Raw genomic sequence first — 56731 nt, 5'->3', positions numbered from 1 at the left:
GGCAATCGGCCCCCCACGCACATCGCGCGTACGGTCTCGACGGCCGGCCCTCCGAACTCGGCCCCCGACAGGAAGGTCGGCCCTTCGTGCAGGGCGAGCCGTACGCTGAGGGATTTACCGGACCGGAGAACGGCGGCCAGCGTCCCGGTGACGAGATCCGCGACCACGCGGGACTCGTCGAAGCCGGGCGGCAGAACGCCGACGCGTGGCAGGGCCACGGAATCGTTCCAGAGCAAGCGCTCAAGCTGGGCCGCGGCGGATACCTCGGCGATAAGCGCTTCGAGATCGTCGGGCGCGCATCCGGTCATGGACACACAAAGACGTCTGATCACAGGCTCGTCCCTCACGGCCCCAGCTTCCGCTGGCCTGCTCGGCATGACTCCCCGCCCTCAGGGATTTCCGCCCGGCTCAGCACGCGATTCGAGGGCCCGCATGTCACGCACCACGATCCGCCGATATCCCGTGCTGATCACACCGTCGCGCCGCCACTGCGAGAACATCGCCTGGGCCGTGGACTCGGCGACCCCAGCCAGCTCGGCGAGATCGACCTGGGTGAGGGCCAGCTCGATACAGATCCCGTTGTCACGTTCCGCTCCGTAGTCGACCGCGAGTCCGAGCAGCACGCGGGCGAGCTTCTCACTCACGCCGCGGGTGCGATCGTCGATTCTGCGGTCGGTCGCCGACCGCAGTTTCCGCACGACACTGCGGGTGATCTCGACAGCCACCTCGGGGGTCGCGCGGAAGAAGGCGAGGAATCGCTCCCGTCCGATCCGCACTGCGACCACCGACCCGCAGGCGATCACACTCGCGCTCCGCGGCCTACTGTCAAGTACGGCGAACTCGCCAACCAACTCGCCGCGCGGCCGGATCGCCAGCCCCGTCTCGGCGCCGTTCACGCCGAACGCGGTGACCTTGACGAAGCCGTCGAGGATGAGGAAGATCTCGTCGCCTCGCTGGCCCTCGATCATCAAGATCTGCTTGTCGGCGAAGACCATGGGCGTCCCCAGCGAGGCGAGAGCCAGCTGATTCTCGCGGGTGAGCGCGGACATCAGCGTCAGACGCGGCCATACGTCCGGAACCTTGATCAAATCCAGTCCTCCTCATCCGGGTCCTCCAAATGATCGGGATGGTCCAGGATGTCGTCCGCGTCGTCGTCGAACTCCTCGGGACTCGTGCCGCCGAGTGACGTCTCCGCGTAGGCCGCCGGATCGATCCGAGCTTCCTGATGATGGGGGCCGGCCACGTCATGGCCGGGATGGTCCAGGTCGTCGAGGTCCTGGTCGTCGTGTTCGTGATCGGCGAGTTCGTGGAGGGCGAAGAGCGCCCCGCCGCCGGTAAGCCCGAGCGCGGCCCAGGGGGCGACCCGCGTGAGCGTTGAGCTGAACCCCTCCACTCCGGTGAACCTGGGAACCAGCTTCTCGTCCACCGTGGGACCGGGCACGAAGAGGTACGCGGACGCGGCGAACCCCTTGTCGGGAATCGACACCTCTGTCAGATGGAAGGCGCGAGGATCGAGCCCGCCGTACCCGTGTGAGATCACGTCGCGGTAGATGTCCTCAGTGACGAAAGCCGCGACGTCGGCATCCGGATGGTCGTCCAGGGCTTGATGGAGGGCGTGGGAGTCGAGCAGCCTGCAGGCGTCGATGACGGCGTTGCCCACGAAACCGATGGCGGCCTTGTGCACGGCCCCCTGGGCGAGGGCGACGCGCAGGCGTATGCGGCCTACGCCCTGGGGACGGCGGTTGACGCGGTAGATCGCGGTATGGATTGCGAGAAGCAGACGGGGCACCACGTGCATCTCGTCGACGGCTGGCGGCAGGAGAATCAATTGCCCATCGCCACGGTCCTGCTGCTCGCATTTCCGGGGATCCACTCCGGCGGCCTTGCAGGTGTGCCACATAGCCCACAGGACCCGTTTCTGGATTTCGATGGCTTCCAGGCTTGTGCGCTTGCTGTAGCCTTCCACATCTACGACCAGGCACAACCGGCGCACGGCTGGGGGCAGGGTCGCCAGGATTGCCACCTCCCGCCGGACATGATTCCTTCTCTCCAACTCCATCGTGAAAAGGAAGCACTCCGTAACACTGAATATCAAATATTCCTATAAGTCCGGTCCCGGTGGCCGCGCGTACGCGTCATTGCTATTCGCGGTCAGCGATACCGACTCAGCGCTGCAAAGTATGACTGCGACAATTTCGCCGGCGAGCCTGCGGTTCACGAACGTGGTCGGCCGTGCGGGAGATCGTGTCCGCGCCGAGCTCGGGTCAGCAAGTAGCCGACGCCCGTGCCGGTGAGCAGGAGCAGCAACATCAGCACCGCGCTCACCACTATGCCCCCGGGCGTGACCTCCGGGTCCGGGATCTCGTCGATGTCGGTTGAGCAGACCAGCGCTCTGCTCAGATCCCCCGCGTACACGCACGCGGTCGCCGCCACCGCCGACCCCGGATCCCCCCGCATGACTCCGCTCACCTCGTAGGTGCTCTCCCCCGGCGGCATCGTGACCAGCCAGGACGCGTGCGTCTCTCCCACCGACGCCCCCGCCGCCTCGACCTTCCGCAGTCCAGGCGGGAACGTGATCCGCACATTGGCCGCCACCGGCGTCGCCTCGTGGTTGACGGCCTTGATGACGTAGGTAGTCCTCTGGTCGATCTCGGTGACGCCGCTGTCCAGGCCGACGGTGACCTGCGGCGAGGCCAATAGAATCGCGATCATCATTCCCCCCGCGGCTTAGGATCGCAGGCGGAGAACCGGATGGCGCGGCGCATTGCCGGGACACCCGCGAGTCACGCACGATGAGATATGAACATTCAGGACGAGCTGGTACGCCTTCGCCACTCCCTCCACGCCGAACCCGAGCTGGGCCTGACCCTCCCCCGGACTCAGGAGAAGCTGCTCGCGGCGCTGGACGGGCTACCCCTGGAGATCTCCACCGGCGAGGCGCTGTCGTCGATCACCGCCGTCCTGCGCGGGGGACGTCCGGGTCCGACCGTCCTGCTGCGGGCCGATATGGACGCGCTGCCCATCCAGGAGCGCGTCGCGGTGCCTTATCGCTCGAAGATCGACGGGCGGATGCACGCGTGTGGCCACGATCTGCACATGGCCATGCTGGTCGGGGCGGCGCATCAGCTCAGCCTGAGCAGGGACAGCCTCGCCGGGGACGTCGTCTTCATGTTCCAGCCCGGCGAGGAAGGCTACGAGGGCGCCAGGCTGATGATCGAGGAAGGCGTGCTGGGGGCTTCGGGCTGCCGGCCCATCGCGGCGTACGGCATGCACGTCTTCGCCACCGCGGTCCCGACCGGACTCTTCCTCACCAAGGGCGGCCCGATCCTGGCGGCGGCCGACACCTTCCAGGTGATCGTGCGCGGGCGCGGCGGCCACGGTTCCGCGCCGCATCGCGCGCTCGACCCGATCCAGGTCGGCTGCGAGATCGTCTCCCAGCTGCAGACGTACGTGACCAGGAGCTTTGACGTCTTCGACCCGGTGGTGGTGACCGTCGGGCAGTTCCACGGCGGCACCGCGGACAACGTCATCCCGGACGACGCCCGCTTCGACGCCACCATCCGCTCCTTCTCCGCCGAGACCCGCGCCCAGGTCAAGGAAGGCGTCGTACGGCTCGCGCGCGGCATCGCCGAAGCGCACGGCCTGACGGCGGAGTGCTCGTTCGGCATCGGCTACCCGGTGACGGTCAACGACGAGGCGGAGGCGGAGTTCGCGGCCGAGACCGTGCGGGAGGTCCTGGGGCCGGAGCGCTACGTCGCGATGGCGCAGCCGGCGACCGGCTCGGAGGACTTCTCGTTCGTGCTGAACGAGGTGCCGGGGACGTTCCTGGTGCTCGGGGCCTGCCCGGCCGGGCAGAATCCGGTGGGGGCTCCGGCGAACCACTCGGCTGAGGCGGCCTTCGATGACGGGGTGCTCTCCGACGGGGCGACGCTGCTGGCGGCGCTGGCGACGCGCCGCCTGGCGGCGGCCTCGGCGGTGCCCGCCGGGGAGCTCAGCGAGCTCACCGGTTGAACAGGAACTGCGCTTCCTGGATCAGGTCGATCTTGAGGGTGAGCTTCAGCGAGAGCCAGACGATGGCGAAGGCGAGCAGGAAGGTGAGCGTGCCCGCGACGATGCGGACGAACCAGTTCTGCCGTTTCAGCCAGGCGGTCGCCGCGCCGACCACGTGCTTGGCGAAGTCCAGGACGCGGCTGGCCCAGTGGAACTCGGTGGCGAGCACGGCCAGGCCGCCGAACACGATCAGCCAGCCGGGGCCGGGGAACGGGACCATGATCAGGCCGCCGATCACCATGGCGCCGCCGATGACGCCGACGATGATCTTCAGCGTCAGCCGGCCGGCCGCGGTGGAGCGCCACCGATCGAGCCACTTCATCGGCCCCCTGGCCTCTCCGTTGCGCGTGTATTCCGCTAGTTTCGCCTCCTCCCCGCTCTCGGTCCGTCCCTGTTCCTGCGCGTTCTCGGTAGTCGACACGGTTCACCCCCACACCTACGATAACCAGCGGGATCTTCCGGGCTCCTCATCAATGCGGAGGAGTTCTCCCTACGCCCGCAGTATTGACGGTCTGTTCGGCGATCTCCAACTCCTCGTCGGTCGGGATCACCAGGACCGTCACCTCGGAGCCGTCCTTGGAGATCGTCCGGGCCTGGGCGGAGCGCGCGGTGTTGCGGGCGGGGTCGATCGTGATGCCGAGGCGGTCGAGGCCGGTGAGGGCGAGTTCGCGGGTCCGCGGGTCGTTCTCCCCGACGCCCGCCGTGAACACGATCGCGTCTACATGTCCGAGGACGGCGTAATAGTTGCCGATATATCCGCGTATGCGGTGGGTGTAGACGTCCATGGCCAGGCGGGCGTCCGGGTCGCCGTCGTCGGCCTTGCGCCAGACCTCGCGCAGGTCGTTGGCCCCGGCGAGCCCGCGCAGGCCGCTCTCCCGGTTGAGGGCGGAGTCGATCTCGTCGAGGGTGAGTCCGGTCAGCCGCGCGACGTAGGGCAGCACTCCGGGGTCGACGTCCCCGGATCTGGTGCCCATGACCAGCCCGGCCAGCGGCGTCAGGCCCATCGAGGTGTCCACGCTCCGCCCGCCCCGGACCGCCGTCGCGCTCGCGCCGTTGCCCAGGTGCAGGACGATCGTGTTGACCTCCTCGTACGGCCGTCCGAGCAGTTCGGCGGCCTTCCGGGAGACGTACGCATGCGACGTCCCGTGAAAGCCATATTTGCGGACATCCCACTCAACGGGCACCGCATACGTATATGCCGCCGGTGGCAGCGTCTGATGGAAGGCCGTGTCGAAAACGGCCACGTGCGGAAGCGCGGGAAACGCCCGCCTGGCGACCCGGATCCCCTCCAGATTCGCCGGATTGTGCAGCGGCGCGAGCGGGATCAGCTCCTCGATCGCCGCCTCCACCTCGTCGTCGATCAACTCTGGCCGCGCGAACCGGCTGCCCCCGTGCACCACCCGATGCCCGACCGCGCCAACCTGATCCAGCGCGGGCCCTCGCGCGGCGAACGCGTCCAGCACCGCCCGCAGCCCAGCCTCATGATCGGCGAAACCGTCGGCGCCCACGTCCTCGCCGTTGTGGATCAGCCGCCCGGACCGCTCCCCGATCCGATCCACCAGGCCGGTCGCCAGCCGCCGCCGCGTGTCCATGTCCAGCAGCTGATACTTGATCGACGACGACCCGCTGTTGAGCACCAGGACGTCCATCATTCTCCCTGCGCCTGAATCGCGGTGATCGCCACGGTGTTGACGATGTCGTGCACGGTCGCCCCTCGCGACAGGTCGTTGACCGGTTTGCGCAACCCCTGCAGCACCGGCCCGACCGCGACCGCCCCCGCGCTCCGCTGCACGGCCTTGTACAGGTTGTTCCCGGTGTTGAGGTCCGGCACGACGAACACCGTCGCCCGTCCGGCCACCTGGCTGCCGGGCATCTTGGTCCTGGCCACGCTCGGCTCGGCGGCGGCGTCGTACTGGATCGGGCCCTCCACCGGCAGGTCCGGCCGCAGCTCGCGGACCATCGCGGTGGCCGCGCGCACCTTCTCCACCTCGGGTCCCGCGCCGGACTCGCCGGTCGAGTACGACAGCAGCGCCACCCTGGGCTCCACCCCGAACCTGGCCGCCGTGGCCGCCGAGGAGATCGCGATGTCGGCCAGCTGGTCCGCGGTCGGGTCGGGGACCACGGCGCAGTCGCCGTACACCAGGACGCGGTCGGCCAGGCACATGAAGAACACGCTGGAGACCACGCCGACGCCGGGGCGGGTTTTGATGATCTCGAAGGACGGGCGGATGGTGTGCGCGGTGGTGTGGATCGAGCCGGAGACCATGCCGTCGGCCAGGCCGAGGCCCACCATCAGGGTGCCGAAGTAGGACACGTCGGTGACGGTGTCGCGGGCTCGCTCGACGGTGATGCCCTTGTGGGCGCGCAGGCGCGCGTACTCGACCGCGAAGCGTTCGCGGAGTTCGGGGTCGAAGGTGCTGAGCACGCGGGCTTCGCCCAGGTCCAGGCCCAGCCGGGCGGCCTGGGAGCGGATCTCGCGCTCGTCGCCGAGCAGGGTGAGGTCGGCGACGCCGCGCCGGAGCAGGATGTCGGCGGCGCGCAGGATGCGGGGTTCCGCGCCTTCGGGGAGCACGATGTGGCGGCGGTCGGCGCGGGCGCGTTCGAGCAGGTCGTATTCGAACATGAGCGGCGTGACCACGGTCGCGGGGGTCACGTGCAGGCGGTCGAGCAGGGCCGAGCCGTCCACGTGCGCGGCGAACAGGCCGAGCGCGGTGTCGATCTTGCCGTCGGCGTCGGGGGTGAAGCGGCCTTCGACCCGGGAGAGGCGGGTGGCGGTCTCGAAGGTGTCGCCGGGGGTGGTGATCACGGGGAGGCTGATGTCCATGCCGGTGAGCAGCCGCAGCACCGGCTCGGGGAGCAGCATGCCGCCGTTGAGAATGATCGCGGACAGGGCGGGGAAGGTGTCGGCGTTGTGCGCGGCCAGCAGGCCGGGGAGCAGGGCGGCCGCGCGGTCGGCGGGGGTGATCACCGCGACGCCCTCGGTGAGGCGCTCCAGGATGTGGGGGAGCGTCATCGCGCCGACCATCAGGCCGCCGACCTCGCGGCCCAGCTGCTGCTCGTCGCCGAGGAACAGGGTGCCGCCGCAACCGGCCAGCAGGTCCGCGACCGTGGGCGCCGACAGCCTCGCGACCTCCGGGAGGACCCAGACCGGAGTCGGGCAGTCCTGTACGGCTTCCGCCACCTCACCCAATCGCGCCGGATCGACCCGGGTGACCACGACCGCGATGCCGAAGGTGTGCTCCTCGGCGAGCTCCTTCGCCGACAGCTCGACGGCGGCGGCGATCTCCTCCGGGGTCCGCCGCAGGCCGGTGACCACGTTGAGCACGGGTGTGCCCAGGTTGGCGGCGATCTGGGCGTTGAACTCGAACTCGGTGGGCGCGCCGACGTCGGTGTAGTCGGTGCCGATCACGACGACCGCCGCGCAGCGGGCCGCGACCGCGCGGTATCCGGCCACGATGTCGTCGATGGCCTGCTCGGGGTCGGCGTGCACGTCCTCGTAGGTGACGCCAGCACAGACTTCGTACGACAAATCCATTTTGAAGCGGATCCGGGCGGTGTTGATGAGGTTGTCCTCGGCACCGGCCCGAACCACCGGCCGGTAGACGCCGACCACGCCCACCTGCCGGGAAAGCAGTTCGATCAGTCCGAGGGCGACCGCGCCCTTGTTGCTCCTGGCGTCGCTCGCCGCGACGTAAACGCCGATCGCCATGCGGGTAATGGTATGGCTCCCGCCGCTGGGCGGGCGGCGGGAGCCATCCCGGACTGGAGGCCGGAGGAACCTCCAGAATCAGAGAGCCGTGCAGGTCACCGGGTTGGGGACGTTGTTGGTGCCCGGCGCGGCGGCGTTGAACCCGAACGTTGTTGTCGCGTTCGGGTTGAGGTTGCCGTTGTAACTCATGTTGTTCACCGTGACGTTCGCCCCGCTTTGGGTGTGAGCGCCGTTCCACAGCGATTGGATCGTCTGGCCGTTCGCGTACGCCCAGCGGACCTGCCAGCCGGTGATGGCCACCGTGCCGCTACTGCGAACGGTCACTGTGGCGCTGAAGTTGCCCGGCCACGTGTTCGTGATCGCGTACGTCGCGGTGCACGCCTTGCCGACGCCCGGGCTGGGGCTCGGCGACGGAGACGGGGACGGAGAGGGGGACGGAGACGGCGAGGGACTGGGGCTGGGCGATGGGCTGGGGGACGGGCTGGGCGACGGCGAGGGCGACGGGTTCGCGCCCGTGCGGTCGCCGTAGATGATGCCGCGGCCGTTGGTGCCCAGGTAGACCCGCCCGTATGTGCGCGGGTCGCCGGTGATCGCCTCGCCGATGTTGCCGTACTGGTGGGCGTCGTCATTGATCCGCACCCAGGTGCCGCCCGAGTTGTCCGACCGGTACACGCCGCGCACGTTGTCGATCTTGGCGATGGTGAACAGCGCCGGATAGCTCTGCCCCGGAGCCGCCCGCCCGAAGCCGACGTTGTCCGCTTCCTGGACATTCGCCAGCTTGGTGAAGGACGCACCCGAGTTGGTGGAGTGCCACAGGCCGTAGGTCGCGCCCGTGCCGCCCGCCAGCCAGATGTCACCCTCCCGTCCGGGCACCGCCTTGAACCGGCCGGTGGTCGGCAGGCCGGTCGCCGCCGTCGCCGTGAAGGCCGCGCCGCCGTTGGTGCTGACGTAGAACCGGCCGTTGGAGAAGGCGTAGAACTTCTGCGAATTCACCCGGTCCGACTCGATCCGCGAGTTGGCCGGCACGCCCGTCGCGGTCTGCCACGAGTTGCCGAACCCGACCGAGTACACGACCTGGATGCCGCTGTCGCCTGGCGCCCAGACGAACCTGCTGCCGTCGGCCGCCGCGGCCACCGTGCCGCCGTTGTTGACGCCGCCCGGCTCGCCGCCCTGGAACCAGTTCGCGCCGCCGTCGGTGGAGAAGGACACATGGCTGTCGTTCGGCCGGTCGGAGTCGGTGAAGTTGCCCGACCTGACCATCACGCTCGGGTTGGTCTCCGCGTAGTCCAGCGACGTGGTCGAGGTGAAGGTGGGCGCCGTGAACATCATCGGCGGCACCGCGTCCAGGTTGGTGTGCCGGAAGCCGCCGATGTCACCCAGGCCGCTGACCAGCGGCGCCGCGCCGGACGGCGGGCTGATCAGGTCGAGTACGGCGGTCTCCTCCAGCCCCTTCACCATCGGCTTGATGGTGAACTGGCCGCCGGTGTCCCAGAGTTTCAGGTCGGTGCTGCCGTAGATGGTCGCGCCGGTGCCGTACATGAAGCGGTTGCCGTTGAACGGGTCGATCTCCAGCGATTCGACCATCCAGCCCAGCTTGGGCGTGACCTCCGGCGGCTGCGGGTTCGACCCGAAGGTGAGCCACGGCGCCGAGGTGATGTCCATCTTGTAGCGGAAGCTCCGGTTCGGGTAGGAGGTGAAGTCCCACACCCGGGTCCAGGTCGCGCCGCTGTCGGTGGACCTGAAGAAGATCACGTCTGGCCACCAGGACATCTGGGTGGACACCATGATCGTGCCCGGGTTCTGCCGGTCGATGGTCAGGCCGCTGTAGCCGAAGTAGTCGTCGGCGCTGCTGGACGGGATCGGGCTGATCTGGGTCCAGGTGCCGGTGGCGGTGGCGTACCGCCAGACGTCGCCCTTCGCACCGTCGTAGGGGCCGCCGGTGTCGCTGGTGGCCAGGTAGAGGTAGCCGTTGACGGTGTCGAGCACGCCCTTGTGGGCGATGTAGCCGGTCGGCTGCCCGGCCACCCGCTCCCAGCTGGTGCCGCCGTTGGTGGTCCGGTAGACCGTGTTCTGCTTGTCGGCCACGCCCACGTAGATGGTCTGGGTGGCGTTGCCGGAGGTGCCGGTGCGCTTGTCGAACGTCACCCAGACGACGCCCGGCTGGTGGGTGCCATAGCCGTTCGGGTCACTCGGGTCCGAGGCGTAGTTGCCGGCGTTCGGGAAGGAGGTCACCTTCGCCCAGGTGGCGCCGAAGTCGAGGCTCCGCCACAGCCCGTTCCCGTTGGGCGCGCCCATGTAGAGCGTGCTGTTCCGGTTCGGGTCGACGGCCAGCCGCTCGCCCATGCCGCGGCCCGGCATGTTGCCGCCCATCTTGAACGGCAGCGGGGTGACCGACCAGGAGTCACCCTTGTTGGTGGAGCGCAGGATCGCGCCGTTGTTCGGATCCCAGCTGTTGGTGTACATGCCGACGGCGGCGTACACACGGTTCGTCTGCACCGGGTCGGTGGCGATGCTGTCGACGCCGTTGTAGCCCCAGTTGGTGAACCCGACCCAGTCGAGCAGCGGCTTCCAGCTCTGGCCGGCCTGGTCCCAGCGGTACATGCCGCCGATGTCGGTGCGCGCGTAGATCAGGTGCTGTTCCGTCTGGTTGAAGACGATGCCCGGCACGAAGCCGCCACCGTCGATCCGCACGTTCTTGAAGTTGTACGGGTCGGACGCGGCGGCACCCGCCGGCGCGTTTCGCACGACCACCGTGACCAGGGCCACGGCGACGAGCGCGAGCATGCTGAGAAGCTTTCTTCGCATGGACGGTCTCCCTCGGAAATGGTTAACCGCCATGCACGATCAGGTGGGGACCCTGACCGTCCGCCCAGCGCGTGCATGGAACTGCCGAGAGATTCACACAGCCGCCAAGCCCCCGTCAATAGTTTGAACTATAAACGAACTCTGGCGTCTCAGCTTGTGAGACGTACGCTTGTCAGGCACGCTTTTACCTGGAAGATCCGGTAGCTGACACATGATGGCAGGATTTCTGGTGATTATTTCGGTCATGGACGATATGCGCGTGATCAATACACGGACCATCGACGACTTCCGGGCCGCCAGGGGCGGCGGCTCCTTCGCGGGCCGCCAGCTCCTCCTGCTCACCACCCGCGGCCGCGTCACCGGCCGCCCGCACACCACTCCGATGATGTACGTCCCCGACGGCGACCACCTGGTGGTCCTCGCCTCGAACGCGGGCGCCACCGAACCACCGGAGTGGTATCGCAACCTGCTGGCCCAGCCCACGGTCACCGTCGAGGCGGGCGCGGAGGTCTACATCGCCACCGCCCGCCCGGCCGAGGGCGAGGAGCGCGCCCGGCTCTGGCGGTCGATCACCGAGCAGTACCCGTTCTTCCTCGAACACGAGCAGAAGGCGGGCCGGACGATCCCGATCGTCACCCTGGCCCGGGTGAGCTGAGCTGGAGATCGTGGTACCGCCCACGCTGGCGGCCCTGCATGTCCGCTACGAGCGGGACGCGGGGCCCGCGTGGACTGCCTCGCTGCCTGGCTTGGCCGAGCGAATGCTTGAGCGCTGGGGGCTGCGGGTGGACGGGGGCGCGATGCACGGGGTCATCGCGCTCGTGCTCCCTGTCCTGCGGGCCGATGGGAGTCCGGCGGCGCTCAAGCTGCAGCCGGTCACCGAGGAGACCCGGGGTGAAGGGCCGGTGCTGCGGGCGTGGGCGGGAGACGGCGCGGTGCTGCTGCTCGACGAGGATCCGGCCAGTGGGTCGCTGCTGCTTGAGCGGCTCGATGGGGGGAGATCGCTGGAGAGCCTGCCGGATTCGTGGGAGGCGCTCGAGATCCTGACCGGGTTGCTGGCTCGGCTCGTTTCCGTGCCCGCGCCGGCGGGGTTGCGGAGTCTGGGCGATATCGCCGCCGGCATGCTGGCCGCCGTACCGGAGGCGGTGGTCGGGGCCGATGATCGGCGGTGGCTGGAGGTTCTTGCGGGAGCCGTACGGGAAGTGGCCGGGGAGCCCGGCGATCGGCTCCTGCACTGGGATCTGCACTACGGAAACGTGCTGGCCGGGCAGCGCGAGCCATGGCTGGCGATCGACCCCAAGCCGCTGGCCGGGGATCCTGGATTCGAACTATTGCCCGCGCTACACAACCGCTGGGACGACGTGCAAGCCACCGGAAATATCCGGACATCCGTGCTGAAACGGTTTGATCTCATGACCGAGATGCTGGGCCTGGATCGGGGACGTGCGGTCGGCTGGACACTCGGCCGCATTCTCCAGGACGCCCTCTGGGACATCGAAGACGGGAACCCGGCCAAGGACCCGACCCATCTCGCCATCGCCGACGCTCTCCTTTCCCGCTGACTCCAGCCTGTGCTTCTGAGTTGCCCCCAGCGCCGAACAATCGGAGGACGTTGGCCGCCCTCGCGTGGAACTCCATGGTGGTGAAGTGACACTCCTGCCGTGCATTCGCGGACGAGCGCAGACAGACGTTCGCGGCCGTGCGGACGACGCTCAGCGTGGGCGTGGCCAACGGGTCCATCGCCGGATCTTCCCTCTCCCCCGAAATCCCCGAACCATCATCAGCAGCGCCCGAACGACACGCTTGGCCTATATTCTCGGCGCCACGATGACCGGCCCACCCGACTCCGCAGCCCCGGCGGTCCGGTCATGACCGGCCTTGGGGACATCGCACTGCTGGCCGGCGCAGGGCTACTCGCCGGGGTGGTCGGCACCGCGGGCGGCATCACCTCCTTGATCTCCTATCCCGCCCTTCTCGCGGTGGGTCTTCCCGCCTTGTCGGCGAACGTGGCCAACATCGTCGCCCTCGTCGCCTGCTGGCCCGGCTCGGCCCTCGCTTCTCAACCCGAGCTGGTCGGCCACGGGCTATGGCTGCGCCGGTGGGTGCCGCTGTCGGCCCTGGGCGGGGCGGCGGGCTCGCTGCTGCTGCTGTCCACACCGCCGGGCGTCTTCGCCCGCGTCGTGCCGTTCCTGGTGGCCGCCGGTTCGCTGGCTCTGCTCGCCCAGCCCCGGCTTGCCGCCCGGCACCAGCGCGGCCATCCGTCAGGAGCGGGCGGCGTGGTCCTTCCGCTGGGACTGATCGCGATGTCGGTGTACAACGGCTACTTCGGCGCCGGGTCCGGCGTGATGACCCTCGCCCTCCTCCTGATCACCTCCGAGCCCCATCTGGCCACCGCCAATGCCCTGAAGAACATGGTCATCGGCGCCGGGACGCTCATCTCCGCCGCCGCCTTCGCCGTTTTCGGCCCCGTCGACTGGACGGCCGTCGCTCCTCTGGGACTGGGCATGTTCGTCGGCTCCACGCTCGGCCCCCGCATCGCACGCCGTCTACCGGCCACTCTGCTCCGCTGGCTGGTAGTCCTGATCGGCATTGGTCTGGCCATCCAGCTATGGATCAACCCAAACGGCTGATCACCTCCACGAGGCCGATGGGCAGAGCAACGGCGCCCGACCGTCAACTGCCCACCTGACCTGGCGTCTTGGGCGATCACCAAGGCTTGGATACGTGCCCATCAGCGTCCAAGCCATATCGGAGAATGTCCCACAGCTCCCTTTTCTGTCCTTGATTCCTGGAACCGCACGACGAGCTCCCGCAGAGTGGGAAGCGGGGCCCTTCTGTATGCCGGCGTCGTCGCCCTCATGGCCGCCGTCTCCGTCTTCGGCCGGACGCCCGCGCGGCGGCGCAACGCCCGCGAGGTGCTCGCCCTACTGCTGATTCGCAGCCGTACCAGCCGGAACTGGGCGGGCTGACCACCAAGCTTCATCTGGCCGTCGAGCAGGGCCAGAAGCTGTTATCGCTGATCATCACTGCTGGTCAACGCGGGGATTCTCCTCAGTTCCAGCCGGTGCTGGAGCGGATCAGTGTGCCCCGGCTGGGGCCGGGACGCCCGCGCAAGCGTCCCAACAGGGTCCGTGCCGATACGGCGTACGGCTCGCGCGCAACCGTGCCTACCTGCGCAGGGGCGGCATCGCGTGCACGATCCCGGAGAAGGCCGATCAGGTCCGCCACCGCAAGAACCGAGGCAGCCGAGGCGGCCGGCCACCCAGGTTCTGCAAGATCGACTACCGTGAGCGTCGCGCCGTGGAATCTGGCATCAACCGGCTCAAACGCCACCGGGCCGTCGCGACCAGGTACGACAAGCTTGCCGTCCGATACGAGGCCACCGTGACCATCGCCGCCATCAACGAATGGCTCTGACCTACCCCAGAAGGCTTGGCTGGTCGATCACCCACAACCACGTCCCGTCGGCCTGACGGCGAGCCACCTCGACGGTGACACCGCCATCGACCAAGCGCGCCGACGTGAGCGCCAGGTCGCCATTCTGCAGTGTGGGCTGCTGCTGTCCAGGCGCGAAGGTGGGTCTATCAGCGACTATATGTGCGTACGCCTGGCGGATCTCCCCACTGCCCGTGGCGACCTGGCCATTCGGCAATGCCAGTACCGCGTCCGGTTCATACAACGCCACTAGCCCTTCAACGTCGCCCGCGTTGAGCCGCTCCAGGATGAACCGACCGAGATCCTCCGGTCGGGCAGCACGCTCTCGGACAACATCACTACTCATTGCCTGTAACTCCCATCAGATCAGGCCAGGTTGCTCTCGACAGCAAGCGATCATGCCAGGCGGGTACGACAAACCAGCGCGACCGAGAGCCAAGCCGCTGATCGACTTCTGAAACAGGCCCGTTCCAATCGTGCTACCCCCGTTGCTCCGTTCGTGCTGACTCAGATCGCGCTGATCGGGCGACCTGCAGATGCCATGGCTACGTCGCACACCTCTCGCCGCGATCTCCGGCAGAGATGAGGGCTGTTTTCTATGGGTTTGTCCAGTTAAGGTGACCTCCACGGATCCGTGGGAGGAAATGTGCCGGTCTTCGTGGCGCGTCTGCTCAGCCGGATCACGCTGCTGGGCAGCTGGTGGACGCCCGTACTGGTACTGACCGTGGTGTTCGTGACCAGCTGGCCGCTGATGGCCCTGGCCGAGCCCGCGGGAAGCGAGATCGTCGAGCCGGGCAATTTCTGGTGGTATTTCGTGGTGACCTCGGCCACGGTCGGCTATGGGGACCTCTATCCGGAATCAGCCGCCGGGCACGTCGTCGGGGCGTACGTGATCGTGGGCGGGATCGCCACGCTGACCACGGTCTTCACCCGGCTGGCCGCCCGCCTGGAGCAGGCCAAGGGACGCAGGATGCAAGGAGCCATCACGGTGGATATTTCCGGTCACATCGTGCTGCTCGGCTACACGCCCGGGCGGACCGAGCACATCGTGGACGAACTCATCGCCGATGGCACCACCCGCGTCGTGCTCTGCGCCTGGGACGAGGTCGGCGCGCACCCGATGCCCGACCGGGATGTCGAGTTCGTCCGAGGCGACCTGACCGACGCGGGAGTGCTCCAGCGCGCCGGCGTCCACCGCGCATACAGCGTGCTGATAGACGCCCGCGACGACAACGAGGCCCTGACCGTGGCGATCACCGCCGACCACGTCGCGACGGACGCCCACCTGGTCGTCGCCCTCCGCGACATCGCCCGCGTCCGCCACCTCCGCTACGTCGACGAGAACCTCCGCTGCGTCCAGTGGCACACCCCCCACATGATCACCGAAGAACTCAAAGACCCAGGCATCACCGAGATCTACACCCAACTGATGACCCACGGCGGCGCCGACACCTATTCAGTACGCCTCCCGGAATCCCTCGGCCCGATCTCGGTGGACAAATGCCAGACCACCCTCGGCAGACAACATGGCGCAACCCTCCTCGCCGCCCACACCGGCGAACAACTCCTGGTCAACCCCAGCTGGCAAGCCGAACTCCCACCCGGAGCCGTCCTGTACTACGTCGGCTCCCACCGACTGACCCCAGAACAAGTCGCCGAAACCCTCCGGACCTAGCCTGCTCTTCGACAGCTCCAGGACGGCGAGGGCGCGACAAACGCTCTAGTGAGATGACGTACAACGATGGGTCAGCGGGCTGTGCTCTCGTGGATTTCGAGGGTGAACGGGACCGTGACGTCCTGTGGTTGCTGGCCGTCGTGGTCCAGTTGTCGCTTGACGAGGTCGATCGCGGCTTCGGCTATGGCTAATTTGTCGGGCGCGATGGTGGTGAGGCGGGGGGCGCTGTAATTGCCCTCCTCTATTCCGTCGAACCCCACTACGGCCAGGTCCGCGGGGACGCGGAGGCCGCGATCCCGGGCCGCGCTGATCGCTCCGATGGCGAGCAGGTCGTTGAAGCAGAAGACCGCGTCCGGCGGGTTCGGCCCGTCGAGGAGGCGGCGCATGGCTCCGGCGCCCTCGGCGCGGCTGTAGGTGGGCGTCGGCACGGTCAGGGCGGGGTCGTCCGGCAGGCCGGCCGCGCGGAGGGCGCCTCGGTAACCGGCGAGTCGCAGCATCGCGGTTCCGTTCTGTCCGGGCTGATCGCCGATCGCCGCGATGCGGCGCCTGCCGAGGCCGATCAGATGCTCGGTCGCGACCTCGGCGGCTTTGACGTTGTCGATGGCGACGTGGTTGACGCGGGCCCCGAGAGCCCGTTCGCCGAGCAGCACGAGCGGGCTGTTCGTGGCGCTGTCCGTGGCGAGGTCCGCGGGATGCATGCCGATCGGGCTGAGGATGACGCCGTCCACCAGCGATCGGTGGGCGGCGTTGATGACGGCGAGCTCGCGCTCGCGGGCGCCCGCGGTCTGCTCGATGAGCACGGTCCAGTCGTGCCGGGCGGCCGCGGTCATGACGAGCCCGCAGAGCTCGGCGAAGTAGGGGTTGGTCAGCTCAGGTACGGCGAGCGTGAGGAATCCCGTGCGACCTCGCCGGAGATTGCGCGCGCCGATGTTGGGCACGTAGCCGAGTTGCTCGATGGCTTCCTGAACCCGGCGGCGGTTGTCGGCGGCGACGAAGGAGTAGCCATTGACCACATTCGACGCGGTCTTGACCGAGACGCCGGCGCGCGCGGCGACGTCCTTCAATGTCACGGCCATCGATGATCCTCACCTGGGGGGGCTCCGTCAGGCTCGACGATACAACGATGTAACAGAACTGAACAGAGGTGTTTACAACGTCGTTCCAACGATGGAACATGTCCTCAGCCCGACCCGGGCGAAACAGGTTAGCGCGGGTCAGGCGGCCGCAACACCGATCTGATCCGGCTCAGCCGCGCTGTGCCGTACGAATCCCCCCGGTGCTGAGCTGGGACGGAAGGTCAACCTCATGAGATCCTCGCTGAAAATTGGCACCGCCCTCGTCGCCGGAATCCTCCTGGCGGCGGGATGCGGATCGGCCGACACGAGCTCCGACCCCGACGCGGTGGTCGAGCTGAGCCTCTGGACCGGCTTCACGGGCCCGGACCGCCCCGCCTACGAAAACCTGGTCAAGCAGTTCAACGCGAGCCACCCCAAGATCAAAGTGACCATGGACGTGCAGCCGTGGGACGCCATCGCCCAGAAGCTCCCCGGCGCCTGGGCCACCGGCCAGGGGCCCGATCTGGCGACGCCGAACTTCGACCCCGGCGTGCTGTTCAACTACGTCAAGACGAACTCGCTGCTCCCGCTGGACGAGGCGGTGGGCGCCGGGGACGGCAAGCTGAACGCCGACACCTTCCCGGCCGCGGTGAACACGGCCTTCACGATCGACGGCAAGCTCTACGCGGCCCCGGCGAACATGGCCACGCTGGTCCTGTACTACAACAAGGCGATGTTCGCCGAAGCGGGACTCCAGGAGCCCAAGACCGCCGACGAGTTCACCGCGGCGGCCAAGCAGCTCACCAAGACCGAGGGCGACAAGGTCACCCAGTACGGCATCTCGCTGGCCGATCACGCGACGATCCAGATGTGGCCGATCCTGCAGTGGATGAACGGCGGCGACATCGTCGACGCGAAGGGCTGCGCGACGATCGCCCAGCCCGCGAGCGTGCAGGCCCTGACAACCTGGGCCGATCTGGTCGTGAAGGACAAGGTGAGCCCGATCGGCCAGACGGGCGCCGACGCGGACACGCTGTTCTCGGCGAAGAAGGCGGCGATGGAGATCAACGGTCCGTGGGCCGCGGCCGGCTTCAAGGAGGCCGGGATCGACCTCGGGATCGCCGCGGTCCCGGTGGGCGCCGGGGGTCCCGTGACGCTGGCGTCGACGGTGCCGCTGGCGGTCGGCAAGTCGACCAAGCACAAGGCGCAGGCGCTGGAATTCCTGAGCTGGTGGACCGGGAAGACCGCGCAGGCGGCCTTCTCCGACGCCTCGGGCTTCCCGCCCGTGCGCACCGATGTGACGTCGAGCAACCCGGTCGTGGCGCCCTTCGCGGCGGGACTGCCGCACGCCCGGCTCTACCTGCCCGGGCTGCCCACCTCGCCGAAGATCGACGCGGACGTCTACGTGCCACTGATCGGCAAGATCACGCGAGGTGAGCCGGTCGAGGCGGCGGCGCAGGCCGCCGCCGAGGCGATCAACCAAATCACCGGCTGTACGGCGTAGCCGAAGCTTCCGGTCCACCGCCTGCTCGCGGTGGACCGGACCGCATCCTGAAAGGAATCGGGATTGACTTCCTCCCCACGGATAAATCCGGGGGATTCCAACCCTCACAGGCTGGATCTTCCTGCTTCACCGGCGACTGCCCACACGCACCCGAGGGTGTGCGACCGGTCTTACGTGGCCTCCACAGGCTTCACATCCCGCCAGCCCGGCGGTAAGCCCGGACAGACCGGCTTGGTTATCGCCCTCCCGTCCGAACACCAGAACCATACCAAGACGGAGGGATCGCCTGTGCGGAAAACACGAAGTCACCGCACGATGACGACGGCCACGCTCACCGGGCGGCGCTGGTTGAACCCCGCGTACATGTATCTGGCGCCCAGCCTGCTGATCATCGCGGTTTTCATCGCGGAGCCGATCCTGCGCTCCGGCTGGATGAGCCTGCATGACTGGACGGTCGGCGAGGAGACCCACGAATGGGTCGGCCTGGGCAACTACCTCGAACTGTTCGCCGACGAGCGGTTTCGCAACGCGCTGACCGTCACCGGGGTCTACACCCTGGTGACGGTGGCCGGGCAGGTGGTGGCCGGGCTGGCGCTGGCGATGTGGCTGCGCCGTACCACGTGGTTGTCGTCGCTGCTGCGGTCAGCGTTCTTCTTCCCGACGGTGGCGTCGTTCGCGGTGGTCGGCGTGGTCTGGAAGTTCCTGCTCGATCCGCAGGTGGGCCTGGTCAACGCGTGGCTGGAGAAGGCCGGCACGACCGGCCCCGGCTGGCTCACCGACACCGGTCTGGCGCTGGTCACGGTCATGGGCGTCGGGATCTGGAAGGGCGTCGGCTTCAGCATGATCGTGCTGCTGGCCGCGCTGCAAGGCGTTCCGGATCAGCTGATCGAAGCGGCCAAACTGGATGGCGCGGGCCGGTGGCACCAGTTCAGAGCGGTGATCCTGCCGGAGTTGCGGCCCGCGCTGCTGTTCACCACGGTCATCGCGACGGTCACCTCGCTCCAGCTTTTCGACCTGGTCTATGTGATGACCGGGGGCGGGCCGCTGTTTCACACCGAGTCCATCGTCGCCTATCTCTACCAGCGCGGCTTCGTCGAGTTCCGGCTGGGATACGCGAGCGCCATCGCCTGGGTGCTCTTCGTGCTGATCCTGATCGTGTCGATGATCCAGCTTCGGATCGCGAGGAGTCACGATGGCGGCTGACGCCCGGTCCGGGGTGGCGCGCGGGCTCCGGCGCACGGCGGCGGCCGCCTCGTGGCTGGTGCTGATCGTCGCGGCGCTGGCGACGATCCTGCCGTTCGTGTGGATGGTGGGCGTGTCGCTGCGCACACCGGCCGACCTCTACGCCGATCCCGCCCAGCTGTGGCCGAGCACGGTCAGCCTGGACGGTTACCACGCGGTGCTCACCCAGTTGCCGTTCGTGCGGCTGGTGGTCAACACGTTCGTGTTCGCCGGCGGGACGACCGTGATCCTGGTCTTCCTGGATTCGCTCGCGGGATACGCCCTCGCGCGGTTGCGGTTCCGCGGCCGTCAGGCGATCTTCCTGCTGATCCTGGCCACGCTGATGGTGCCGTTCCAGGTGACGCTGATCCCCGTGTTCCTGACGCTCTTCGATCTGGACTGGCTCAACACCTTCCAAGGTCTGATCATCCCCAGGGCGACCAGCGCGCTCGGCATCTTCATGCTGCGCCAGTTCTTCCTGACGCTCCCCCGCGAACTCGACGAGGCCGCGCACATCGACGGGGCCAATTCATTCCAGATCTACTGGCGGGTGATCATGCCGCTGGCGAAACCCGCGCTGGCGTCGCTGTTCGTCATCCAGTTCATGGCGCTGTGGAACGACTTCCTCTGGCCGCTGGTCGTTTCCAGCACGATCGAGATGCGGACGCTGCCGTCCGCGCTGACCCTCTTCTCCAGCCAGTCCGGCGTCGACCACGCCGCGCTCATGGCCGGCGCCGCCATCTCCCTGGCCCCGCTGGCCGTGGCCTTCCTGCTCGCCCAGCGATTCTTCGTGCAGGGCATCGCCACCACCGGCCTCAAATAATCAACGACAGGAATATCCGTGCTCACTTGCCACGTCACGCTCGATCCCGCGTTCCGGATCGGCACCGTCAACCCGCGCCTGTTCGGCTCCTTCGTCGAGCACATGGGCCGATGCGTCTACGGCGGAATCTTCGAGCCCGGCCATGAGGAGGCCGACATCGACGGCCTGCGGCTGGATGTGCTGAAGCTGAGCCGCGAGCTGGGGGTGACCGTGATCCGCTACCCCGGCGGGAATTTCGTCTCCGGGTACCGCTGGGAGGACGGCGTCGGCCCGGTGGAACAGCGCCCGCGACGGCTGGACCTCGCCTGGCGGTCGGTTGAGACCAACGAGTTCGGCTTCAACGAGTTCATGACCTGGGCGCGCCGCGCCGAGGTGGAGCCCATGATGGCGGTCAACCTGGGCACGCGCGGCATTCAGGAAGCCTGTGACCTGCTCGAGTACGCCAACCACCCCGGTGGCACCTACTGGTCGGACCTGCGCGTGTCGCACGGGGTGGCGGAGCCGTACGGCATCAAGCTGTGGTGCCTGGGCAATGAGATGGACGGGCCGTGGCAGGTCGGGCACAAGAGCGCGGACGCCTACGGCGCGCTGGCGGCGGAGACCGCGAAGGCCATGCGGCAGGTGGATCCCAGCGTCCAGCTCGTGGTCTGTGGCAGCTCGAACGACCGCATGCCCACGTTCGGCTCGTGGGAGGCGACGATCCTCGATCACACCTTCGATCATGTGGATTACATCTCGCTGCACGCCTACTTCGAGAAGGCCGGCGATGACCGGGCGAGCTTCCTGGCGTCCGGGGTGGCGATGGATCGCTTCATCGAGGGCGTGGTGGCGACCGCGGATCACGTCGCGGCGAAGAAGCGGTCCCGGCGCAAGCTGATGCTCTCGTTCGACGAGTGGAACATCTGGTACGAGAGCCGCTTCGCCGGATACACCAACCTGGAGTGGGCGCAGGCCCCCCGGCTCATCGAGGACGAGTACACGACCGAGGACGCGGTCGTCGTCGGATCGCTGATGATGAGCCTGCTCCGGCACGCGGACCGGGTGGGCGTCGCCTGCCTGGCCCAGCTGGTCAACATCATCGCGCCCATCCGCGCCGAACCCGATCGCCCGGCTTGGCGGCAGACCACCTTCTACCCGTTCGCGCTCACCGCCCGGCACGCGCGCGGCGAGGTGCTGCGCGTCGAGCCGATCACGCCTGCCTACGACACGGCCCAGCACGGCGACGTTCCGGTCGCCGATGTCGTCGCCACCCATGATGCCGAAAGCGGCCAGGTCACCATCTTCGCCGTCAATCGCAGCGAGACCGAGACCGTCCTGCTCGATGCCGCGTTGCGCGCCCTGCCCGGGCTGCGGATCGTCGAGCACCTCGTGCTGGGCGGCGTTCCCGGCGAGCTGCTCGAAGGCAACTCCGCGGACGCGCCCGAGCGGGTCGCGCCGCGCGGCGGTACCGGTGCCGCCATCGACGGCTCCCACCTGCTGACGGCTCCGCTGCCGCCGGCCTCCTGGACCATGCTCCGGCTAGCTCAGCCCATCGCCTGAATCACTCCGAAGGAGTCGGCCATGCGCACCCGCTATTTATTAAGAACCCTACTCATCTTATGCATCGTCGCGATGTCGGCAGCCGTGCCCGGCTCGGCCAGCGCCGCCGGCGCCAACACCATCTCCATCGACGCCTCCGCACCCGTCGGCGTGGTCCAGCCCGGGGTTACCGGCCAGATGATGGAATGGGCGACCGACGGGATGAACGAGTCCTGGGCCGAACGGGTCAAGGACCGCTCGTTCGAAACCGAGCGGGTCTCCTCCGCGCGCAGCACCCTCTACGACGGATTCACCGGCACCACGCTCGACGCTTCGAAATGGCAGCCGCTAAGCCTGGACACCGCGCCCGCCGGAACCGTCACGGTCTCCGGCGGGAACGTCGCGGTGGCGGGCAGCACGCCCGGCCGGTTCGGCATCATGAGCAACACGGTGCCGGACACCCGGTATGCGACCGTCAGCGTCGAGACGAAGATCGTCTCGTACAGCGGCACGAACGCGGTCCTGAGCGTCTACGGCGGCACCGGCGCCGGGGACTTCAGTCATTTCGCCGAACTCGCCATCGAGGGCGGGTCGCTCAAGGTGTTCGCCGACGGGCAACCCACCTGGGTCGGGGGCGCGGCGACCACACCGGCGACGTTGCGGATCGACGTCTCGGGGCTGGCGGGCTCGGCGCGTACCCTCAACTTCTTCTACAACGGCACCCTGGTGCACACCCTCTCCGGCTTCACCATGCTGCCGGGCACCTACCGTGCCTTCCTGTACGGCTGGACGGGCACCGTCACCGCCGACTATCTGGCGCAGACCCCGGACGCCACCTATGACGCCTTCGAAGGAACGACGCTCTCCCCGCGCTGGACGCCCACCAGGCTCGAAGGCGCCACGAACGGATCGGTCTCCGTCTCCGCCGGCAAGGTCACCGTGACCGGCGGCGCGAACTCCCGGTACGGCGTGCTTTCCGACCACATCCGCAACAGCGCGGTCGACTGGACCACGATCGACGCCCGGCTGAGCAGCGTCAGCGGCGTCAACGGTCTCCTCAACATCTACGGCGGCACAGGCGCCGGAGATTTCACGAAATTTATGGAATTCGGGGTTGAAGGTGGCGTCGCCCGCGTCTTCACCAGCGACGGCACCGGCAACTTCACCGGCTCCGCTGTCAGCCTGCCGGCCACATTCACCGTACAGATCAGTCCTTATTGGTCTAACGGTCGGCTCTTCAGGTTCTTCGTCAACGGCGTGAAGGTGCATGAACTGGCCACCCGCTTCGACGTGCCCGCACCGGACTTCCGGCTCTTCCTGTACGGCTTCGGCGCTTCGACCACCAGCTGGGACTACGTGAACGTCCGCCAGGTGCACATGCTCGACCGCTGGGACAACCACTTCGAAGGCGGGCCCGGCATCAGCGCGGCCTGGACCAACTCCACCCTCGCCGGAGGCTGGGGCACGTCCAGCATGTCCAACAGCCAGCTGGTGATCAACGGGGCCGCCAGCAGCCGCTACGGCATCATGTCCGCGCCGGTCGGCGAGAGCGACGTCTACGACTACACGGTCGAAGCCAAGCTCGACTCCGTCACCGGCGTCAACGGCCTGCTCAACATCTACGGCGGAACAGGGCGCGGCGACTTCTCGAAATACGTCGAGTTCGGCGTCGAGGCCGGCACCCTGCGCGTGTTCGGTGACGGCGTGACCCCGTGGACGGGCGCCGCGATCAGCCTGCCCGCCGTGCTGAGGATCGAGGTCGGGCGGTGGAACGGCACCGGCAGGAACGTGAACTTCTTCGCCAACGGCCGGCTGGTGCACAGCCTCACCAACACCGCGGCCGTCCCCAACGGCGACTACTCCGCCTTCCTGTACGGCTTCGGCACCTCGGTCACCAGATGGGACTACCTGACCTGGTGGCGCACCGACGGCTGGACCGAGGACGGCCACGCCGACCAGGCCACCTACTCACAGGACCGGTCCGGCTTCAACGGCGCCTACGCGCAACGCGTCGACATCACCCAGCACACCACCGGCCGCAAGGGCGTCAGCCAGGGCGCCATCGCGGTGACCACCGGCCGGTCGTACCAGGTCAGCGCCTATCTCAAGCAGTCCGGGCTGAGCACACCCGTGACGGTCACCCTCGGACCGGACATCGGCGACAGCCCGTCCTACCCGGCCTACGCGAGCACCACCTTCAGCGGCGTCGGCGCGGGCTGGACCAAGTTCACCGCCACCGTCACCCCGTCGACCACCGACCCCTACGCCAAGCTCTTCATCGGTACGGCGAGCACCGGCACGCTGTGGATCGACATGGTCAGCGTCATGCCGCTCGACCCCGTGGAGGTCACCCTCGGGGGCTGGCGTAAAGACTTCGTGGATCACCTGACCGCGCTCAAGCCCGGCGCGATCCGCTGGCCAGGCGGCATCATCGCCGACAGCTACACCTTCACCGACGGCATCGGCCCCCGCGACAACCGCCCGCCGATGCACTACAACCAGTGGGACGCGCTCTGGATGACCAACGACGTCGGCACCGACGAGATCCTCGGGCTCGGCGAGGCGCTGGGCATCCCGGTCTACCTGAACGTCAACTGGGGCAGGGGAACCGCGACGACCGCGGCCAACTGGGTCGAGTACACCAACGGCTCGACCGGCACGCCGTACGGCGCGCAGCGGGCGGCCAACGGACGCAGCCAGCCGTGGGCGGTGCGCACGTGGGAGATCGGCAACGAGGTGTGGGGGTCGTGGACCCCCGGCTGGACCAGCGCGGCCAACTACGCCGCCAGCTACAACACCTTCCGCGACGCCATGGCGGCCAAGGACGCGACGATCGCGTTCATCGCCGAAGGCGGTGACGGCACCAACAACGACCAGGCGTGGAACACCACGGTCCTGACCACGTCGGGCAGCCGGATGGATCACCTGTCCATCCACTACTACAGCCCGCAGCCGTTGCCGGGCCAGTACGACAGCACGGCCGTCTACCAGGCGTCCGTCGGCGCGCCGGCGGTGATCGCGGACCGCATGAACACCGCCACCGACACGATCCTCGCCAGCGGCGGCGGCCGGGACATCAAGATCGCCGTAACGGAGCACAATGCGATGTACTTCAACGAGGAGCATCGCCGTACCCGCACCGTGGAAGGCGCCCTGCAGGAGGCCGGGCTGCTCAACCTGTTCATGCGCCGAGCCGACGTCAACGAACTGAACGCGGCCTCGGCCCTGGTCAACTTCTGGGACGGCAGCGCCATCCGCCTGGCCAACCGGGGCAGCTTCGTCACCCCCGGCTACCTGGTGCAGAAACTGGTCGCCGACCGGCACGGCCCGCTCCTGCTGCCGACCACCCTGAGCGGACCGACGTACAACGCACCGGCCCTGGGCAACCTGCCGGCGCGCACCAACATCCCGATGCTGGACATCACCTCCACCCGATCAGCGGACGGGACGAAGCTCTACATCTCGGTGATCAACCGGGACCCGTCCGCCATCCAGACCTCCACCATCAATCTGACCGGAGCCGGAACCATCGGCTCCACCGCGACCGTGAGCACCGTCAACTCGGCCGGATACCTGGACCAGAACACCTGGCAGAATCCGACCCTGATCCAGACGGCCACCAGCACCATCACCGGAGTCGGGGCGACCTTCGACTACAACTTCCCCGCACACTCCTACACCGTGCTGACAGTCAACATCGGCGCGAGCGCGGTAAGCGCGCCGATCATCATCGGCCGGGTCACCACAACCGCCGGCGCCGCCATCCCCGCAGCCACGGTCGACGCCGGCGGCGGCATCACCGGCACAACCGACACCAACGGCTACTACCGGCTACCCGCACCCGTAGGCACCTACTCACTGACGGTCTCCAAGCCGGGCTTCACCACGAAGACCCGCACCAAGGTCGAGGTCTCCAGCCTCGGCGCCACTCCCCTGCCGGTCCGCCTCTCCTAAGCCAGCACGCGGTGCCCCGGCACATCCCGGGGCACCGCGGCATTCAGAACAACGGGACCTTCCGCTTCCACCAGATCCTCGGAGGGGGGCAGCGGCTGCACCGACATGCGGAAACGGCATTGATTTAGCAGAAAGTGACGCTATCTTGACGCTGTGAGAACGAACGTCTACGTTGACGGATTCAACCTGTTCTACGGCCGACTCAAGAAGTCGCCGTACAAATGGCTGGACCTCGACGCCCTCGCCCGTCGCCTGCTTCCGGGGCAAAACATCCATCGCATTCGCTACTTCACCGCGAAGGTGGTCGACTGGCCCGATGACCCCGGCAAACCGAGCCGCCAGGACCTCTACCTGCGTGCCCTGGCCACGATTCCCCATCTCAGCATCCACCTGGGACGCTTCCAGGTCAGCAAAGTGTGGATGCGCCTGGCTGACCCACCACTCAACGGCTCTGCGATGATCAAGGTCGTCAAAGTCGAGGAGAAAGGGACAGACGTCAACATCGGCGCCTACCTGATCGCCGACGCCCTGACTCGCGACTGCGACTTCGCCGTTGTCATAAGCAACGACGCGGACCTCGCCGAACCGATCCGGATGGCCTGTCACGATTACGGCGTGGGCGTAGGGATCTTCAATCCACAGCCTCGATCGCGAGCCAGCTGGCAGTTGCAGGCCGTGCCGCCCGTCTTCTTCCGGGACCTCAAGGAGAGGGCCGTTGCCGCCTGCCAGTTCGCTCCGAAACTCCAGGACAGCGAAGGCGAGATCCAACGACCTGTCGGCTGGTGAGGAAAAAGTGAGGCCCCGTCCACTGGGCGGGGCCTGCAACCACTCGACCAGAAGCCGGTGGCGGGTTCGCACCCATTAAACAGGTCCGCATGAGTAACTGTCAAATTACCGAACGCATCCGTCGCGGCGCTTCCCCTCCGGCTGGATGTGGGTGGCCGACCCTATCTCGTGGTTTAGACGACTTGCTCTGGCCTGGCAACTGATTGCCCTCACGATCGGCCGTATCCGGTTCGAAGGTCTGCCGAAGGACGTGGACTCCGCTCGACTCGTATTCCTAGGCAAGTCGCTGACTGGGGGTGGTCTTGCCTTGGGGTGGCGGGATTTGGGGAGGTGGTCGGTGGGTGGTGGCGGGTTGGTTAGGGAGGTGCCGGGTGGGGGCCATTTGTGGCGGGGTGCGGCTCGGGTGGTCTGGTAGGGGGTGTCGTAGGCCCAGCCTCGGGACCTGAGACGGGACAGGACGGCGCTGGCGGCCTCCCTGGAGATGGCGTGTTCGATCATCAGCCCGCGCAGGGTTGCCACCGGCTGATGCGTGCCGATCTGACCGGAGGCGATCTTCTCGGCCAGGCTGGTGGCGATCTGGGTGATCTGATCCTGTACGGGTATGCGCGGCGGCTTGGGGGGACGGTCGGGAGCGCCGACGACATAGCCCAGACCGGGCACCAGGCGGATGATTCGCCGGTCTCGTAGTTCACGCTGGATGGAGCGGGCAGCCGACGCCGGGATGGAGTAGGCGTCCATCAACCGCCGGACGCTCGCCACCCGGGCTCCTTCTTCAAGTTCACCGCTCGCGATCTGCGCGGCCAGGTTGTCGATGATCTCCCGTCGGCGCAGGGCGATGACGGCTCCGTGTGGCCCGCCGGTCCGCGCGGGAGAGGGCGCCTCATTTCGATCGGCCCGCGAGGGTGGATCCGCTCGGCTGGTACGGGTAGGAGGGGAACCCTCCTTGCGATCAGCCCGCGAGAGAAGATCCGGTCGGCTGGTACGGGTAGGAGGGGACGCCTCGCTTCCATTGACCCGCGAGAGAGGAACCCGCATCCTCAGCCGGGAAAATCCCCCAGAGCTGTACGTACTCATGGACGAGTGGGTTCTCAAGCGCCCGATCGGGAGCCGACAGATCATGCACGACCAGCTCCGGCATCTGGCAACGGTCGCCCGTCGCCGCCGAGTGACGGTGCAGATCGTCCCCTTCGACACAGCTTGCACGGACGGTCTGTCCTCCTCGTTCGTCATCGCGGAACTTGAGGACGCGCCAATCACCGTATCCGTAGACTCCGCAGGCGAAGGGGAGGTATCGGCAGAGCGTGGAGTGGCCTCTCTGATCTTGGACCGATATGACAAGCTACGAACAGAGGCCTACCGTGCGGGTGAGTCTCTCGAAATGATCGAGGAAGCAGCGGAGCTATGGAAGCCAGAGACCTGATCTCAACAGACCTCGCCGGGGCCGTGTGGAAGAAGAGTTCTCGCAGTGGCAACAACGGCGGGAACTGCGTCGAGGTCGCCAACAACCTCCCCGGACTCGTCGCGGTCCGAGACAGCAAGAACCCCGACGGGCCGACTTTGATCTTCACTCCGGCGGAGTGGCGGGCCTTCGTCGGCGGAGTCAACCTGGGAGAGTTCGACCTGCCCACCGACCCGACCATAAGCCCGCAATAGCCCATGCATCTACCCGGGCGGGCCGTGCCCGACACGGCGCTCTGCGGCAGACCGGTCCGATGAGCACGTTGTCTTTGGTCTCACGTCTCACGCGTGTCTGCACATAGCGTTGGGGATCGCATTCGCATATTCGGTAGGGCATCCCGTCCGCCCCATGCCCAGCGGGCCATTACAGCTGGCTGCGGACAACGAGGCTGGCGCCGGCGGCGATCAGCGCGACCAACGCGGTCGAAGTCAGGGCCCAGCCGAGGTTGACCAGGCGGTGTTTGTGCAGTACGACCCTGGCCAGGCCATGGACGTTATAGGTGAGTCGTGGGCTTTTAAGCGATCGTTGTCAGCTCTTGTTTCAGGCGGCCACCTATGAGTCAGCCGAACTTCGGAATTCCTGCCAGGCGGGTCGCGCTTGGGACTACGGCACTGGACTACTGTTCAGTGCCTCGACGGCCAGTTCGGCGATGTGTTCTACCGTGGCGATGCCGTCCGCCATGGAGGAGTTTCGCCGGGAAATGACGGCGATCAGGTAGTCGTGTCCGTCGCCGTGGATGCGACCGATGCTGTTGATCGTCCAGCGTCCGCCGTCGGCCGTACGGGATAGCCAGCCGTTCTTGACCGCAGTCGTGTCATCGTTGCCGGCGGCCGCGCTAACGCCCCAGGCCTGTGCTGGGGCGACGTCGGCCATCAGGCCCAGGATGTAGCGGCGGCTTTCGGCGTTGAGTGGGCTGGTTTTGGAGGTGAGGGATCGCAGGATGCGGATCTGGTCGGCGACGCCGGTGGTGGTCGAGCCCCAGTAGCCGCCGGGGCCCGGTGTCGTGTCGCGCAGTCCGAGCTTGCGGTTGGCGGTGGCCAGGCCCGTTGCGCCGCCGATCTGGTTCCACAGTGTGGTGGCCGCGTCATTGTCGCTGAGCGTGATCATGAGTTTGGCCAGATTTCGCTCGGTCGCGGTGAGGCTCCGGCCATCCTTCTGTGCGCGCAGCAGGAGCGCGGCGAGAATGTCGACCTTGACGATGCTCGCGGTGACGGTCCGCAGACTGGTGTTGTAGCCGTAGGTGATGCCGGTGGACAGGTCGTGGATCTGCACCGACGCCTGGCCGGAGCGGTCCTTCAGATAGGCGCCGAGCTTCCGGGTCAGCTTGGCGCGCGCCGATGTGGAGAAGGCCACGGTGGCCACCTTGGGGTCGGGAGCGGGCGGCGTGACGAGCTGTGTCGGCTCGGCGGTCGTCGCCACGGCGGAGACGGAGTAAGCGTCAAGGGCCTGGGAGCGAGCCCCGGTTAACGCCACCGCGCCCGGGACGCCGGTCACCACAGTGATCACTGACACGGCGGGCAACACCATTTTCCGCCAGAGCCCGCTCCCCCGGCCGATTCCGGGGGTCTCACCCGACCGTCGAGACATCATGCAGGTCAGCGTGATGCCCGCACATCTACCCAGCCTTTGACAAAGCTATAGATCTCCTGACAATTCACTTTGCCGAGACAAATACTAAAAGGATCACAACCGTAGGGCTCCGTACACCAGGGAGCAGGTGACGGAGCCCGATTGAGGTCAGCGGGTGCTTCGGGGCCGAGATGGGGGTGGATTGCGGTCGAAGCGGTTCAGGGCGATGGCGACGGGGCCCGCGACGAACGAGGAGGACAGGGTGCCCGCCACGATGCCGGTGACCAGGGCGATGGCGAAGTTGTGGAGGGAGTCGGCGCCGAAGACGGCCAGGGCGCTGAGAATGAACAGGGCGCCGAGACCGGTGTTGATCGTCCGGGGGACGGTCTGCAGGATCGCGCTGTTCACGGCGTCGGGGAGATGGTCCTTGCTCACCCACAGCTCCCTGACCCGATCGAAGACCACCACCTTGTCGTTGACGGAGTAGCCGACGATGGTGAGCATCGCGGCCAGGAAGATGCCGTCCACCGGCTTGCCCAGCCAGGCGAACAGCCCGAGCACCACGGCCACATCCACCAGCAGGGCCAGCACCGCCGCCGCGCCGAAGGTCCACCGGAACCGTACGGCCAGGTAGACCAGCTGGGCGGCCATGGCGACGATGAGCGCGATGGCGGCGTTGCGGCGCAGTTCCGCGCCCATGCTGGGGCCGATGAACTCGTCCCGGCGCTTGGTCACCTCGCCCGCGTGGTCCCGCAGGGCGTCCTGGATCCTGGCGACGTCCTCGGGGGCGAGCTGCCCGGCCCGGATGGAGACGAGCCCGGCCGAGGAGTGCACCACGGCGGACGGCTGACCGGCGTCGGCGACCGCCCGTCGGGCGACCTCGGCCGGCACGGTGCCGGAGGTGGTGAACTCGACGGCTCTGCCTCCGGTGAACTCGACGCCGAAGTTCAGGCCCTGGGTGAGCGTCCCGGCCAGCGCGACGGCGACCAACCCGCCCGCGAGAGCCAGCCACCAGCGGCGGGCCGCCATGATCGAGGGGTTCCTGCGGGTGAGCCACGACCTGATCCGGCCGGCCGAGCCGATGCCGGACACGGTCGGCCCGACCCGGCCGATGACCGCCTGGGTGAGCACGCGGGTGATCAGCATCGCCGAGACGAGCGAGGCCAGCACGCCGATCCCCAGCGTCACGCCGAAGCCCTTCACCGGCCCGGAAGCCAGCCAGAACAGGATGGCGGCGGCGATCAGCGTGGTGATGTTGGAGTCGGCGATGGCGCTCCACGCGTGCTTGAAGCCCTGGTCCAGAGCGGTTCTGAGGCCACGCCGGGGGGCGCGGCCGTACTCCTCCCTGGCGCGTTCGAAGATCAGGACGCAGGCGTCGATGGCGATGCCGATGGCCAGGACGAAACCGGCCAGGCCGGAGAGGGTGAAGGTGGCACCCATCGCCACCAGCACGGCGTACGAGATGAGGCCGTAGGTGGCCAGGGCGACGGCGGCGAGCAGGCCGGCCAGGCGGTAGACGACGATGATGAACAGGGTGGTCAGGACGAGTCCGGTGATGGCGGCCTTGGCGCTGGCCTCGATCGCGTCCGCGCCGAGCGTCGGGCCGACGCTGCGCTGTTCGACCAGGTCAAGCGGGACCGGCAGCGCTCCCCCCTTGATGAGCACGGCCAGATCACGCGCCGCCTCGTACCCGAAGGAGCCGGTGATGTCGGTCGAGCCGCCAGGGATGCCCGCCCCGCAGGCCAGCGAGGTGTCGAGCTGCGGCGAGGAGATGATCTTCTTGTCGAGGACGATCGCGATCCTGCGTCTCGGGTCTTCCGGCGCCGCGCAGGCCACGTCGCCGGTCAGTTGCTGCCAGGCCCGGGCGTCGCGGAAGTCGATTTTGACCGACCAGCCGAGCCCACGCGCCGGGTCGGTGCGCTCGCCCGCGTTGGTGATGCCGTCGCCGCTGATCGCGGCGGGGCCGATCCGCAATCGCTGGCCGTGTTCGTCCCGCGGTGCGGCCTGGTCGGTCTCCTCGGCGAGAGCGAGTACGCGATGGATGCTCAGCTGCGCGGTCCTGCCGATGACCTCGGCGGCCTGACGGGGGTCCAGGATGCCGGGCAGTTCCACGACGATCCGCCGGTCGCCGGAACGGATCAGGGTGGGATCGACCACGCCGAGCGCGTCGGCCCGGCGGCGCAGCACGTCCAGGGCGCGGTCGGCGGATTCGGAGTCGGCTTTGACGGTCGGCGAGTCCCTCGCCTCGAAGACGAGCTGGGTGCCGCCTCGCAGGTCGAGGCCCAGGCGTGGCGAGAGACTCACGGTGATGATGATCGAAGTGACGATGACGGCCAGCGCCGCCAGCGCACGCCAAACAGGCGCACGGGACACGGAAGCCTCCACAGGCTCGGATGTGCGGGAAGGAAAGAGCTGGTCAGAGAGCCGTGGAGGGCGGGGCGCGGGCCGGCGGCGCGCAGCGGCGGGGAACCGGGAGAACCCGGTCGTCGCCGGGGAGCGCGCAGGCGTGCCAGGCGGCGCGCCACCGGGGCGCGCCGGAGGCGAGAACGGCGTGCCAGGCCGTGCCGGGCACCTCGTGAAGGGCGGTACGGACCTGCGAGAGGGGCACCGCGCGGCCGACCGGGTGCTGCTGGTCGGCCTGCCACGCGACCACGCTCGGCGTGGCCGTGATTCCGGTCACCCCGGAGGCGTGAGCGGTGACGGGCAGCAGCCATGCCAGCAGGAGCAGGACGGCGGGCAACCTGGTCCGCACGACGCCTCCTCCCGGCCGGTGACCGTCCAGCCTAGCCCGCGTTCTGGTGCCTGAAGTGGGCTATGGTCGGGAATATGCGGCTCCGGAGACCCTGTGGCTCCGCCTCCTTCACGGCGGCGGTGGGTCTTCTCCTGCTCGCACTGGTCATGTTCGCCTCCACTCCGGCGTGGGCCACGAGCGATCCCGGCCGGGAGTCCAACCCATGCGCGACCGACGTGATCACGCCGTTCGCGCAGACGTCCGCGGCCTTGGCGCTGCCACCGATCACCGGGGCGCCCGGTCACGCTTCCCGGCTATGGCCCGTGGCCAGCTGGGCGCAACCGGTGTCCGGAACCCGGCCGGTCTGGCCCGACGCGGGCTCGGCCGACATTCGCGACCCCCAGCAGTCGGGGCATCGTGCGCCCGGCTCGCGTAGCCCGCCGACGCTCTAGAGGTTCTCTCCTTCCCCTGCGCGCGAACTGCGCCCGGGGCTCATCGATCTGCCGCGAACGCGCGGGGATCGCTGAATTCTCACGCTAGGAGTGACACCGTCATGGCGTCTTTGCACACGTTCATTCAGGACTACGAGTGGCACCTGGCCCGGCTCGAAGAACTTCGCGCCCTGCTGGAGGAGCGCCGCGCCGCCGCCAGAACCGAGCTGGAACGCGCGGCCCAGTCAGGCGCCCAGGACCGCCTGGCCGCTCAGCTCGCCGCCATCGAGTCCGCCATCGAACGGATAGACCGAGGGCTGTACGGCGCCTGCCGGCGCTGCGGCACGTTCATCCCGCTCACCGTCCTGTTCCAGGCTCCGCACGAGCAGCGGTGCCCCGACTGCGCCCGCCTCACCGCAAAGGAGATGGCAGCATGACCGGGCTCAGCCGGATCCAGACCGACGCCATCGCCGAGGAACTGCGGGAACAGCACATGTGGCGCACCTCCCGCCTCCAGGAACTCACCACCCTGGTCGAGACCACCGAAGGCGACGGCGACCTACGCCAGCGCACCCTGGCCGACCTCGCCGCCACCGAACGGGCCATCGCCGAAATCGAGAAGGGCCTGGCCCGCCTCACCGAACGCGACTACGGCCAGTGCGAGGACTGCGGAACCTCGATCCCGTACGAGCGCCTGAAGATCCGCCCCCTGACCCGGCACTGCATGCCCTGCCGCCGGGCCCACGAGTCCCGCTGACCCCCATCCCGCGTGCCCACCCGGGCACGCGGGACCACCCATCAGACTGGTCTCCGACCTCGGCCCGGTCCTATGGCAAGACATCCTGATGCTCTGCGTCACGTCAGCCGGCCCACAGGATGTCCACAACGCGGACGATCTCAACCGAGTCCAGAATCAGCAACGTGACGAATCCGTGGTCGCCGAAGTCGGCTCGTCGTACCTGCGGGTCGTCTGTGGCCATGCTGGTGAGCGGGTCATACGGGTTCTCGCAGACATCGGCCATAGCCTGGACCAAGGCGGTGAGCGCGTCCGTGGGAAAGCCGCCGAGCTGGCTTAGCGCCCGCTCGGATAAGTGAGGGCGGTAGGTCACCGGCGGCGGGCCAGCTCGTCGGCGATGGCCTCATCAAGGGGTGTGGTCGCGCCAGCACCTTCCTTGGCTTCCTGGATGGCGTCGTAATAGCCGGGCCGGTTGGTGGCGATGACCGTCAGGTGCCATCGGTGCAGCAGCCGCTTCAGAGCCGTGTAGCTGGCCAGGTCGTCACGTGCCGCCTCGACCGCCTGACGGTACTGGCGGAGGAATTCCGGCCGCTCCCGGACGGGCAGACCACGAAGGATCACCTGCGGGTCCTGCGGGTCCTCCTCGATGGGCTGAGCGCTCATAGAAACAACCGTACCCCCACGTGCGTGGAGCCGGTGCTACCCCGGGTGAAACGCTCCATCGACCACCGACGCCATACCCGCATCTGCCCGGCTATCGCCTGAACCCCTTATTTGTCAGGCTTTTCGCTGACGAGTGTGGAATCGCGGGCCTCTGCGCGGCCCTCGTCGCGGGCGCGGGCGAGGAGGTCGGCGAGGCGCTGGCGGCGTCGGCGGGTGATGGTCCGGAAGGAGAGAAGGAGAGTTCCGAGGAGCGCGGCGAGGGCCAGTTGGGGCCAGGGCAAGGTCCAGACCGTTACGTCGACCGCGGCGCGCTCGACCAGGGCGCCGGACGGGGCGCCGCCCTGGACGGAAGGGGACACGGTGACGCTCGTGCTGAGCGGTCCTAGCGCCCAGACTCCCGCGATGCGGGTCTCGATCTCTCGGCTGTCGCCCGGGAATATCTGCTCGACGCCGGTCTTGGCATCCCGTTCGGCCAGGCCGGTCAGGTCGGTGACCGTCACCCCGCCGGTGCCGGTCACCGCGACGTTGCCCTTGTTCGTCGCGGTGTATTTGACCCGGATGGTGCCGGCTGAGAAGGGGTTCCACGGCTGCTCGTACGTGGCGGTGAGGTTGTCGACGGCCACCGCCGCCGTGATCGTGCCGGTGGCCCGCATCATGACCCGGAACCCCACCCGGCTCTCGACGGCGACCGTGCCCCGGGCGCTGGTGACCGTCGCCGCGATGCCGGCCGGATGGTCTCCCGGCGAGGCGTCACGGGGCACGGTGATGGTGAACGGCACCACCTTCGTCTCCTTGGCCCCGACGGTGACCTCATCCTGGACCTTGATCCAGGTGCCGCCGTCCACCGAGGAGCGGTCGGATTGGAGCATGTTGAAGCGGCCCTTGTCGGTGAGGTAGCCGTCGGCGGCCTTCAGGGCGAAGACGGCGGCGCCGTCGCTGAAGTTCCGCACGGCCAGATGCTCGGTCACGCTCTGACCCGGGTCGAGCGTGCGCTCGATCCACCGGCGGCCGTCCGGGCCCTGCTGGTTGGCCGGCTGGACCGACCAGGTGAGTGTTGGCTTGGCCGGTTCCGCCATGGCGCCGGTGGGCGCGATCGGAACGGTGAGGAGCACCGCCGCCAGCACGGCGAGGAGCCGCGGCAATACCTGCTGCAATGTTCGGATCATGGCGAAATCCTCCGGCATGTGGGGGCCGCGTCGCCGCGGCCCCCACCGTGCGTTTTATTCGAACAGGGACAGGGTCAGCGTCGAAGCGTACGAGCCCGCGGCGACATCCGCCGGGGTGCGCAGGAACAGATCGGCGTTGACGGTGAAGGCGCCACCGGCGACGGAGCCGGAATCGAAGGTCGAGACCAGGAGCTCCTGGTCGACCAGGCCGACGTTGTTGCCCGGCTGGGTCGGCTCGTCGAGAACGGTCACGACCTCCTCACCTTCGGCGACCAGGCCGGTCTCGCCACCGTCGATCAGGTGCGGCTTCCAGCCGAGGTGGCCGGCGCTGATGGGCGCCTGACCGCTGTTGCCGGCGAAGTCGGTCGCGTTGCCGAGCACGGCCCATGCGGAGCCGGCGGGCACCTCCTCCATCGTGCGGGTGTCGGTGACCGTCACCGTCGGCAGGGTGCCGAGGAACTCGCGCGTCTCCAGGGTCGAGTCGCCCTCGGCCAGCGCGACGGAGTCGGCGGCGATCGACATGGCGAGCACGCCGGGTTCCCTGATCTCCTCGATGTCGACCGTCACCTCCACACTGGTGCTGTCGCCGGGGTCGGCCATGGCCGGCGCCTGCAGGGCCACCGACGCGGTCAGGGCCGCAGCCGCGGCGAGCAGCCATTTGTGCTGATTTTTCATGTGATGCTCCATTTTGCGTGATTGCTGGTGATGAGGATAGAGATGGGGGGTCAGGTGCAGGTGATGGAGGAGTGTTCTGCGGGGTAGACGGAGGTCGTCTCCTCGCCGTCCACGGTCCCGGTGGCGCGCACGGTGACCGAGCCCGCCGCGATCGAGGCCGCCCGGGTGGTGAACGACTGGTAGGCGTTGGCGCCCGGCGCGACATTCGGGAAGGATCGCTCGCCGTACGCGGTCTCCACGGTGATGCTCGCCGCCGCCTCGTGGTCGTTGCGCGCCTGCACGCCTACATACGCCTTGCCGGCGATGCACCGCGGCGTGACCGTGACCGTGACGGGGATCTCGGCCGGCTCGGTGCCCGGTTCGTCGGCGAAGACCCGCCATTCCGTGATCGCGACCGCGGAGAAGGTGGTGCCGTTGCCGTTGGCCCGGACCGTGGCCCGCACCCGGGGCGTGGTGATCGGGTCGAAGGTGACGGTGTTGAACGCGGTCGTGCTCGTGCCGTACGCGGATGCGCCGGGCACGTCACGCCAGGCCGAGGTGGCCTCGTCCCAGTACTGGAGCACCCACCCGTCGGGCTGGGCGACGCCGTCGCCGGTGCCTTGGTTGGAGTCCCGCCAGAACTTCAGCTCCGACGAGATGATCCGCACGGGGCGGGACCACTCGTACTGGACCCACTGGGTCGCCGGGCGGGTGCCGGACCAGGTGCCCCAGATCTGCGCCTGGCTCGGGTTGGCCGGGTCGGCGTTGTCGTTCAGGGCGGTGACGCTGTTCCAGCCCGCCGTGTAGGAGGCGGTCGGGGTCGCGATCGGCGCGATGTTGCCGGTGAGCGGCCCGGACAGGTCCGCCGGGATGACGACCGTCTTGGCGGTCTCCAGGTTTCCGGCCACGTCGAGCGCCCGGAACGACACGGTGTGCTTGTTGGCGTCGGGTGCCGTGATGAAGCCGCCGGTGGAGGGGGTCCACGGGCCGGTGCCGATGGCGTACTCGATGCCGGCGACCCCGGAGGCGGCGTCGGCCGCGAGCACCTTGACCGTCCGGTTGGCGGTGTTCAGGGTGCCCACGCTGACCGGCGCCGTGGCGTCGATGCGTACGGCGAGGTTCGCGGGCGCCGAGACGTTGCCCGCGCGGTCGGTCGCGGTGGCCGTGACGGTGTGCTGGCCGTCGCCGGTGACGTTGACGTCGGCCTGCCGGGTGTCCGTGGTGACGACCGGCTGGCCGTTGTCCACCCGCGACTCGATGGTCAGCCGGCCGCCACGGTCGTCGGCGCCGGTGACGCGGACCCGCACCGCGGAGCGGAACCAGCCCGCGCTGCCCGCGCTGCCGCTGGGCGTGAGCGCCAGCGTCGGCGCCGTATGGTCGCCCTCGGTGTCGCCGGGCGAGATGACCTTGACCTGTGCGGAGACGCGGCCGGCGGCGTAGCCGAGCACGGTGCCCTGGATCGTGAACGTGCCGGGCTCGGCGACCTGTTCCGGCGTCACCGGGTCCCAGAAGACCGGCACCCGCAGCGTTTCGCCGCCGAACGGCACGTCGACGGTGCCGGGCAGCTCCCGCTCGCCCACTTCGACCGTCAGCGCCGGTGGCGTGACGGACTCCGGCTGCGCGGCGAGGATCTTCCACTCCTCGACCGCCACCGCCGAGTAGGTGCTGCCGTTGGTCGACGCGTCGAACACCGCGCGGACCTGCGTGGTGGTCACCGCGTCGAACGTGGTGTTCTGGAAGCCCTGCGTGCTGGTCGGGTAGCCGCTCGGGCTCGGCGCGTCGGCCCACTGCGCGGTGCCGAGGTTCCAGTACTGGATCTTCCAGCGGGCGGGTGCGGCCACGCCCACGCCGCTGCCCTGCGGCTGGTCGTTCCAGAACTCGATCTGGGAACCGGAGATCCGCATCGGCTGGTCCCAGGTGTACTGCACCCACTGCTGCGGCGGGTTGCTGCCGGTCCAGGTGCCCCACATGTCCGGCGGCAGCGGGTTGGACCGGACGATCTCGTCGTTGAGCGCCTTCACCCAGTACTGCGTGGGCACGGGCTCGTTGGAGACGGCGACCTTCGCCTCCTGCGCGATGTTCGGCCGGGGCGTGAGATCACGTCCCTTGACGGGCGTCGGCGTGACGAGCTTCAGCCGCGGCGGGGTCTGCGTGTCGTCCCACTCGACCGGGTCGATCGCCACCGAACGGCGGAAGTGGCCGCCGCCCACGGCGTCCGCGGTGTGGTACGCGATGTACCACTTGCCGTTGAACTCCAGGATGCCCGGGTGACTCGTCGTCGAGGAGACCGGCCGGAGCATGGTGCCCCGGTAGGTCCATGGCCCCTCGGGCGACGCGGCCGTCGCGTAGGCGATGCAGGCGTGGTAGTTCGCCGGGGTGCACGCCGAGGTCGGGCCGGCGTTGTTCCCGGCGTACGCCATGTAGTAGGTGCTGCTGCGCTTGAAGATCCAGGCCGCCTCGAAGAAGCCGGTCAGGCCGGTGACGGAGCGCTGAGTGCCGACCGGGGTCTTCATGTCCTGCTGGAGTTCCAGCATCCGCAGGTTGCTGAACGAGCCCCAGTAGATGTACACCCGCTGGTTCGGCGCCGTGCCGTCGACGAGGATCGTCGGGTCGATGTTGTGGATGGTGTTGGCCGTGGGCACCCGCTGGGAGATGATCGGCCCGCCCGCGTGGTCGGTCCACGGGCCGGTCGGGCTGTTCGAGACGGCCACGCCGATCGCGAACTTGTCGGACGCCGGACTGTCCCGCTCGTTGATCGGTACGTACCAGTAGTAGCGCCCGTCCACGCCGCGGACCACCTGGCCGGCGTACGCGCGTCCTGGCGTCGCCCAGGCGAAGACCTGTTCCGGGCGCATCAGCGAGGGGTAGTGGGTCCACTCTCCCGCTTGGACATCCGCGGTGCGGAAGGCGCCCCACTCGTTCATGATGAAGTCGTTCGTGGACGGTCCGGCCTGGTCGTGGCCGGTGTAGATGTAGAGCTCGTCGCGGCCGCTCTCGTTGCCGGGGGCGCCGACCGGCACGACGACCGGCGCCGGGTCCGCCGAGTAGTAGCTGCCGTCGCCCAGGATGGGGTTGCGGGTGTTGGTGAAGGTGACGGAGTCGGCGGCGTAGGCCGGAACGGGAACCCCGATCAGGGAGCCGGCCAGGAGAAGGGCGACCGCCGCCGGGACGGTCCTGCGTAACCGGCGCGTCAGCCGGGGGTGGGGGGGTGCTGAGACGGCGTTCTTCACGGTGGTGCGTTCCTTACACTCAGCGGGTGTTGGTGGCGGTGCCGCAGGGGCGCCGCCACCAAGGGGGGTGCTAGCCGCAGTTGAGCGCGCCGTACGGCACTGCCACCGGTACGGTGACCGGCGTGCCGTCGACGGTTCCGGTGACCTTCACCGTCGCGGTGCCGGCCTGGATCGACTTGGCGCGGGTGTTGAACGCCTGGTAGGCGAACTTCCCGGGCGCGACGTTGGCCACGGTCCGCGACCCGTACGGCGTGATCAGCTCGATGGTGAGCGGCACGTCGTCGTCGTTGCGGACGTTGAGGGTCACGTAGGCGTTCGTGCCGGTGCACTGGGTGCGCGCCTGCACGTCCGTCTCCCAGATCGGGCCGCCCTCGCCCACGGTGAGCGTCAGCGTGGTCCGGATGGTGCCGGCCTCGCTGACGTAGTCGGGCAGGATCAGGTCGCCGATGACGGTGTAGGTGCCGTCGGTGTTGACGATCTCCGGGTTGAACCGCCAGTTCACCCCGATGGCCTGGTTGTCCCTGGATCCGTCGTTGTAGGAGACCTCTACCTTGCTGGGCAGGTAAGGCAGCTCGCCCACCTCGACGTGCTGCTGGAACGACTCGGCGCCCTGGATCGAGATGCCGCCCTGGGACATCTCAGGCCGCACGTAGACGCGGGCCTCGGCGATCAGGCCGTAGGCGTCGTTGGTGCCGTAGACCACGAACGGGTCGACGTTGGGCTCAGCGACCTGGTCCGGCGTGATCTCCTGCCACTTGAACCCGACGGTGCCGCGGGCGCCGCTGGCGTAGACCGCGTCCAGCGTGGCCGGCAGGGTGGGCACCATGCCCACGCCGGTGCGGATGAGCACCGGCGAGCGCACCGTGGCGACGGTCTCGCCGTTGGCGCGCCAGCGCAGCACGCCCGTGCCGGCGCCGCCGGTCATGAGGCCCCAGATGCGGATGCGCATCCGGCTGGTCGTCACCGGTTCGAAGGTGAAGCGGTTGTAGGTGTTGGTGGCCAGACCGTCGGCGTATGTCGATCCGTTCAGGGTCACCGGAGTCCAGGTGGTCCCGTCCGTGGAGGTCTCGATGGCGTAGGTCGTGGCCGTGGGGCGGCGGGTGCCGCCGTTGTCGTCGTACCAGTAGATGTCGGTCGAGGAGAGCCGCACCGGCGAGGTCCACTGGTACTGGATCCACGCCTCGGTCGCGGGGCTGGTGCCGTTGCGCGGCTGGCCCCAGTTGCCCCAGCCGGTTCCGGCGCCCGGGTTCGAGCTGCTCGGGGTGGTGGCCTCGTTGACCCGCGCGTGGTTCTCCCACGACGCGGTGCCGCTGGTGGTGATCGTCGCGGTGGAGCCGAACTCCGCGACGACGTCCTTCTTGGCGAGGGTCGCCGACACGGTCGCCGTCGACCGCTTCTCGCCGTCGTCGGCGAAGAACCGGAACACGTAGTCACCGGCGACGGTGCCGGTCACCCGGGTCGACAGCGCCTTCGAGTCGGCGAAGATGACGCCCGCGCCCTGCGGCGCGGAGACGGTCTCCCAGCCGAAGGTGAGCTCGTCGTCGTACGGGATGCCGTCGTCGGACGCCGTGCCGACCAGCCTGGTGGACAGGTTGCCGTCCGCCGAGCCGTCGCGCGTGGCGGTGACGGTGGGCGCCTGGTTGGAGACGTCCGGCACGTCACGCCCCGAGTTGAACACCTGGATCTCGGAGATCGCGGTGTAGAAGGTCGGGTTGTTGGTGAAGACGATGCGTACCTTGTCCGCCGTCACGGTGTCGAAGAGCGCCTCGTTGAACTTCGCCGACGGGACGGACGGGTTCTTGAACTGGCCCGGCACTTCCTTCCATCCGCCGCTGCCGTCGGGCACCTGGACCCACCAGCGCGCGGGCTCGCGGTAACCGCCGGCCTGGCGGTCGCTGACGAAGAACACCTTCGCGTTGTCGAAGGACTTGGCCGACCCCAGATCGAGCTCGACGTAGCCGTTCTTGTCGGTCGTGCCGTAGTTGCCCCAGTAGGGCTCGTTGGCGGTGACGCCGTCGGTCACCGCCGCCAGCGACACGGGCTGCTCGGTCTCCTTGATGGAGCCGGGCGTGTAGTTCATCGAGGTGGTGCTGAAGCCGGGCGTGTGGAACTGCCGCCACGGCGCCGGCCGGGTGCCCTGCTGGGTGTGGGACGAGGCGAGGGTGGCGCCCTTCGCCAGGTTCGCCGCGTCCTCGGTGAGGTCGATTCCGGCCGTCTTGAGGTAGCTGACGACGCGGTCGTCCTCGATCGGGGTGTTCACCGCGGTCGGGAAGTCGCCCCCGGCCGCCGCGGTGAAGGTGACGGTCACGCCGTCCTCGGCCTGGACCTGGTTGGTCTTCGGGTCGTAGGTGAGCTTGCCGAGCCGGTCGGCGCTGGCCTTCCGCTCGCCGTTCAGGAACAGGCTGTAGCCCGCGCCCAGACCGTACTTGGTGCCGTCGGGGTCCCAGACGATGGTGACGTCCTGCCCGTGGTACCGCAGGTTGTTGACCATGAAGTGGTCGTAGCCGAACTTGATCGGCCACAGTTCGATCTTGTCGTCGGAGCGCGGCTGGATGCCCGCCATGTCCTCGACGAAGATGTAGTTCATGTTGCCGAGCATCACGTGGTTCGGGTTGTTGCGGTTGTAGGTCTTGGTGGTCGCGTTCCAGTTGGAGTAGTACTCGGACTGGTTCGGGACCCGCATGTCCGCGTTCGGGTAGATGCTCCAGGCCATCCAGTCAAGCAGCCGCTTGGCGTAGGCCGGGGTGATGTACTTCTGCTGCGGGTCGTAGTGGCGCAGCGCCGACCGCACGGCGCGGTACTGCACGGTGAAGTTGATGTTGGAGAAGTTGTTGGAACCGCCGACCCCGTAGGCCGTCCGGTCGTACTGGTTGGCGGTGTAGAACGGGAAGATCGGGAAGTTGTCGCCGTAGGTCAGGAACCGGTAGCCGTCGACGTAGTTCTGCCACTGGTCGTACGGGATGAGGTTCTCGGCGTAGACGTCGTAGAGGTTCGACTCCTTGGCCGGGATCAGGCCGCGGGCCGCCGGAGGCAGCGGGTTGGCCTTGCCGTTGGAGCTGGCCCCGCTGGTGGCGCCGTGCGACGTGGCGGCCAGGAACATCCGCATGTCGGGGCTCCACAGCCGGTTCAGAATCGCGTCGCGGATGCCGTCGGCGCTGGCCGCCATCTGGTCGACCTTGGCCTGGCCGGCGCCGGAGATCTGGTACAGCTGCCGGGCGGCGTCGAAGGCGCCCCACACGTACGCCGACTCGGGACGCTCGATCGTGCGCGCGCCGGGCGCACCGGCGCCGGTCTTCGGGAAGCCGAAGGAGATGGCGTCCGCGTCGTTGCCCGGCATGTAGTTGGTGTCGTAGGCGATGAGCTTGTCGTTGTTGCCGTCGTAGTGCTGGAGCTGGCCGACGCCGTCGCCCTCGAAGAAGCGGGCGAACTTCTCGGCGACCTCCTTGCCGCCGCCGTGCACGTTGTAGGCCTCAAGACCGGCCGTGCCGATGTACTGCGAGTAGTGGTTGTTCCAGCTCGTGTGACCGGGGCTGTCGAGAAAGGCCGAGGAGCCGGACAGTTCGCCGATGTTGAGGATCTGGCCGTACGGCAGATAGGGCGTGCGCAGCCACTTGGTGTCCTGCAGGTGCATCGGCTGGGTCAGCGCCACGGCGTTCTGGTAGAGGTTCACTCCCTCGATCGTCGTGGGGTACTGGTAGACGTGACCGGTCGCGTTGGCGTCGAGGGTGTTGTAACGCTCCCCCCACCAGCGGTAGACGATGGCCTTCTCGAGCGCGGGGTCGGGGACGTTGATGTACGGCACGTCCTGCGCCCACTGGCGGTTGAACGCGGTGATGCCGGTGCGCACCGCCACGGCCGGCGCCAGCTCGGCGTACTCGTGGTAGCTCTCCACCGTCTTCGGCAGCGTGGCCGAGGAGACCGCGCCGACCACGGAGAGCGAGACCGTGCCACCGGCGGGCACGGTGACCTCGCGGTCCAGGTTGCTGCCGGTGCGGGTGAAGCCGGCACCGGTGAGGTCGGTCCTGACCGTGTTCCACGGGGTGTCGATGAGCCCGTTGTTGGAACCGCTGGTGATGACGCGGGTGCCGGTGAGCTCGGCCGCGCCGGCTCCCGCCTGGGTGGCCAGCGGCGAGGCGGCCCGGACCGTGAAGGTCGCCGCCGACGCGCCGGGGTTGGCGAAGTCGATGGCGGTGACCGCGACGTTGTCGTAGGTGATGAACTTCGTCAGATCGGCGGTGACGCCGGTGGTGCCGATCGTGTACTGGCTCTTGGCGTGGCTCGGCGCGTTGAACCGGTTCGCGTTCACCTCGGTCACGGTCTGCCCGGGCACGGTGACGGTGTACAGGTTGCCGAGGTTGTTGGGACCGCCGACGAAGGTGCTGCCGGCGAAACCCATGACGGTGAAGTTGTTGTTACTCGCGCCGCGCATGTAGAGGGAGCGGCCCCGAGTCATCAGCACGGTCGACCCGAGCGCTCCGCGAACGCCCAGCACGCGGTCGAGATAGTAGTCCGTGCCGCCGGCGGCCAGGTCCTTCTCGAAGATGGACTGGTGCAGGTTCGCCGCGGTGTACGGCACGCCGGGCTTGAGCTGGTTGGCGACGTCGCCGACGTTGGCGTAGACCGGGTCGCCGATGTCCATGACGTGGCTCTGCCCGTTGGTGTAGACCCCCACGTCGCCCTCGTTGCCGGGCAGAATCGGGCCGTCGGCGTGAGCGGCGGGTGGCAGGCCGATCACCCCTCCCGCCACGAGCGCGGCGAGAGCCGCCCACGTGGGAGCCCTCCTTAAGCGTCTGGTGATCATTTGCTCCTCCTGGTACCGGTGGGGGTGAATGTCGGGCTCATGCCGGCACACGCACGGGGGCGTGCCGAGGGTCGGAAACGGCTCGTGGTTGGTTGGCGGCGCCGCGGCGCGGGCGGCGCTGTCGTGGGTGACTCAGCTGATCGGGAGCCAGGCGGATGACCCGCGGTTGGCAGGCGGGTGGCCGGCTTGCGTGGACACGGGGTTCGTCGATGTGGATACGGGGTTAGTCGACGACGGGCGGTCAGACCCGCGGTGAATCCGCACCCCGGAGCCGCCGGGGGAATCCGTGGTGGCCAGGCAGGCGGGCGGCACCCGGTCCTGCGGCGGGTTGGCGTAGAAGCGGCACCATCGTGACGACCGTGTGGACCAGCGCACGTGGCTTCATGACCCTCTCCTTCCGATATCCCCCCGACGCATGCCCGAAATCACCTAAAAGGTTTTCGAAACATAGAAGAAGCCTGTGACGCTGTCAATGGTGGACTGGCCGGTAGGCCGAGCGTCGGCCACTTCACAGCATCCTGAAAAGGTTTTCGACAGGGGATGACCAGGCGGTTCCGTGGCAGCGACCAGGCGGCCGCCGGGATCAACGAGGCGGCCAGGGGGCGGGAGCTCCGGCCTGCGCGCCCCGGCAAGACCGGACATCCCCCCATTCTGGGACACCAGGGTCGCAAAGGTATATCAGTGACGTAATGACATGGATTATGTGTCGCTCTGATCACACATCTTGTGTTATGTCACATGTGATCACTACGAATAGGACCGGACTACTACGTGGAGGTCCCCTTGCGCTTACCCATCGCCCTCGCCGTCTCGGCGTGGCCGTCACGCCCTAATCAGCACACGTGGCCGGATTACCAGTGCCTAGAAGAGGCGCGTGACACGACGTGACATGACGTGGAACAGCGCGAGCACTGCTGGTGTGTGGTGCCTGTGAAGATTCTGCGCACTTCGTTGATCACGTTGGTCGTACGGCGCTAGCGTTCGTCTTCCGATCACGCGGAGGCGGGAGAGAACCATGATCATGGAACTGGTGCTCACGGGTGCGCTGGCGGTGGGGGCGCCGGTGGCCCCGCTGACGCAGGCGGAGATGAAGCGGACCCTGCTGGCCGACAAGGATCTCGGCAAGGGCGTGGCCATCTTGCCGATGGACCTGGATGGAGCGTTCCTGTCCGCGTTCAGGGTGGACGAGGCGCGCTGCATGGATGCGCTGAAGGCGTACGACAGCGTGTTCGGCGGGCAGCGGCCCTCGGCCTGGATCATCGGCAAGGTCAACGGGTTACATCAGGTGTTCACGGGTGGTCCGGCGACGATCAGGCAGCTCAAGACCGCCGCGTCGAAGGTCGCCACCGCCTGTGACGGGCAGGTGGGCTTCCGGCGGCAGAGCGAGTTCAAGAAGAAGAAGGTCGCCAACCTCGGCGACGCCACCTACGCCTTCGAGGTGACCTTCGACAGCGCTCGGTTCCCGGGGGCCGATATGAACACCTATGTGTCGGAGTTCGTCGTCGTCGCGTACAAGAGCTCGGTCGTCGTCTACCAGGGCCTGACCGACACGAAGTCGACGTGGCCGACGACGGTGAAGACCGCCAAGAAGGCCGTCGCCAAGGTCAAGAAGGTGTACGCCCGGCGCGGCTGAGTCACGGCGCCTCCGGCACGGCCAACGCGTTGATCAGAGGAGCCAGCCGCCGGAGTTCTTCCAGATGAGTGGCGCTGAGCAGGGCCAGCTTGCCCTTGCCGGCGCTGGTGAGCTTCAGGCGTACGACGCGGCGATCCTTGCCTTCCCCGCGGTTGCGGGCGACGAGACCGAGCTGCTCGACCCGATCGATCAGCTGCACGGTGCTGTGATGCCGGGTGCACAGGTAGTCGGCGAGTTCTCCGATGGTGGGCCCGCGCGAGTCGTCGTGGCCGCGGATCGCCAGCAGCAGCTGGTGCTGGGTGGCCGTCAGCCCCACCTCGGCCGCCCGCTCCTCACTCCACCGAAGGAAGCGGCGCACCCCCACCCGGACCGCGAGCAAGCTCGCATACTGCCGGTCGTCGAGAGCGGTGGACGGTGGCATCATGGGCACATATCTCCTTATATGATATTATCACAACATGATATATGAGCAGGGCGGCCTGTGGGCCGCGTTGCTCAAAGAGCCACACGTACGCACACTGCGTTCGAGAAGGTGGTGAAAGACATGGCTGGTCAGTCCATGAAGATGCACCCCGACATCCAGGAACTGCGGGCGAAGTACGAGCTCGCCGCGGAGACGCCGACCGCCAAGGCGGTCGCCGGCCTCACCTTCCTGACCGGGCTCTACCTCGCGATCTCGCCCTTCGTGGTCGGGTTCAACAGCTTCCCGACCCTGACCGGGAACAACCTGATCGTCGGGATCGCCCTAGCGCTGCTGGCCCTCGGGTTCGCCTCGGCCTACGGCCGGACTCACGGCCTCACCTGGGTCGCACCGCTGATCGGCATCTGGACGATCATCGCTCCCTGGGTCATCAGCGCCGACGTCGCCAACACGGCGACCATCTGGAACAACGTGGCGACCGGCACGGTCGCCCTGCTCCTCGGGCTGGGCGCGATGTTCCTTGGGGGAAGCCGGGCTAGGTGACTCGGGGCGACGCCTCTTTCCCAGGCGGAAGCCGACAGCCCGGTTTCCGCCTGGGCCGGATCTCCCGGAGGTACGGCGATGAAAGCGTTCGTCCTATGGGGCGCGGGCAGCCTGGGCGCCGCTCAGGTGGGGGTTCGGGCCGACCTCGTCGTCGGCGCGTCGATCGGGGCGCTCAACGCGGCACACTACGCGACTCACCCGAGCCCCGCGGGCGTCGAGGAGTTGGCGGGCCTGTGGCTGTCGGTGGGTCGTCACGACGTCTACCCCTCAGCCTGGGCGAGGTGGCACAGGTCTCAGCTAGTGACCGCACCCTTGTCGAGCAACATCACCAATTCACCAGAGAAGGGTTGATCTTTCGGCATATTGTTCCCCAATGCATTCTCCACAGCAGAAGCAGCCGGGATGGTCGCGGACCTCGGCCGGCCGACGGGCGACGGTGCTGGTGGCGGGCCTGGCAGTGCTGACCGCGCTGCTGGCCGGGGCCTGCGGCGAGGACGGCCCGGCCACCGCGGCCCAGGCCCTTCCGACCCTGCCCAGCAACCTGCCGACGGCCGTGCCCACTGCCGAAGGCAACGGCTCGACGCCGACGGACCAGCAACGCAAGGACTTTCTGTTCTCCCTGGCCGTCGCCGCACCATGGCTGCTGGACGAGGACCTGGCGATGTCGGCGGCGAACAAGACCTGCCAGGACATCAAGCAGGGCGTCTCAGACGCCGACACGGTCGCGAAAGCCCAGAAGTACTTCACCGACGTGGACGCCGGCCAGGCCCAGAAGATCGTCGACGCGGTCCGGGTCTGGTGCAAGCCGTGACCAGGTCTCCGCTGGTGACTCCACCATAATCTCGCCCCAACGGTGATTTACGGGCGCGCGACTGGTGGCGGTTTCGATCGCGGAGCAGGCGCTACGGCTGCGGGCGGAGGTCGAGGCGGTCGAGGCGGTCGAGGCGGTCGAGGTCGAGACGCCCGCATAGAGGAACCCCGGCGTGATCCATACCAATCTGATCGTCATCTACACCGACCGGCTCGACGCCTGCCACGCCTTCTACACCGGCCTCGGCCTGGACTTCAACAGGGAGCAGCACGGCCGCGGCCCCGAGCACTATGCCGCCACGCTCGGACCGATTGTCCTTGAGCTGTACCCCACGGGCACGGGCCAGCCGACCGGCCGTCTGCGTCTCGGACTCACCATCCCCACGACCTTCGGCCCCGCGCTCCCACCCGGCCAGCACACCCTGACTGACCCCGATGGTCGCACCGTAGCCGTCACCATCACCGAGGAACTGTAGGTACTGGCCGACCCCGCCAGGACCTCAGTAGCTGATCAGCAAATCTGCCGAGGCGATCAGGCCGGATCACCAGACGCGGGAGGGGCCCCGGGTCGGCTTCCCCTCCGCCCGAGGCCGCGATCAGCTTAGCGACATCCGAACGCATGGTCGAGAATTGTCGGATATTTCAGGCCGATTCGCTGGCGGCGCGCCATAGTACGCCCTTCCCGCCGATCCATCCGCCAAGCACAGTCTTCCAGGACACCCCTCCCCAATTGATGATGAACTGGCACAATCAGGACACCTGCCCCCGCCAGAGGTGACTCCCAGATGACCAGCCCTAAGCCGCACCGTCCCACGACTGCCCAGCGCGCGGTTCTGCTCCGGATCCGCGATGAGGTCGTACGCCACAACCCTCTCTCGCCGCGGCGGTCGGGCATCTCCGCCGCAACCTTGGCCGTCCTCTTCAAGGCCGGGTGGATCGAGCACGACGACGCCGACGTGGACCGGGAGAACGGCCGGCGGCTGATCCTCACCAACGCGGGCCGGGGTGCCCTGGAAGCTTCCTAGCGGTTGCCTTCACGCAGAGCCGATCACTACTCTGAAAGGAGCGTGCGAGGGCGCTGCCAGTCCGCGGGCAGGGATTTTCCCACCTCGAGCAGCACGTCAACGCACTGGACAAGACCAACCTCTTTCCGGCCGGGCAAGCGGACCTCGGCGACGAAGGAGGTTGCGATGCCCGATCGTCATTTCGAGTTGCCGGCCCATCCGAACCTGGAGTACTACCGCAAGCAGGCCAAGCACCTGCGTCACGCGTACGCGGCGGGCGATGCGGCAGCCGAAGCCCGGGTCGCCGGCGTGCTGAGCGATCGAGCCGCCGAGCGGTTCCTGCTCAGCGACGCCCAGTTCGTGCTCGCTCAGGAACACGGATTCCGGACCTGGGCCGAGTTTCGGGCCCACGTCGAAAGCCGCGGCACCACCGAAGAACGGCCGGTCTCCCGCCTCATGGGAATCAGGCCGGGCATCTACGCCTCGATGGCCGACGCCCTCCTCGTCGAGTTGCGCCGTGACGATCCCGGCGCGCTGCAGCGGTTGCGGGCCTACGTGCCCCGGCACGCCACCGCGACCTCCGCCGCGACCGCCGAGCTTCGCGACGCGGGGCTGATCATCGCGCGGGAGCTCGGCTTCCCGACCTGGCAGGAGCTCGTGTCGTTCACCGAGAAATCCCGGCGCGATCTCGGCGAACGCCGGGAGAAGCGGCGGCGGCTGCACCGCGAGGCCGAAGCCCTGCTGGCCGGCGACACCGATCGGCTGGCCGGTCTGACCGCCGAGCAGGCCGGCACCCTGCTGCATATGCTCGCGGGCCCCGAGACGATCCCCGGTGTCCGGCTCGAGAAGGAGCTCGGCGTGCCACGCGCCGCAGTCGATGTCCTGCTCGGCAAGGCCACCAACCTGGATCTCCCGCTCACCTGGGCTGCCCGCTTCAACCGGGTCGAGTACGTGCGCCTGCTGCTCGACGCCGGCGCCGACCCTGGCGTCCGGAAATGGGGCGTCACCCCGCTGGAGAACGCCATCTACCACGACAACACGGAGGTCGTCGACCTGCTCGCCGAGCACGGAATCGTCCCGCAGGCGCTCTGGACGTATGCCGCCTGCGGCCGGCTGGATCTGGTGCGGGCCTGTTTCGACGCGGACGGCAGCCTCCGGCCGGACGCCGCGTCGGCGCGCCCCGACCTCGCCGACACCGGCGCAGGCTTTCCGTCCCGGCTGCCGCCGACCGATGACCCGGAGGAGATCGTGGGAGAGGCGTTCGTCCATGCCTGCCAGCACGGCCGGATCGAGGTCGTGCGCTGGTTCCTCGACCGCGGCGTCCATCCCGACGTCGCGCCCTACCTCGGGCGGACCGGCCTGCACTGGGCGATCCCGGGCGGTCGTCTCCACGTGATCCGCCTGCTCCTGGAGCGCGGTGCCGACCCATCCATCCGCGACGATCTCCTCCAAGTCGACGCCGACGGCTGGCTGCACATAACCTTCGCCGCTCGCCCGCACGATCCCGTGGGTCGGCAGCTCCACGATCTGATCGAGTCTCGATCGCGCTGAGTTACTCCTGCGGGTCCGGGCTGCCCAAGGTCGCGATCAACCCGTACGTCGACTTCGACTTCACCGACTCCAAGGCCGGCGTCTGTGCGGCCACTCTCCACCACGGAGTCTGCCGGATGGCTTACTCCCAGTACTCATTAGGACCCAGGATGAAAATAGAGGCATACGGCGATATCGCGTGCCCGTGGTGCCGCCTCGGCACGCACCAGTTCCACCGCGCGGTGGCAGCGGTGGAGGAGAGCAGCCCGGCCAGGCTCAAGCCGGCCACGGTGCCCACGACCGTTCGCGGCGCTGGGCTCGGGAGCCGGGCATCACAGGGTGATCCAGTGGGACCAGAAGCGGATGCCGATCAGGGCGACGACGCGGAAGATGTTCGGTGGATTGATCAAAGAGGAAGATGGTATCGATAGCGATAGGATCTCTATCGATACTATCGCCTACGGGGGTGTACCTATGCGCCGTTTCATCGGGCGGGAGCGGGAGCTGAACATGCTCCGTAACGCCTTCCAAGCAGTTCACGATGCCGCCGGGTCGGCCAAACCAGGTCAATGCATCCTCATGCGGGGAAGGCGGCGGGTCGGCAAGTCGAGCCTCGTCGAGGAGTTCCTCCGGCGCGCTGAGACACCGAATCTCTTCTTCACCGCGGCGGGTGGCACGGCGGAGGACGAACTGACGGAGCTGCTCGACGCCGTAGCCAGATCCACGCTGCCGGAGCGAGAGCTGTTCTCGGAGGAGACCCCCGAGCAGTGGAATGCGGCATTCAGGCTGCTTGCGGAGATCCTGCCCGATGACAGCCCGAGCGTGGTCGTCATCGATGAGGTTCCGTATCTCATGGACCGCATCGACGCCTTCGAGGGCATGCTCCAGCGGGCATGGGACCGCCTGCTGAGCCGCAAGCCAGTACTTCTCCTCCTGGTCGGATCCGACCTGTCGATGATGGAGGCGCTGAACAGCTACAACCGCCCCTTCCATCAGCGGGGCCGGGAAATGGTCGTGGGGCCGCTGAACCCCGCTGACATCTGCGAAATGCTCGGACTTCCACCGGCGGCCGCCTTCGACGCCGCCCTGATCACGGGCGGTCTCCCGCTCATCTGCGCGGAGTGGCAGGCAGGAACGGACGTCTGGGAGTTCCTCCGCGACTCGCTGGACAACCCCATCTCGGCGTTGCTGGTCTCCGCTGAGCGCTCACTGGCCGCGGAGTTTCCACCGCAGGCGATGAGCAGGGAAGTCCTGCGGGCCATCGGAGCTGGGGAGCGCACCTTCACCAACATCGCGCGCGCCGCCGGCGGCATCGCCCACACCACTCTCACCCGAGCCACGGATGTCCTGACCGAGAAACGGGTGGTGGCAGCCGAACTGCCACTCTCACTGCGGCCGTCGAAGGAGCGCCGCTACCGAGTGGCCGATCCTTACCTGCGGTTCTGGCTCGCGTTCCTCGATCCGCACATGGCGGAGATCGAGCGGATGCGGGGAGATCTCACGCTGAGCCGGATCAAGGAGCAGTGGACAAGCTGGCGGGGCCGCGCGATCGAGCCCCTCGTCCGAGAATCCCTCGCCCGTCTCCTGCCGGACGGGCTCCTGCCCGCCACCCCCGCAATCGGCGGGTACTGGACCCGTAGCAACGACGTCGAAATCGACTTGGTGGGCGCCGACCGGCAACCGGTGGCCAAGCAGCTGCTCTTCCTCGGCTCGATCAAGTGGCTGGAGAACTCCGCGTTCGACAGCCACGACCTGGCCGCGCTGCAGAAGCACCGGGCGGCGATCACCGACGAGCCGGTACCGCTCGTGGCGGTCTCCCGCAACGGAACCAGCTGTTCCGGGCTCCAGGCGGCGTACGGCCCCGAGGAACTGCTCAGCGCCTGGCGCAGCGCGTGAGGAGGGGCCGGGCTCCTGGGGTTGCAGTTCCGATTGCATTCACCTCCGTCCGGCGCGTCCCCCGTGCTCCCGGTACGGCCGACGTTCACGCGACCCGTACCAACAGATCCGGACGCAGTCAGAACGTACGTCCTGCACCCCGGAGCGGCCGCCTCCCGATTCCCCGCGCCAATGTGCTGCTGACGGTGGCGGAAGGGCGGAAGGGCCAATTCTCGTGCCGCGTCGTACCGCGCGGTGACAGCCCGTGCCGGGGTTGCCGATCCCGGGCGACCACCCAAACCGTGTGTTCCTCCCCCGTATACCAGTCAGGAGCCTCCGTCGATAGGGACAAGGATTTTGACGCAACGGCGGCGCGGTGGTCGGCTGCAGGACGTTAGAGTTGACGCCATCCATTACTTGATCGCCATGGAAGCGTACATGTCCCCTCCCCTCTACCGGTCGCTGCTCGACCGCTTGCGTCAGCCCGTCGATCTGGATCGTGCCGCGCTGGTCGATGAGGCAGCCGAGGTCTGGAACCGGCCTGGGTTCGACACGTTCGTTTCCCTTCCCCGCCTTACCTTCGAACCGTTCGATTACCAGCTCGCCGCCGCGCAGACCGTCGTGAGGCGAATGCGCGGCCGGGCCATCCTTGCCGATGAGGTGGGGCTGGGAAAGACCATTGAGGCGGGATTGGTCCTGTCGGAGCTGCGGGTCAGAGGGCTGGCAGCCAAGGCTCTGGTGATTACTCCCGCGGGACTGGTCGGGCAGTGGGGCGAGGAGTTGGGGCGGAAGTTCGCCCTGCCCACCACCGTCGCCACGGGCAAGGGCTGGGAAGGCGACGGATCCGTGGTGCTGGCCTCCCTCGCGGCGGCGCGGCGCGACCCGCTCAAGAGCCTCCTCACCGCTCAAACCTGGGACATCGTGATCATTGATGAGGCTCACCGGGTGCGCGGGCCACGCAGCGCCTCGGGCAAGCTGGCCCGACAGTTGCGTGGACGCTACTACCTGCTGCTCACCGCCACCCCAGTGGAGAACAAGCTCCAGGATCTCTATGAACTGATCAGCATCGTCTCTCCCGGCCTGCTCGGCACGGCTGCGCAGTTCAAGGCTCGGCACGGCGCAGGCACCGACACTCCGCGACAGGCCGCCGAACTTCGAGCGCGGACCCGCGAGGTCATGGTCCGGCATCGGCGAAGCGAGGTCTCCGTGCTGCTACCGCAGCGCCTGGCCGAGACCGTCCTGATCACCCCGGCCCAGGAGGAGTCCTCCTTCTACGCCGACCTGCTTGCCAGGATCCGCGCCGAGGCTGCGGGCGCCCCACATGGCAAACTTTTCTCGCTCCGGGCCCTGGCCAAGCTCGCCGGTTCCAGCCCGGCGGCCGCCGCGCCCACTCTGGCCAAGCTCGGCTGGGCAGAGCTGGCCGGCCGTGCGGGAGCCGTACATCATCATGAGAAGACTGCGGAGTTGCTCCGCAGGCTCGCACCGTTCGTTGAGCGAGGTGAGAAGGTTCTGGTGTTCACCGCCTACCGCCAGACCCTGGACACCGTGGCCAAAGCGCTCTCTGACGCCGGCATTCCGGCCGGTGTCTACCACGGCAGTTTGGGGCGGCACGAGAAAGACGCCACGATCGCCGCCTTCGCGGGCGATGTTCCGGTGCTGCTGTCCACGGAGTCTGCGGGCGAGGGCCGCAACCTCCAGTTCTGCCACGTTATGATCAACATGGACCTGCCTTGGAATCCGATGCAGATCGAGCAACGGCTGGGCCGGTTGCACCGGGTCGGGCAGACCCATGACGTGCTCCTGACCAACCTTGTCACGCGGGCCACAGTGGAGCAGCGAATCCTCCGCATCCTGGAAGCGAAGATCAATATGTTCGAGCTGGTCATCGGGGAGCTCGACATGATCCTTGGCCGCGTTGAGGAGGACTTCGACTTCGAAACCTCGGTCTTCGACGCGCTGATCTCCTCCTCAGGCGAGGAGGAGTTCGGCCAGAAGCTGGACATGCTCGGCGAGGAGATGGCGCGCGCACGAACCGACTACCTGTCAGGGCGGGGCGCGATCGACGCCCTGGTCGGTGACGATTGAGAGGCCGGCAGCACGGCATGGATTCCGGACTGCGTTTCTGGTTGCGCTACATTGCCGCAGAAGGCGGGCTCACCGAAGCGATCCCCGACGGGCACCTCGTGCTCCTTACCGAGAAGCTCGCCGGGGAGTTCGACCTCCCCGCCGAGCTGACGGTCACCTCCGATCCGGAGGCGGCCCACGAGGATCATCTGACCTTCGTGGCAACCGGGCACCAGGCGCCCACCCACGCCGCCGATCTCGTGCTATCCGCCGGTGACGCAGGGGTCATGGCGCTCACCCCGCCCGCTTCCCGCCCACCGGCCGCGCACCTGCTTCTGGAGAAGGCCCGCGACCAGTTCCCCGTCGATCACGGCCGCATCGACGCGGTCTCCGACCCGGCGCCCGCGTTCCGCCCGTTGCTCCGGGTCGGCGTATTGATCAACTATGAGCTCTCGGCCGACGACCACTTCGCTGAACGGGCCGAGCACTGGATCGATGTGCCATCCCGGTTGCCCGCACCCGCTGAGTGGGCCGCCAAGCTGGTACGGCTGACGCCAGAAGAACCCCGGGTCGCTCCCCTATCCGACGCGGAGGTGGAGGAGGCCCTTGACGAGGCGCACCGCAATCTTGAGTCGATCGCGCTCGCCCGGCGGGCAAACCTGGCCGGGCAGATGGGCCCGGCGCTCGCCGCGGAGCAGAAGCGCGCCGAAACCTACTACGCCGACCAGATCACCTCGATCGAGAAGCGCCTGCGCAACGCCGCGCAGGACCGAACCGAAGTCCTGCGCGCTCGACTGGCCGCCACCGGAGAGGAGCGGGAACGCAGACTCAGCGAGATCGCCGAGAAATACCAGGCCAGGCATGAGATCCGCCCCTTCCGCCTGAACCTGGTCCACGTGCCCGCGCTACGCCTGGCCGTCGATGTGCTCCGCGGTTCCCGCCGCTACCCGCTGACACTCGACTACCTCACCCCGCTCGGTGTCTTCGCCCCACTTCGCTGCCCGAGTTGCGGGAGTCGCGCACCGCTGGTGGCCTCGAAGGTCAAGCTGGGCTGTGAGTCGTGCCTGTCGAAGCCCGCACAACCCGTCCCCGCGACCGCTCCAGCCCCGGCTCCGAGTCCAGCCCCGGTCAAGCCCGTCACGACGAAGGCCACTGCGGCGAAGCCGCAGAGATCGCCCACGGTGGTGCCGCCGAAGGTCAAGAAGCAGATCGTGTCGAGGTCCGGCGAACAACTCGCAGAGACCTTCTGGATGTCGACGCGGGGAGGCGGTGCCGACACAGCAGACCTCTGCCTGCCCTGCAGCCCCGCCGCGACCATGGTCAGGTTGTACGGCCCCGCGGGTCCTCCGCTGTTGCTCGGGATCCCGAGCCAGCACCGGGTAGAGCAGATCAAGGCCGCCAAGGCCGCGTCACAACCCGACCGGCCGGAGGCGGTAACCGGACACGTCCAGGCGAGCGCCTACCTCTATCGCTATCAGCTCACCTGGGTTCACCACGAGGGCAAGCCTCTGGTCGAGGAGATCTTACCCAACCCGTTCGAGGGGCGATTCAACCCGCATTGGACGCTCCTGCAGCAGCTGAGCCGTCGGCTGGACGTCCCCGTCCCTCCACGTCGGCTCGACCCGGTGGAGAGAGCCGTCTGGGCGAGCACGCTGCCGGCACGCGGGCTGTTCGTCACACTCCGCGTGCTCACCGCGTGGCGCCGGCTCGACGACCAGGCGGCGATTCTCCATTCCCATCAGCCCAAGGCCGTCGCCGCCGCACTCGACCGTATGATTGGCTATCGCGCTGGGAGCGGTGGCAAGTACTACGACGTCGCCAATCTGCACGACGTGGCCGAGAGCGCCATGCGCGCCGCCGACAAACCACTGGCAGCCCGGCTGAAGCTCTCGGCCACCCGCCTTTGGTGAGCTCTGTCCTCAAGGGCATCATCTCTGCTGCCTTGCGTCGCGATTGGAATCCCCTCGAACCGTAGAGGCTTCCGCTAACACTGGTAGTCGGAGGCGGTCGCTCCTATGCCTTCAGCAACCGGACATCCGGATACGTATGGATATTGCCGTCGCGGGTGAGGAGCTGTAAATCCTCCACCCGCGCCTGAGCGATGAGCGCCCGGTCGAAAGGGTCATTATGCAGAAGTGGCAGATCTCCCGCGACGATGGCATGCTCGGCCGTGAACGGCAGAAGCTCCAATTCGCAGCCGCTCATCCGCTCGGCGAGATCCGCAGGCCCCAGCTTGCCAAGCTTCACCTTGATGGCCACCTCCCACACCGACATGGCGCTGAGATACACCTCGGTCTCTGTGTCGATCAGCTCCTTCAGGTGGACCGGCAGCTCCGGAGAATCCCCCAGCCACCAGATTGCGACGTGTGTGTCCAGCAGCAGTCGCTGCCGCCCCCTCACGGCAGGATCCCAAAGTCTGCGGCGATCGAAGCATTCGTCTCTGCCGAATCCCAATCGGGCGCCGCGACGATCACACTCTTCAGCGAGCCGCGTCCCTGGCGGCGCACGGCTGCGGGTGGCTCATGCGGCACAATGTCGGCCACAGGAACTCCGTTCCGCATGACGGTGATCCGCTCGCCGGTGCGCTGCACCCGCTCCACGATGCGCGACAACTGCGTCTTGGCGGCGTGAATGTTGTACTCGTGGTCCTTGGTGACAGGCATGGGCTCTCCTCCCGCTTGCAGGACTTAGTCTAACTTAGTCCATCCTGCTCAAGTCGCTCGCGGACGTGCTTCTTGATGCGCTCGTCCTCGATCTCGGTGAACCCCGATGTCAACGCCGCGTAGTCGGCGATCAGCTGCTCGTGAACCTTCCGGCAACCGGTGGCCAAGCAGCTACTTGGCTGGAGAACTCCGCGTTCGACAGCCACGACCTGGCCG

At 68.0% G+C, this 56731-nt stretch carries 51 protein-coding genes (2 of these 51 cut by a window edge); 27 read left to right on the top strand and 24 right to left on the bottom strand.

What is annotated here, in order from left to right; translation table 11 throughout:
* The 4 genes from ABGB08_RS23445 to ABGB08_RS23430 form a co-directional block, all read right to left on the bottom strand.
* Positions 1 to 332 carry the 5' portion of a hypothetical protein gene (locus ABGB08_RS23445; RefSeq protein WP_347593659.1) on the bottom strand. The gene continues 175 nt to the left of window position 1, outside the view, so the window shows 332 of its 507 coding nt (coding positions 1–332); its start codon is at positions 330 to 332; the stop codon falls past the left edge of the window.
* A gap of 57 nt (positions 333 to 389) precedes the next feature.
* A complete protein-coding gene (locus ABGB08_RS23440) occupies positions 390 to 1088 on the bottom strand; it encodes a Crp/Fnr family transcriptional regulator (RefSeq protein WP_347593654.1) in 699 nt (232 codons plus the stop codon).
* Positions 1085 to 2023: a hypothetical protein gene (locus ABGB08_RS23435; RefSeq protein WP_347593652.1), complete on the bottom strand. Its 939-nt coding sequence runs from the start codon at positions 2021 to 2023 to the stop codon at positions 1085 to 1087. Before ABGB08_RS23435 ends, ABGB08_RS23440 begins: the two co-directional genes overlap by 4 nt.
* A 191-nt stretch (positions 2024 to 2214) precedes the next feature.
* Entirely contained in the window at positions 2215 to 2715 is a 501-nt protein-coding gene (locus ABGB08_RS23430) for a hypothetical protein (RefSeq protein WP_347593650.1), read from the bottom strand.
* A gap of 84 nt (positions 2716 to 2799) precedes the next feature.
* On the opposite strand from ABGB08_RS23430, the gene ABGB08_RS23425 reads away from it, so the two are divergent.
* A complete protein-coding gene (locus ABGB08_RS23425; RefSeq protein WP_347593648.1) occupies positions 2800 to 4011 on the top strand; it encodes a M20 family metallopeptidase in 1212 nt (403 codons plus the stop codon).
* Here the strand turns inward: ABGB08_RS23425 and ABGB08_RS23420 are convergent.
* The 4 genes from ABGB08_RS23420 to ABGB08_RS23405 all read right to left on the bottom strand — a co-directional run bounded on the left by ABGB08_RS23420 (position 4001) and on the right by ABGB08_RS23405 (position 10564).
* Entirely contained in the window at positions 4001 to 4471 is a 471-nt protein-coding gene (locus ABGB08_RS23420) for a TIGR02611 family protein (RefSeq protein WP_347593646.1), read from the bottom strand. The two genes, ABGB08_RS23425 and ABGB08_RS23420, sit on opposite strands and share 11 nt — an antisense overlap.
* 49 nt (positions 4472 to 4520) lie before the next feature.
* Positions 4521 to 5702 carry an acetate kinase gene (locus ABGB08_RS23415; RefSeq protein ID WP_347593644.1) on the bottom strand — a complete coding sequence of 394 codons (1182 nt, stop codon included), beginning with the start codon at positions 5700 to 5702 and terminating at the stop codon, positions 4521 to 4523.
* Positions 5699 to 7759 carry a phosphate acetyltransferase gene (gene pta, locus ABGB08_RS23410; protein WP_347593642.1) on the bottom strand — a complete coding sequence of 687 codons (2061 nt, stop codon included), beginning with the start codon at positions 7757 to 7759 and terminating at the stop codon, positions 5699 to 5701. Before pta ends, ABGB08_RS23415 begins: the two co-directional genes overlap by 4 nt.
* 78 nt (positions 7760 to 7837) lie before the next feature.
* The gene (locus ABGB08_RS23405) at positions 7838 to 10564 is read right to left on the bottom strand and encodes a cellulose binding domain-containing protein (RefSeq protein WP_347593640.1); all 2727 of its coding nucleotides are present in this window, start codon (positions 10562 to 10564) and stop codon (positions 7838 to 7840) included.
* A 259-nt stretch (positions 10565 to 10823) separates the two neighbouring features.
* On the opposite strand from ABGB08_RS23405, the gene ABGB08_RS23400 reads away from it, so the two are divergent.
* From ABGB08_RS23400 to ABGB08_RS23390, 3 genes are all read left to right on the top strand, one after another.
* The gene (locus ABGB08_RS23400) at positions 10824 to 11219 is read left to right on the top strand and encodes a nitroreductase/quinone reductase family protein (RefSeq protein WP_347593638.1); all 396 of its coding nucleotides are present in this window, start codon (positions 10824 to 10826) and stop codon (positions 11217 to 11219) included.
* A 10-nt stretch (positions 11220 to 11229) separates the two neighbouring features.
* Positions 11230 to 12123 carry an aminoglycoside phosphotransferase family protein gene (locus ABGB08_RS23395; protein WP_347593636.1) on the top strand — a complete coding sequence of 298 codons (894 nt, stop codon included), beginning with the start codon at positions 11230 to 11232 and terminating at the stop codon, positions 12121 to 12123.
* Positions 12124 to 12429: 306 nt separating this feature from the next.
* Positions 12430 to 13191 carry a sulfite exporter TauE/SafE family protein gene (locus ABGB08_RS23390; RefSeq protein WP_347593634.1) on the top strand — a complete coding sequence of 254 codons (762 nt, stop codon included), beginning with the start codon at positions 12430 to 12432 and terminating at the stop codon, positions 13189 to 13191.
* A gap of 788 nt (positions 13192 to 13979) precedes the next feature.
* Here ABGB08_RS23390 and ABGB08_RS23385 read toward each other — a convergent pair.
* On the bottom strand, positions 13980 to 14342 hold the full coding sequence (locus ABGB08_RS23385; RefSeq protein WP_347593632.1) for a nuclear transport factor 2 family protein: 363 nt from the start codon (positions 14340 to 14342) through the stop codon (positions 13980 to 13982).
* Positions 14343 to 14642: 300 nt separating this feature from the next.
* Here ABGB08_RS23385 and ABGB08_RS23380 point away from each other — a divergent pair, with 300 nt between their 5' ends.
* On the top strand, positions 14643 to 15671 hold the full coding sequence (locus ABGB08_RS23380; RefSeq protein WP_347593630.1) for an ion channel: 1029 nt from the start codon (positions 14643 to 14645) through the stop codon (positions 15669 to 15671).
* A 71-nt stretch (positions 15672 to 15742) separates the two neighbouring features.
* On the opposite strand, the gene ABGB08_RS23375 is transcribed toward ABGB08_RS23380, so the two are convergent.
* The gene (locus tag ABGB08_RS23375) at positions 15743 to 16747 is read right to left on the bottom strand and encodes a LacI family DNA-binding transcriptional regulator (protein WP_347593628.1); all 1005 of its coding nucleotides are present in this window, start codon (positions 16745 to 16747) and stop codon (positions 15743 to 15745) included.
* Between the two features lie 229 nt (positions 16748 to 16976).
* On the opposite strand from ABGB08_RS23375, the gene ABGB08_RS23370 reads away from it, so the two are divergent.
* The 6 genes from ABGB08_RS23370 to ABGB08_RS23345 all read left to right on the top strand — a co-directional run bounded on the left by ABGB08_RS23370 (position 16977) and on the right by ABGB08_RS23345 (position 26532).
* Positions 16977 to 18230, top strand: a complete 1254-nt coding sequence (locus ABGB08_RS23370) for an ABC transporter substrate-binding protein (RefSeq protein WP_347593626.1) — start codon at positions 16977 to 16979, stop codon at positions 18228 to 18230.
* Positions 18231 to 18518: 288 nt separating this feature from the next.
* Positions 18519 to 19433: a sugar ABC transporter permease gene (locus ABGB08_RS23365; protein ID WP_347593624.1), complete on the top strand. Its 915-nt coding sequence runs from the start codon at positions 18519 to 18521 to the stop codon at positions 19431 to 19433.
* On the top strand, positions 19423 to 20274 hold the full coding sequence (locus ABGB08_RS23360) for a carbohydrate ABC transporter permease (RefSeq protein WP_347593622.1): 852 nt from the start codon (positions 19423 to 19425) through the stop codon (positions 20272 to 20274). The genes ABGB08_RS23365 and ABGB08_RS23360 overlap by 11 nt, the downstream gene beginning before the upstream one ends.
* 18 nt (positions 20275 to 20292) lie before the next feature.
* The gene (locus tag ABGB08_RS23355) at positions 20293 to 21813 is read left to right on the top strand and encodes an alpha-N-arabinofuranosidase (RefSeq protein WP_347593620.1); all 1521 of its coding nucleotides are present in this window, start codon (positions 20293 to 20295) and stop codon (positions 21811 to 21813) included.
* A 72-nt stretch (positions 21814 to 21885) separates the two neighbouring features.
* Complete coding sequence (locus ABGB08_RS23350; protein WP_347593618.1) at positions 21886 to 25746, top strand: alpha-L-arabinofuranosidase C-terminal domain-containing protein; 3861 nt, start codon at positions 21886 to 21888, stop codon at positions 25744 to 25746.
* Between the two features lie 153 nt (positions 25747 to 25899).
* Positions 25900 to 26532 carry an NYN domain-containing protein gene (locus ABGB08_RS23345; RefSeq protein ID WP_347593616.1) on the top strand — a complete coding sequence of 211 codons (633 nt, stop codon included), beginning with the start codon at positions 25900 to 25902 and terminating at the stop codon, positions 26530 to 26532.
* 105 nt (positions 26533 to 26637) lie between these two features.
* Here ABGB08_RS23345 and ABGB08_RS23340 read toward each other — a convergent pair whose 3' ends face one another.
* Positions 26638 to 27291 (bottom strand): hypothetical protein, encoded by a 654-nt coding sequence (locus ABGB08_RS23340; RefSeq protein ID WP_347593614.1) that lies wholly within the window; start codon positions 27289 to 27291, stop codon positions 26638 to 26640.
* Positions 27292 to 27343: 52 nt separating this feature from the next.
* Here ABGB08_RS23340 and ABGB08_RS23335 point away from each other — a divergent pair, with 52 nt between their 5' ends.
* Both ABGB08_RS23335 and ABGB08_RS23330 read left to right on the top strand, forming a co-directional pair.
* On the top strand, positions 27344 to 27952 hold the full coding sequence (locus tag ABGB08_RS23335; RefSeq protein WP_347593612.1) for a DUF5753 domain-containing protein: 609 nt from the start codon (positions 27344 to 27346) through the stop codon (positions 27950 to 27952).
* Positions 27934 to 28185 carry a DUF397 domain-containing protein gene (locus ABGB08_RS23330; protein WP_347593610.1) on the top strand — a complete coding sequence of 84 codons (252 nt, stop codon included), beginning with the start codon at positions 27934 to 27936 and terminating at the stop codon, positions 28183 to 28185. The genes ABGB08_RS23335 and ABGB08_RS23330 overlap by 19 nt, the downstream gene beginning before the upstream one ends.
* A 409-nt stretch (positions 28186 to 28594) precedes the next feature.
* Here the strand turns inward: ABGB08_RS23330 and ABGB08_RS23325 are convergent, their stop codons facing one another.
* The 3 genes from ABGB08_RS23325 to ABGB08_RS23315 all read right to left on the bottom strand — a co-directional run bounded on the left by ABGB08_RS23325 (position 28595) and on the right by ABGB08_RS23315 (position 32312).
* Positions 28595 to 29503 (bottom strand): serine hydrolase, encoded by a 909-nt coding sequence (locus tag ABGB08_RS23325; protein WP_347593608.1) that lies wholly within the window; start codon positions 29501 to 29503, stop codon positions 28595 to 28597.
* 225 nt (positions 29504 to 29728) lie between these two features.
* Positions 29729 to 31933, bottom strand: coding sequence for a protein translocase subunit SecD (secD, locus tag ABGB08_RS23320; protein WP_347593606.1), 2205 nt, complete (start codon positions 31931 to 31933; stop codon positions 29729 to 29731).
* A 43-nt stretch (positions 31934 to 31976) separates the two neighbouring features.
* A complete protein-coding gene (locus ABGB08_RS23315) occupies positions 31977 to 32312 on the bottom strand; it encodes a hypothetical protein (RefSeq protein ID WP_347593604.1) in 336 nt (111 codons plus the stop codon).
* Between the two features lie 74 nt (positions 32313 to 32386).
* On the opposite strand from ABGB08_RS23315, the gene ABGB08_RS23310 reads away from it, so the two are divergent.
* The 3 genes from ABGB08_RS23310 (at position 32387) to ABGB08_RS23300 (ending at position 33479) form a co-directional block, all read left to right on the top strand.
* Complete coding sequence (locus ABGB08_RS23310) at positions 32387 to 32743, top strand: hypothetical protein (RefSeq protein ID WP_347593602.1); 357 nt, start codon at positions 32387 to 32389, stop codon at positions 32741 to 32743.
* Positions 32744 to 32844: 101 nt separating this feature from the next.
* Positions 32845 to 33159, top strand: coding sequence for a hypothetical protein (locus ABGB08_RS23305; protein ID WP_347593600.1), 315 nt, complete (start codon positions 32845 to 32847; stop codon positions 33157 to 33159).
* Positions 33156 to 33479 (top strand): TraR/DksA C4-type zinc finger protein, encoded by a 324-nt coding sequence (locus tag ABGB08_RS23300; protein ID WP_347593598.1) that lies wholly within the window; start codon positions 33156 to 33158, stop codon positions 33477 to 33479. The genes ABGB08_RS23305 and ABGB08_RS23300 overlap by 4 nt, the downstream gene beginning before the upstream one ends.
* Positions 33480 to 33582: 103 nt before the next feature.
* Here the strand turns inward: ABGB08_RS23300 and ABGB08_RS23295 are convergent, their stop codons facing one another.
* From ABGB08_RS23295 to ABGB08_RS23265, 7 genes are all read right to left on the bottom strand, one after another.
* Entirely contained in the window at positions 33583 to 33831 is a 249-nt protein-coding gene (locus tag ABGB08_RS23295) for a hypothetical protein (protein WP_347593596.1), read from the bottom strand.
* Positions 33828 to 34121 carry a DUF6247 family protein gene (locus ABGB08_RS23290; RefSeq protein WP_155349477.1) on the bottom strand — a complete coding sequence of 98 codons (294 nt, stop codon included), beginning with the start codon at positions 34119 to 34121 and terminating at the stop codon, positions 33828 to 33830. The genes ABGB08_RS23295 and ABGB08_RS23290 overlap by 4 nt, the downstream gene beginning before the upstream one ends.
* A 107-nt stretch (positions 34122 to 34228) precedes the next feature.
* On the bottom strand, positions 34229 to 35287 hold the full coding sequence (locus ABGB08_RS23285) for a DUF916 domain-containing protein (protein WP_347593594.1): 1059 nt from the start codon (positions 35285 to 35287) through the stop codon (positions 34229 to 34231).
* Positions 35288 to 35341: 54 nt separating this feature from the next.
* Complete coding sequence (locus ABGB08_RS23280; protein ID WP_347593592.1) at positions 35342 to 35962, bottom strand: hypothetical protein; 621 nt, start codon at positions 35960 to 35962, stop codon at positions 35342 to 35344.
* Positions 35963 to 36012: 50 nt separating this feature from the next.
* A complete protein-coding gene (locus tag ABGB08_RS23275) occupies positions 36013 to 39171 on the bottom strand; it encodes a family 43 glycosylhydrolase (protein ID WP_347593590.1) in 3159 nt (1052 codons plus the stop codon).
* Between the two features lie 70 nt (positions 39172 to 39241).
* The gene (locus ABGB08_RS23270) at positions 39242 to 43972 is read right to left on the bottom strand and encodes an Ig-like domain-containing protein (RefSeq protein ID WP_347593588.1); all 4731 of its coding nucleotides are present in this window, start codon (positions 43970 to 43972) and stop codon (positions 39242 to 39244) included.
* 241 nt (positions 43973 to 44213) lie between these two features.
* Positions 44214 to 44357, bottom strand: coding sequence for a hypothetical protein (locus ABGB08_RS23265; RefSeq protein WP_347593586.1), 144 nt, complete (start codon positions 44355 to 44357; stop codon positions 44214 to 44216).
* Between the two features lie 630 nt (positions 44358 to 44987).
* Between ABGB08_RS23265 and ABGB08_RS23260 the strand changes: the two genes are divergently transcribed.
* Positions 44988 to 45605, top strand: coding sequence for a hypothetical protein (locus tag ABGB08_RS23260; RefSeq protein WP_347593584.1), 618 nt, complete (start codon positions 44988 to 44990; stop codon positions 45603 to 45605).
* A gap of 1 nt (position 45606) precedes the next feature.
* Here ABGB08_RS23260 and ABGB08_RS23255 read toward each other — a convergent pair whose 3' ends face one another.
* The gene (locus ABGB08_RS23255) at positions 45607 to 46029 is read right to left on the bottom strand and encodes a MarR family transcriptional regulator (RefSeq protein ID WP_347593583.1); all 423 of its coding nucleotides are present in this window, start codon (positions 46027 to 46029) and stop codon (positions 45607 to 45609) included.
* A 120-nt stretch (positions 46030 to 46149) separates the two neighbouring features.
* Between ABGB08_RS23255 and ABGB08_RS23250 the strand changes: the two genes are divergently transcribed.
* From ABGB08_RS23250 to ABGB08_RS23210, 9 genes are all read left to right on the top strand, one after another.
* Positions 46150 to 46569, top strand: coding sequence for an SPW repeat protein (locus tag ABGB08_RS23250; RefSeq protein WP_347593581.1), 420 nt, complete (start codon positions 46150 to 46152; stop codon positions 46567 to 46569).
* 78 nt (positions 46570 to 46647) lie between these two features.
* The gene (locus tag ABGB08_RS23245; protein WP_347593579.1) at positions 46648 to 46920 is read left to right on the top strand and encodes a patatin-like phospholipase family protein; all 273 of its coding nucleotides are present in this window, start codon (positions 46648 to 46650) and stop codon (positions 46918 to 46920) included.
* Positions 46921 to 46942: 22 nt separating this feature from the next.
* Entirely contained in the window at positions 46943 to 47380 is a 438-nt protein-coding gene (locus tag ABGB08_RS23240; RefSeq protein ID WP_347593577.1) for a DUF732 domain-containing protein, read from the top strand.
* Positions 47381 to 47552: 172 nt separating this feature from the next.
* Complete coding sequence (locus ABGB08_RS23235) at positions 47553 to 47855, top strand: glyoxalase/bleomycin resistance/dioxygenase family protein (protein ID WP_347593576.1); 303 nt, start codon at positions 47553 to 47555, stop codon at positions 47853 to 47855.
* Between the two features lie 309 nt (positions 47856 to 48164).
* Entirely contained in the window at positions 48165 to 48404 is a 240-nt protein-coding gene (locus ABGB08_RS23230; protein ID WP_347593574.1) for a hypothetical protein, read from the top strand.
* Positions 48405 to 48569: 165 nt separating this feature from the next.
* Positions 48570 to 49934, top strand: a complete 1365-nt coding sequence (locus tag ABGB08_RS23225; RefSeq protein ID WP_347593572.1) for an ankyrin repeat domain-containing protein — start codon at positions 48570 to 48572, stop codon at positions 49932 to 49934.
* Between the two features lie 453 nt (positions 49935 to 50387).
* Positions 50388 to 51809, top strand: coding sequence for an ATP-binding protein (locus ABGB08_RS23220; protein ID WP_347593570.1), 1422 nt, complete (start codon positions 50388 to 50390; stop codon positions 51807 to 51809).
* Between the two features lie 417 nt (positions 51810 to 52226).
* Entirely contained in the window at positions 52227 to 53873 is a 1647-nt protein-coding gene (locus ABGB08_RS23215) for a DEAD/DEAH box helicase (RefSeq protein WP_347593569.1), read from the top strand.
* A 17-nt stretch (positions 53874 to 53890) separates the two neighbouring features.
* Complete coding sequence (locus ABGB08_RS23210) at positions 53891 to 55762, top strand: hypothetical protein (protein ID WP_347593567.1); 1872 nt, start codon at positions 53891 to 53893, stop codon at positions 55760 to 55762.
* Between the two features lie 103 nt (positions 55763 to 55865).
* On the opposite strand, the gene ABGB08_RS23205 is transcribed toward ABGB08_RS23210, so the two are convergent.
* Positions 55866 to 56252, bottom strand: a complete 387-nt coding sequence (locus ABGB08_RS23205; RefSeq protein WP_347593565.1) for a type II toxin-antitoxin system VapC family toxin — start codon at positions 56250 to 56252, stop codon at positions 55866 to 55868.
* Positions 56249 to 56515 carry a type II toxin-antitoxin system prevent-host-death family antitoxin gene (locus ABGB08_RS23200; protein ID WP_347593564.1) on the bottom strand — a complete coding sequence of 89 codons (267 nt, stop codon included), beginning with the start codon at positions 56513 to 56515 and terminating at the stop codon, positions 56249 to 56251. Before ABGB08_RS23200 ends, ABGB08_RS23205 begins: the two co-directional genes overlap by 4 nt.
* Positions 56516 to 56655: 140 nt before the next feature.
* On the opposite strand from ABGB08_RS23200, the gene ABGB08_RS23195 reads away from it, so the two are divergent.
* Positions 56656 to 56731, top strand: the start of a protein-coding gene (locus ABGB08_RS23195) for a hypothetical protein (RefSeq protein ID WP_347593562.1). Its footprint extends 137 nt past the window's final position; 76 of the gene's 213 nt are visible here — the first part of the coding sequence; the start codon lies at positions 56656 to 56658; the stop codon falls past the right edge of the window.

This window comes from Acrocarpospora sp. B8E8 (assembly GCF_039871605.1).
GTDB classification, from domain to species: domain Bacteria; phylum Actinomycetota; class Actinomycetes; order Streptosporangiales; family Streptosporangiaceae; genus Acrocarpospora; species Acrocarpospora macrocephala.
This window is presented reverse-complemented; position numbering and strand designations above follow the sequence as displayed.

What these genes read in the sequence shown, in the direction of transcription:
- ABGB08_RS23430 (WP_347593650.1), bottom strand. Translation starts at nt 2,715, where the DNA reads ATGATGATCGCGATTCTATTGGCCTCGCCGCAGGTCACCGTCGGCCTG.
- ABGB08_RS23425 (WP_347593648.1), top strand. Translation starts at nt 2,800, where the DNA reads ATGAACATTCAGGACGAGCTGGTACGCCTTCGCCACTCCCTCCACGCC.
- ABGB08_RS23415 (WP_347593644.1), bottom strand. Translation starts at nt 5,702, where the DNA reads ATGATGGACGTCCTGGTGCTCAACAGCGGGTCGTCGTCGATCAAGTAT.
- pta (WP_347593642.1), bottom strand. Translation starts at nt 7,759, where the DNA reads ATGGCGATCGGCGTTTACGTCGCGGCGAGCGACGCCAGGAGCAACAAG.
- ABGB08_RS23405 (WP_347593640.1), bottom strand. Translation starts at nt 10,564, where the DNA reads ATGCGAAGAAAGCTTCTCAGCATGCTCGCGCTCGTCGCCGTGGCCCTG.
- ABGB08_RS23390 (WP_347593634.1), top strand. Translation starts at nt 12,430, where the DNA reads ATGACCGGCCTTGGGGACATCGCACTGCTGGCCGGCGCAGGGCTACTC.
- ABGB08_RS23385 (WP_347593632.1), bottom strand. Translation starts at nt 14,342, where the DNA reads ATGAGTAGTGATGTTGTCCGAGAGCGTGCTGCCCGACCGGAGGATCTC.
- ABGB08_RS23375 (WP_347593628.1), bottom strand. Translation starts at nt 16,747, where the DNA reads ATGGCCGTGACATTGAAGGACGTCGCCGCGCGCGCCGGCGTCTCGGTC.
- ABGB08_RS23370 (WP_347593626.1), top strand. Translation starts at nt 16,977, where the DNA reads ATGAGATCCTCGCTGAAAATTGGCACCGCCCTCGTCGCCGGAATCCTC.
- ABGB08_RS23360 (WP_347593622.1), top strand. Translation starts at nt 19,423, where the DNA reads ATGGCGGCTGACGCCCGGTCCGGGGTGGCGCGCGGGCTCCGGCGCACG.
- ABGB08_RS23350 (WP_347593618.1), top strand. Translation starts at nt 21,886, where the DNA reads ATGTCGGCAGCCGTGCCCGGCTCGGCCAGCGCCGCCGGCGCCAACACC.
- ABGB08_RS23335 (WP_347593612.1), top strand. Translation starts at nt 27,344, where the DNA reads ATGATCTCCCGTCGGCGCAGGGCGATGACGGCTCCGTGTGGCCCGCCG.
- ABGB08_RS23330 (WP_347593610.1), top strand. Translation starts at nt 27,934, where the DNA reads ATGGAAGCCAGAGACCTGATCTCAACAGACCTCGCCGGGGCCGTGTGG.
- ABGB08_RS23310 (WP_347593602.1), top strand. Translation starts at nt 32,387, where the DNA reads ATGCGGCTCCGGAGACCCTGTGGCTCCGCCTCCTTCACGGCGGCGGTG.
- ABGB08_RS23305 (WP_347593600.1), top strand. Translation starts at nt 32,845, where the DNA reads ATGGCGTCTTTGCACACGTTCATTCAGGACTACGAGTGGCACCTGGCC.
- ABGB08_RS23300 (WP_347593598.1), top strand. Translation starts at nt 33,156, where the DNA reads ATGACCGGGCTCAGCCGGATCCAGACCGACGCCATCGCCGAGGAACTG.
- ABGB08_RS23290 (WP_155349477.1), bottom strand. Translation starts at nt 34,121, where the DNA reads ATGAGCGCTCAGCCCATCGAGGAGGACCCGCAGGACCCGCAGGTGATC.
- ABGB08_RS23285 (WP_347593594.1), bottom strand. Translation starts at nt 35,287, where the DNA reads ATGATCCGAACATTGCAGCAGGTATTGCCGCGGCTCCTCGCCGTGCTG.
- ABGB08_RS23280 (WP_347593592.1), bottom strand. Translation starts at nt 35,962, where the DNA reads ATGAAAAATCAGCACAAATGGCTGCTCGCCGCGGCTGCGGCCCTGACC.
- ABGB08_RS23270 (WP_347593588.1), bottom strand. Translation starts at nt 43,972, where the DNA reads ATGATCACCAGACGCTTAAGGAGGGCTCCCACGTGGGCGGCTCTCGCC.
- ABGB08_RS23265 (WP_347593586.1), bottom strand. Translation starts at nt 44,357, where the DNA reads ATGAAGCCACGTGCGCTGGTCCACACGGTCGTCACGATGGTGCCGCTT.
- ABGB08_RS23260 (WP_347593584.1), top strand. Translation starts at nt 44,988, where the DNA reads ATGATCATGGAACTGGTGCTCACGGGTGCGCTGGCGGTGGGGGCGCCG.
- ABGB08_RS23255 (WP_347593583.1), bottom strand. Translation starts at nt 46,029, where the DNA reads ATGATGCCACCGTCCACCGCTCTCGACGACCGGCAGTATGCGAGCTTG.
- ABGB08_RS23250 (WP_347593581.1), top strand. Translation starts at nt 46,150, where the DNA reads ATGGCTGGTCAGTCCATGAAGATGCACCCCGACATCCAGGAACTGCGG.
- ABGB08_RS23245 (WP_347593579.1), top strand. Translation starts at nt 46,648, where the DNA reads ATGAAAGCGTTCGTCCTATGGGGCGCGGGCAGCCTGGGCGCCGCTCAG.
- ABGB08_RS23240 (WP_347593577.1), top strand. Translation starts at nt 46,943, where the DNA reads ATGCATTCTCCACAGCAGAAGCAGCCGGGATGGTCGCGGACCTCGGCC.
- ABGB08_RS23230 (WP_347593574.1), top strand. Translation starts at nt 48,165, where the DNA reads ATGACCAGCCCTAAGCCGCACCGTCCCACGACTGCCCAGCGCGCGGTT.
- ABGB08_RS23225 (WP_347593572.1), top strand. Translation starts at nt 48,570, where the DNA reads ATGCCCGATCGTCATTTCGAGTTGCCGGCCCATCCGAACCTGGAGTAC.
- ABGB08_RS23220 (WP_347593570.1), top strand. Translation starts at nt 50,388, where the DNA reads ATGCGCCGTTTCATCGGGCGGGAGCGGGAGCTGAACATGCTCCGTAAC.
- ABGB08_RS23215 (WP_347593569.1), top strand. Translation starts at nt 52,227, where the DNA reads ATGTCCCCTCCCCTCTACCGGTCGCTGCTCGACCGCTTGCGTCAGCCC.
- ABGB08_RS23210 (WP_347593567.1), top strand. Translation starts at nt 53,891, where the DNA reads ATGGATTCCGGACTGCGTTTCTGGTTGCGCTACATTGCCGCAGAAGGC.
- ABGB08_RS23200 (WP_347593564.1), bottom strand. Translation starts at nt 56,515, where the DNA reads ATGCCTGTCACCAAGGACCACGAGTACAACATTCACGCCGCCAAGACG.